Consider the following 49,976-nt stretch of genomic DNA (forward strand, 5'->3'; position numbering starts at 1 on the left):
TGAGTGCAGTGTAGTTTTTGTAGGCTTTGGAACGTTATAAAATTCACTTTTAAACTTCAACGTACTATGCCACTTACTTCTCCTCACCAAACGAAGGCGCCTTACAAGCGGTAGGCGGAGCAATAAGACGGATAGGTGCCCTTCCTATCTGGCTTATTGTGGGAGCCATCCGCCAGCGCCGAAGTGGGTTCAATGACGAATCACTTCACTACATACAGAAGCGGATTGAAGTGGCTTGAAGTTACTGAATCGCTGACGAACTTCTAAGATTATGTCGGATCGTTGCACGACTTTTTTAGGGTGCTGAAGTTCGTAAAGGTCAGCTTTCTATCACCGCTTCGGCACGTGGGGGATTGCCTCCCGCCCCCGCAGTAGTGCCTTTGCTTTTTGAATACAAAGAAGTTGTAGTAAGCTTTGGTACATAGTAAAATTCACCTTTAGACTGTAATGTACTATAATACGGGCTTCCCCCGCGCTAAACGCAGGCACCTTGATGCCCTAGTTGTGGAACGGGAAACGTTACTAGAGAGAGAAGTTTCATCGAAAGGTAGCGTCTATACCGATATCGATATCGCATCTGCTGAATTTGCTCATCATGCTCCGTATACAGTAGCGCTTGGTGATTCGGTAGAGTTGGATAAAGTTGAAGATGGGGCATTCATTTATCAAAAGTGCTGAATGAATGAGGTATAGCGCGATGCAAGAGTGACGTGTCCGTTCGTAGAAGTGTGATCGAGCTCATAGAAGCTTCAATATGCGTCTAAAACCAAGCTAGGTTTCCTCATTAGGGAGAGTTGTACGTGAAAACTATACATACTGTATCAAAAATCATCTCAAAATACTTGCCGATCTGGATCGTACTCTTATCCATCATTGCCTACGTCATGCCGGATGCGTTCGTCTCCATTCGGCAATTGACAGGCTTTGGACTAGGGACAATCTTCTTCTTGATGGGTTTATCTCTATCATCGGAGAAATTGTTAGAGGTCATCAAACGTCCGAAGTATGCTTTGCTTGGTGTTTTACTGAAGTGGTCAATCATGGTCGGTGTTTCGATTGCTATTGCCTATCTGTTTTTCGGTAATCAAGCAGAAATTGCGACGGGTATTATTTTAGCAGGTACGGTTCCAAGTGGTACGTCTGCGAATATTTATACGTTTATTGCAGGGGGAGAAGTCGCGTTAAGTATCACGATGGCGACATTAGATACATTTATCTCACCAGTGCTGACCCCAGTCTTATTGCAGACATTTGCGGGACGTTTCATTCCCATTGAATTTTGGCCATTATTTCTTAACATTATTTATATCGTCTTCTTCCCGCTGCTTGCAGGATTATTTGTCCAGTGGAAATTTCATCGACCGGTGGAAAAGATTAAGCCATATACAGGTGTGCTGTCGCAATTAGCTTTATTCCTCGTAATCTTGTCGGTCATTTCTAATGCACAGCAAGCGTTGTCGGAGAATTTGTCAGTGTTGCCACTTGTTTTTGTAGCTGTTACGCTGCAAGTTTGTATTCCGATGGGTGCAGGTTATTTCATCGCTAGGTGGATGGGGGTACCAGAGCGTAATGCGCGTGCAATTTTATTTCATACGGGGATTTGTAATACGGCACTTGCCGCCACGCTCGCCATGGAACATTTCGGCTCGCTCGCTGCAGTACCAGCCGTTGCTAATATGGTAATGAATTTAACAATCGGTGCTTTAATGGCTAGTTTGTTCGAGAATAAGTTTAGGCTTACGGATGAAGAACTACAGACATGAAAAACACTCTCTTTCGCAAAATGAAAGAGAGTGTTTTCTAGTGAATTAAAATACTTTATCGCCATTAAAGATGGAGTTCTTCACGATTACATAATCTACCGTGCGAATAGCGCTAAGCGTTTTTCCTCCAGCGTAAGAAATAGATGATTGTAGATCCTGTTCCATTTCAATTAATGTGTCTTTTAGTGGACCTTTATATTCCACAAACACCTTTTTTCCTTCGATGTTCTTCTTTTCACCTTTTTGGAACTCGGACGCGGAGCCGAAGTATTCTTTATATAGTTGGCCGTCTTGTTCTACTGTTTGACCGGGAGACTCTTCATGTCCCGCGAAAAGAGAACCGACCATGACCATGCTGGCACCGAAACGAATAGACTTTGCAATATCACCATGTGTACGAATACCGCCATCTGCAATGATGGGTTTAGAGGCTGCTTTTGCACATAAACGAACTGCCGCAAGTTGCCATCCACCTGTGCCGAAGCCGGTCTTAATCTTCGTAATACATACTTTTCCTGGCCCGATACCAACCTTTGTTGCATCAGCACCCGCGTTTTCAAGTTCACGCACAGCTTCTGGCGTACCGACATTACCCGCAATAACAAAGCTCATTGGTAAGTGCTTCTTAATATGCTGGATCATTCGAATGACTTGATTGGAATGCCCGTGAGCGATATCAATTGTGATGAACTCTGGAACAAGTGCATCAACAGCGAGCTGCTCAACAAAACTATATTCCTCTTCCTTAACACCTACACTAATGGAAGCAATCAAACCACGTCCATGCATATCTTTAATGAAATCTACTCGCTTCTCTGGATGGAAACGGTGCATAATATAGAAATAGCCTTCCTCAGCTAATTGAATCGCAATCTTTTCATCAATAATTGTCTGCATATTAGCAGGTACAACAGGTAATCGAAATGTATGTCCGCCTAACATAACCGATGTATCACACTCTGATCGGCTTTCTACTACACATTTTGCGGGAACTAATTGTATATCTTCATAATCAAATACAGTTTCCATTACAATCACCTCTATAAACGAATGTTTTCATATAAACTCATTGGATGGTTTGTCCTTGTGTAATTTACATGATATTTAACTGAATGTCAACGCTTACATAGCCGTATGATCAAGAACATTTATACTAACTTTCGTTTGAAATGTGCAGCTGTTAAAACGACAAATACGAATGCTAGACCTAGAGTAAGGAGATAGGATACAAAAACATCTGTGGGTAGTAGATCACCTGTCAATAATTGTGGCGGCGCAGTAGCTAGTTCAAGTGGATTCCATGATTTAGACTGCGGAAAGATAGCTGTGATGAATAACCCGATCATGGCAATAAACGTCACTACTATACCTCCATAAGATGTAGCAAAATATGTGTTTCCCCATAACGTAACAGCTAGAAGCAATAAACCAAATACATATAAACAACTGGCTGCGAAAAATAAGTGCTGAAGTTCACTTTGATCCCAATAATAAGCAGTATAGGCATATGTGATAATGAAGGATAAACCAATCGCCAACGTCCAATAGCAAAGTGCCATCATATACTTCGTCGTAATCACTGTACTTCGACGCAAACCTTTTGTCAGCAAAATCACGAGCGTACCTTTTTCCAATTCCTTTGACATCATCGTGCTAAACAGCAAAATGAAAACGACCAAGCCCATTTGCGGCACATTTTTGTAGAATTGCAACCAAGAGTCAAGTGCAGTTGGCGCAGGTAAATCCAGGATCGTGCCAGCGGGCATGAGTTGTTCTAGTAAGGCAGGCGTAATTTTAGCGGTAAATGGATTAAGGATACCTAAAATTGAGAAGATCACTACGACGAGCAATAGTTTATATGTCTTGATGCTCTCAAACCATTCCTTCTTGAAAAAGCCAAACCATTGATTCATGCAAGCACCTCCAATACAAGTTGCTCAAGTAATTTTGTTTGAGGTTGTATCGATTGCACAATAAGTTCTTGTCTGGTCAACTCTTTCATAAATGCTAAACGAGCCGCATCGTCAGCTAAAGTGACAAGTAGTGCATTCGCGTCTATTCTCATAGTAAATGGCAGGTTTTGAAGTCGTGCCATTGCTTCGGTAGCTGGAATTGTGAACGTATAGATAAACTGTTCACTAAATTGCTGCTGCAGATTGATGAGTTTATCTTGAAATATAATAGTCCCTTTATGCAACATCGCGACATAATCACAAATTTGCTCGGCATCTGAAACGATATGTGTGGAAAAGAAGACGGTAGTTTCAGTTTTAGCCTTCTGTAATATAGATAAAATTTGTGCGCGTCCCGCAGGATCTAGTGCGGATGTTGGTTCATCACAAATCAATAGCTTCGGACGGTTGAGCAAAGCTTGAGCAATACCAAGCCGTTGTTTCATTCCTCTTGAAAAGGTGCCAATCAGTGATTTGTTATCAACAAGACCGACCAATTCTAGCAATTCATCAATCCGGTTCATCTGTTCACTTTTTGGCATGTGTGTAATAACTGCACAAAGCTCTAAGTACTGTCTTGCATGAAAAAACGGATAAAATTCAGGAACATCAGGCAAATAGCCGACATATTCGTTTGAACGTGTCTCGCCGAATGTCACACGTTCGCCTGCGATCGTAATGGAACCCGCAGTGAGTGGCAGCAAGCCGAGCATGCATTTCATTAGTGTCGTCTTGCCAGAACCATTTGCTCCGACGAATCCGAAAATCGTATGTTCTGGAATGTCGAGGGTAATATTTCGTAGTACTTCGTGTGTACCGAATTTCTTCGTCACACTATTAATTTGCACGACTATGACGATCACCTCTTCCGAAGACAAAATAAACTAGTGGCCCGATAAACTGAATGAATAATACGATTAGTAGCCACATCACTTGATTGCCAAATCGATAGTGTGGGTGGCGAATGACGTGAATGGCTGAGAAAATAGCTAATCCAAATTGCAAAATAATAAGTGGAACCAAGAAGGGTAAGTATTCTAGTAATAAATCTAGGTCGTTATTCATCAACATTCCTCCAAACCAAAAAGTAGTCGTTTACGTAACTCTTGCATTTCTTCATCCTGATAAAAGGGTTCAAAGAAGGGGGCATCCATTGACTCTACTATCGATTGTTTAATGATTTCTGTATTACGCAGTGCATTTGTACCCAAATCCAATTGTTCTAGCCAATCCTTTAATAAATTAAAGTATTCATCGCCTCGTAAGGAAAAAGGAAATAAATCATGAATGCATACGTCCACGTACTTTTGTAAGTAGCAATAAAGTAATTCACGATTCTTTGAAAGAGCTGCACATTGCGCTACACCGAAATAAAATTGAAGGCATACATTGGGATGTAATTTTCTTAACGTATATAGCTCAATCAATCCGTTGATTCGATGAATGGTTTCATTAAAAATCCGAGTATCAGTTGCTGATAGGCGCAAATAAAGAGGACTACAGCCAACGAGCTGAAGGATGTTTTGGTACATCATGACTTGAATGACGCGCATCGCTTCCTCTTGCTCTTCCAGTTGTTCAAATGCAGTCGCGAGCAAAATCTCATCCCCGACGTTTGGCTTGATGACACCATCTAATAATTCCAATGTAGTTTTAGGATCTGCTTGCATAAGTGCAACTGTTGCTTGTAAAGAGTTGGCTTGACGCAGAACCCAAACATCTTCACTTAGTAGGCGGATGCGGTCAAGCCACTGATTGATCTTCTGTAAAACAGAAGGGCTGTCTTCACTCAACATATGATGGTTGAGCATCAGAATACTCATCTGTAATAAGAAGGCGGGGTCGTGATAATATAGTTTTATTTGTTCTTTAACCTCAGTGAAGACTAATTTGAATGGTTCTTTACCGAAACGAGAAGCAAATTCATAGTAGAAACTTTGGATTGCTTCTTTGGATAGCTGTCGTTCATAACCAAGCAACTCATCGACAGTCAGCCCAAAATACGAAGCGATTTTCGGCAATAGGGTGATATCAGGATAGCTTAGTCCTTTTTCCCATTTCGACACGGAAGCTTTAGATACCTGACAGTAAGTAGCGAGCGTATCCTGTGTAATTTGAAGACGTTTTCGTTCTTGTAAAATGATAGAGCCTATCCGTAACATAACATCACACCTTTCTCTATTAAGTATAAGATTAAATAGCAGTTGATTCAATCAACTGTTGGGTGATTTATGATGTGGTTAGTCAACTGATAGGAGATAAGAATGAGTAGTATGTATGATAAAGAGAGAGTGTGCAAATATACTAGAAAGATATGAGTAAAGAAGTTTCTATAAAGATACAAAAAAGCCAGTCCATGAAAGACCGGCTTCTATTCACACACTAACGGATGTGAATGGTTCTAAAATATTCTTTTTCGGTTTTGCTTGGAATTGTAGAACTTTCTCTGTCGGATCGTATGAATCTCCATAGAAATCTTGGTCTTTGTAGGTATGAATTTCTTCGTAGGTGGTTTTCATCGCGTTGAATACTTCTTTTTCATCCGCTTTGACAGGTGCTGGAGGTGTCCAGTATAGAATTTCGAGGATTGTTTGTTCCCCGGTGGCTAATGAACGGCGACTATAACCGATTTTCTGTGCATGAGTGAAATCTTCTCTTGCATAGAATTTTAATCGTTTGCCAGTATCGGGTTCTGCTTCATCTACTGGTTCAACTTCCAGTAAGATTGGCTTGTTTTTGGTCTTCAACGAATCCAGCAGTTTTTTTCCCAGCCCTTCACCGCGTGCGGCTGAAGATACGAAAAGATAATCTACGAACACGAAGTCCTCCGTCTCCACGTACATTAATACGTGCTTCGGCCCTTCTTCCTTATAGTAGACATTGCCTTTGTCATTCAATAATGTCTCCATATGTTCCTTTGACTTCATCTCTTCGATTGGAAAATACTCTTTCAATTTGTTGTACCAATGCATGTGTTAAATTCTCCTCCATAGGTAATTCGGTGTACCTGGAGCTTTTTGTTTGGGGATCAAACAGGTTGAGGAAAAAAGAGGTCAGAAAAAAATCCTCATATCTAGTATACTCTTTTTTCAGATGAAATAAACCTAAATCGTAATAAAAGTTTAATTTTTTTATTATACGCAATGAAAAACGATGATAGAGTTAACGCTATCATCGTTTTCGTATGATGTTTATCTACGGCTTTTACTTCCTGAATAAGCTTCTTTTTTCTTCTTTTCATTCATTATTTTTTTTACGACAGGATATAACACCATACCCCATTTAAATACGTTTTTCATTACTTTTATCATACTGGACTTCCTCTCGTTTTTGAAGTTGTTATTAGTAATTTCCCCGTTTACTGACTGTCTAAACTTTTCCTTTATGAATTTTGAATATAATGTGGGTCAACTCTTAATTATAATGCGTAAAGACTATGAATCCTTAATTAGAGAACTTCCGTACATAAACAAAGGAGTGAACGATATGCGTCAAGATATTCAAGAAAGACAATATAGCTTACAGGAAAAGCGATTGAAGCAACGTCGTTTAATAAAACGCTTAGAGCAGACGAGTCAAAAACTGATCGCGATGAAGCAAGAACGTGATCATCTTCACCGGCAGTTGACGAAAGAACAGCAAGACGTCGTGAAACTCGGTAAGTTTTCATTTGCTAAGAAAATTAGTGAATGGACTGGCACATGGGATGAAAAGATGAAGAAGGAAATAGAGGAAGCGGCCGAAGCTGAGTTGAAATTTAATGAAGCTGAAAAGAATGTATTGGATCTAACGGAAGAGGAGAATGTGTTAAGCGAGCAATTAAAGGATCCGGACTTTATCTATATCGAGGAAGAATGGGAAGATTTCTTAAAAGAAAAGGAAGCATGGATTCGTATGAATGACTCCGTCTCCAATCAAACATTGCAGAAAATTGCTGATGATCGAGTACGTGTCTATTCGATGATCCGTGAAATCGACGAAGCATTTGAAGCGGGTCAAAAAGCGGAACGTGCGTTGGCTGGGGCGATGAAAAAGTTAGATTCCGCTGAAGGTATATCGACGTGGGATACATTTTTAGGTGGAGGACTATTTGTGTCCGCTTTAAAGTATTCGGAAATCAATAGCTCCGATGATCTAGTTCATCAAGCACAGCGGGCATTACGCCACTATGAAACGGAGCTGATGGATGTCCAGGATGCTGCAACAGAATCCTTCCAAGTGAATAAGAATGACATCTTCACATTCACAGACGTCTTTTTTGATAATATTTTCTCTGATTGGAAGATCCATACGCGCATTACGGACGCTAAAAAGAAGCTACACGCAATCATGCAAGATGTCCGACGTATACAGGACCAACTAGCTAGAAAGCGTGCAGCTTCTGAAGAAGAAATCCGGAGACTTGATCAGCAACAGGCAGATATTATCCTGTCGTAACGTAACTTAAATTCGTGTCAGTGTCTTGCCTAAATAGCCAAAAAGAACGGTCAAGATAGGACTCAATAGACAAAAGAATGCGAATGGTAAATATGCAATCGTCGGTACGTCAAGCACAGTCGTAATGAAGATTCCTGCCACACTCCAAGGTACGAGTGGATTAATAACAGTTCCTGCGTCTTCCATTACACGGCTCAAGTTTTTATTGGCAAGGCCGACTTTTTCATAACTTGATTGGAATGCTTGACCGGTCAAAAGAATAGACAGGTACTGCTCGCCAATTAGTATGTTAATGCCGATTGCGGTAAGGGCCGACGTTAAAATGACAGATGATACTTTGCGCAATAAGCTTTCAATTTTAGTAAGTAAGCATTGAACGATGCCGAGTGTAAACAGCATGCCACCCATACTGAGTGCCAGCAACACAAGCGAAATCGTGAACATCATGCCTTCCATACCGTCGCCGCGTGACAATAATGCATCAACGGCCTCTACACCAGTTGAACCTGTATAGCCGCTAAATAGAATTTTTAGTACGTCGGAAATGCTGTAAAATGTATGAATATAAGCAATCATAATAGCGGATACTGCACTGACGGCAAGCGTCAAAATTGCAGGTACTTTAACGAATGTCAAAATAATTAGGATAGCAACTGGAACGAGTGTGTACCAATGGATTAAATTTGTTCCAAGTAGGGCGGTAGTAAATGTCTCTACCGTAGCTATATCACTTGTCGTCACGCTTGGAGACAAGGCACCGAACAGTATGAGCGAGAGTAAGAATGCTGGAATCGTCGTCCATCCCATATTGCGTATATGTTCAAACAAATCCACACCGACAATTGATGAAGCTAAGTTAGTCGTGTCGGATAAAGGAGACATCTTATCCCCAAAAAACGCACCCGATACGATAGCACCTGCCGCAAGTGGCAATGAGAGATCGAGTATATGCACCATACTGATGAATGCCACGCCGATTGTCGCTACGGTTGTTAATGAACTACCGACTGCTAAACCGATAATAGCGGTGACGATAAAGACAATCGCGTAGAAGAAAGCTGGTGTAATCAATTGAAGCCCTGCATAAATGATTGTCGGAATCGTACCGCTCATCATCCAACTACTTACAAGAACTCCGATAAAGAAAAACAGGAAAACTGCACTCATTCCTGCACTTGCTCCATCAACCAATCCTTTTTCTAGCTCTTTGTATGTGAGTTTTTTCCATAAACCGTAGCCAAATAGCAATAAAATTGAAAATAAAATCGGCACATGTGGGACGGAATCAAATTTTACAATGCTGACACTGATCATAACGACAATCAGTGTAGTCAATAACACGGAAGCTTTAACAGTAGGTGTATGTATTGCCTTGATGGGAAACATGTGAATGACCTCCTATAATTAGAACGAAAAGAACTCCATTCATCCCAAGTTGCAGGGACGAAGGAGTTTTACGTTCAGTCTCTTTTTGCTACTGCAAATAATTTCACTGAAGACTATGCTTCATTTTATATGATGTACCTATTATATACGTAAAGATATACCGTTACGAATTCTATCATTTTCAACAAATAAGTCAATAGACGATTCGCTCTATAGCACCTAACTACAACAAGTTTTAACGAATAACCCAAATTACGTTATTCCCTAAGTAGTTAGGGTAAATTAAAGTATAACAACATATAGAAAGGGATGAGTACCTATGACGACGGCCAAGGAAATGGCACCGCAACCTGAAAAGCAGAAGCGCAATTTAAAGGGCTTGTGGATTATTTTAGCTTTTGCAGTCCTACTAGTCATTGTTTTACTTCCGAATCCAGCAGACTTGCCAGTAGTTGGGCAACGTGCATTGGCGATTTTGGCATTTGCAGTCATTCTATGGGTGACAGAGGCTGTTCCGTATCCTGTAAGTGCAGCAATGATTTTAGGGTTAGTCGCTGCATTACTAGGATTAGCTCCAAATATGGAAAATCCAGAAGAAATGCTCGGAACGAAAGACGCTTTGAAAATGGCATTAATGGGCTTCTCTAGCCCAGCCGTTGCGTTAGTCGCTGCTGCATTATTCCTAGCTACCGCCATGCAAACGACCAATTTGCATAAGCGTTTGGCGCTTTATATTTTATCGAAAGTAGGCGTGAAAACAGGAGCGATTATTTTTGGTTCGATTATCGTATCCATTGTTTTAGCATTTTTCGTACCTAGTGCAACTGCTCGTGCAGGAGCTGTCGTTCCAATCTTACTCGGAATGGTAGCCGCATTCGGATTACCGACAAATAGCCGACTAGGTGCGTTGCTAGTTATTACAGCTGTGCAGTCCGTCTCTATTTGGAACGTCGGGATAAAGACAGGTGCCGCGCAAAATATGGTAGCGCTAGGCTTCATCGAGAAGGAATTCGGTGTTTCTGTTGCCTGGAGTTCTTGGTTCCTTTATGCAGCACCATGGTCAATTCTGATGTCTGTAGCTTTATTTTACATTATGAAAATGACGATCAAACCAGAAACGCAAGTGGTTGAAGGTGGTAGGGAGTTGATTCAAGGTCAGTTGGGTGAACTTGGTAAGATGAAGTCTTCCGAATTGCGCCTGATCATAATCTCACTTGCTTTACTGTTTTTATGGGCAACAGAAGAAAAACTACATCCGTTTGATACAACGACTGTCACCATTGTAGCCATCGCGATTTTACTGACACCTAAGATTGGAGTGTTCGAGTGGAAAACCGTACAGCAAATGATTCCATGGGGGACCATTCTCGTCTTTGCGGTCGGTATTTCGTTAGGAACGATCTTATTGGATACGACAGGTGCACAATGGTTATCGGATAAAGTGTTCGGTGCAATGGGCTTAAATAATATGCCGTTGCTTGCGACGATCGCTTTACTGTCCCTATTTAATATCTTGATTCACTTAGGCTTTGCCAGTGCGACGAGTCTATCGTCCGCGCTTATTCCAATCTTCATTGCATTGACTACAACTATTACGCTTGATGTCAATGAAGTTGGATTCGTCTTGATTCAGCAATTCGTCATCAGTTTTGGTTTCTTACTTCCGGTCAGCGCGCCTCAGAACATGCTCGCGTATGGTACAGGAGCCTTTTCAGTAAAGGACTTCTTAAAAACGGGTGTTCCATTGACCGTTATCGGTTATCTATTGATCCTTCTATTCAGTGCAACGTATTGGAAGTGGATTGGATTGTTGTAAGATTTAAAAGCAGAGACACACTTGGTCTTTGTTTTTAATCGCGAATAATCATTATAAATACGTATTAAGTGGTCTGGGGTTTACACTTTACAGGGAACGTAGCGTAACAATATCCTTTAGACTGTCACCTGACCTTTACTTGTAAGCTAAAGAAGTAGAGACTCATTTTGTGTCTCTACTTCTTTAGGTTTATACATCTTAGGATCTTGTAGCATTTAACTTCTTCTGCAGCTTGCGGCACGTTATCAAACCCGACGTCCACAACACTAGCGACGAGTAATACGTTACAACTGGCTATTGAGTACAAATCAACCTGTCCAAAGACGTATAGTATCAACTGAATTTGGGTTGGATAATTCCGATCAATAAGTAAATTCCGTATAATGAAATAACCTGTGTGACAATGCATGGTTATTGACAGAGGCGCAACTATCTTTTATGATTCATATCACAAATATATATAAGAATAGTGGGGTTTAGAAAATGAAGAAAATATTACTACCATTTTTAATAGTTTTATTAGCGTCTGTACTAGTTGCATGTGGTTCAAAAGACGAGGAAAAGACAAACAGCTCAACTGATAAAACAGATGAGTCAACAGGTACTAACGGTCTGTTTGATGAAGTAATAGAAAAAGGCGTATTAAATGTAGGAACAGAAGGAACATATGCACCTTTCTCTTTTCATGACGAATCGGGAAAGCTAACAGGATATGATGTGGAAGTAACGCAAGAAGTTGCAAAGCGTTTAGGCGTGGAAGCGAAGTTTTTTGAAACGCAGTGGGATGCAATTTTTGCGGGACTCGATGCAAAGCGTTTTGATATGATTGCTAACCAAGTAGGTATTAATGAAGAGCGTAAAGTGAAATATGAATTCTCACAACCGTATACACAGTCTAATTCTGTGTTAGTCGTCAGAGCAGGTGAAGACATCGCATTTGACGGGATGGAAGGCAAAAAAGCAGCACAGACATTGACGAGTAACTATGGTGAACTTGCGAAGTCAAATGGGGCGGAAATCATTAAGATTGATGGTTTTAACCAGGCAGTTGACTTAGTGATCGCCAAGCGTGCGGACGGAACATATAATGACAAACTTTCAGTACTTGATTATATGAAACAAAAACCGGATGCACCAATTCAAATTGTAGAACAGGAAGATATTTCGGAGGAAAATAAATCGAAAAATGCATTTCTGTTCAGACAAGGTAACACAGATTTAGTGGACGAAGTAAACAAAGCATTAGATGCGATGCGTGAAGACGGTACGTTACAAGAGATCTCCGAAAAATGGTTCGGCGAAGATGTATCTTAACAGTATCGCCTTAAGCCCTGAACGGATACAGAGACTTCAGGAAATCGCATCAACTTCCATCGGGCCATTAATCGAAGGGGCTATCAAGTTTACGATACCTTTGGCGATTCTTGCTTTTATCATAGGGTTGACAATTGCTATTTTCACAGCCCTTGCAAGAATCTCAACCAGTAAAGTATTACGTGGACTTGCGCGCGTGTATGTATCCATCATTCGTGGAACACCATTGCTCGTTCAATTATTTATTATTTTCTATGGATTGCCGACAATTGGCATCGTCATTGATCCATTTCCATCAGCAGTCATTGGATTTTCCTTGAATGTAGGGGCTTATGCTTCTGAAATTATTCGGGCTGCGATTTTATCCATCCCAAAAGGACAATGGGAAGCAGCCTATTCTATCGGCATGAATTATTCTCAGGCACTACGTAAAATCGTTTTACCGCAAGCTGCGAGAGTGTCGGTTCCTCCTCTTTCAAACTCCTTTATCGGATTGGTAAAGGATACGTCATTGGCTGCGACAATTTTGGTGGCAGAGACATTCAGACGTGCACAAGAAATTGCATCGATGAATTACGAGTTTTTATTCGTCTACTCGATGGCTGCACTTGTTTACTGGGTAATTTGTTTCGTTCTATCCATTATTCAAGGTAGAGTTGAAAAACGCCTCGATCGTTCTGTTGGCAAGGGAGGTATTTCATGATTACGATAGAAGGACTGAAAAAGTCATTTGGGTCATTAGAAGTGATTAAAAATGTGGACTTGGAAATTGGGCAAGGAAAAGTAGTTGTTATTATCGGACCGTCCGGCTCAGGTAAATCTACATTATTGCGCTGTCTCAATGTGCTTGAAACACCGAATGCTGGCAAGATCACGATTGACGGTCAACAGCTAGACTTCGACAAGCCAGTCTCCAAGAAGTCGATCAGTACATTCCGCCGTCTAACAGGGATGGTATTCCAAAGTTATAATCTATTCCCGCACTTAACTGCGACAGGAAATGTCACGGAAGGATTGAAGACGGTAAAGGGTGTTTCTAAGAAGGATGCGCAACAAAAAGCAGAACAATTACTTGAAAAAGTTGGTTTAACTGCGCATAAAGATAAGTATCCATATCAGCTATCAGGTGGTCAACAACAACGGGTAGCTATCGCACGTGCACTCGCGATGGATCCGAAAGTGATGTTGTTTGATGAACCTACGTCAGCGCTAGATCCAGAACTTGTCAATGAAGTGTTGCATGTTATGAAAGATTTGGCGCATGAAGGTATGACGATGGCTGTGGTGACACATGAAATGAAGTTCGCACGGGAAGTGGCGGATGAAGTCATTTTCATCGATGGTGGTGTCATTGTAGAAAGAGGCGTACCTTCACAAATTTTCACTAATCCACAACATGAACGTACGAAGAAGTTTTTTAGTTTATTACAGTGAATTCGAAAAGTGCTTGGCATTCTGTTGATGCCAAGCGCTTTTTTATGTTTCTAATGGTGGATGCCATCGATAGATATCGAGTGGTATTTTTCCTTTATCGTCAAACTGAATGCCTTCTGATTCGAGTCGTTGTCGTTGTGTATCTCCTTTAGCTTCAGCGTTATCAGGAGTAGAGATGCCGCCTTGCGCATTGATAATTCGATGCCACGGTAAGTCGTATTTTTTGCTCATGGAATGTAAGACACGGACGACTTGTCTGGCGCCGCGTGGATTACCGGCTTCTGATGCGACCTGTCCGTATGTCATAACGTGGCCTGCCGGGATTTGCCGGATGATTGCCACTGCTTTTTCTGTAAATGTTTGCATAAGTCATCCTCCTTTAGTTAAAAGCGTAGCATAGAATCTACAGCATGTCACACAGTTAAGGTGCGTATTTAGTAAGCTAGATATGCTATCATTTAACTATAGATAGAAAGGAGAATGATTATGTACTCCCACACACTTGAGTATGCAAAAACACTAGATCAACAGGATGAATTAGCTTCCTATCGTAAGGAATTTTATTTGCCAGAAGAGAAAATCTATATGGATGGTAATTCGCTTGGTTTATTATCGCGACGTGCGGAAAAAACATTACTTGAACTGCTTGATTCTTGGAAGGTTCTCGGGATTGACGGTTGGACGGAAGGTACACATCCGTGGTTTTATCTAGCGGAGCAGCTTGGCGAACGAATGGCACCGTTAGTCGGAGGAAAGAAATCGGAAGTCATAGCGACCGGTTCCACGACAACGAATTTGCATCAACTCGTTTCAACATTTTATCGACCAGCAGGTAAGCGTACCAAAATATTGGCGGATGAATTGAATTTCCCTTCCGATATTTATGCATTGCAAAGTCAGATCCGCTTACGAGGTCTTACTTCAGAAGAACATCTGATTCGGGTAAAGAGTGACGACGGACTGACTCTCAACGAAAATCGCATTATCGACTCGATGACGGATGAAGTAGCGCTAATTGTCTTGCCATCCGTATTATACCGTAGTGGACAGGTGCTTGATATGAAGGCGCTTACAAATGCGGCGAATGATAAAGGTATTCCTATCGGGTTTGATCTCTCGCATTCGGTTGGTTCGATACCACATGCATTACATGAATGGGGAGTGGACTTCGCATTTTGGTGTACGTATAAGCATCTGAACGGCGGTCCGGGTTCTGTTGGTGGGTTATTCATCAATGAACGCCATTTTGGTAAAGAAGCGGGTCTAGCTGGTTGGTTCGGCGCTGATAAAACGAAGCAATTCGATATGGAACATACGATGACAGCAGCTAGTGATGCAGGAGCGTATCAAATAGGAACTCCGCATGTACTCAATCTAGCACCTTTAATCGGTTCGCTTGAAATGTTTGAGGAGCTTGGAATGGAGAAGATTCGGGAGAAGTCTTTGACGCTGACAAAATATATGTTGGATTGTATAGAGACAGAGCTAAGTGACTATTCATTCAGTATTGGTAATCCGCTAGATTCTAGTCGTGGAGGCCATCTTTTATTGCTACATGAAGAAGCTGCGAGAATCTGCAAAGCATTAAAGGCGGAAGGTGTAATTCCGGATTTTCGAGCACCCGACGGTATTCGCTTGGCTCCCGTTGCGCTCTATAATTCATTTGAAGACGTATGGCAAACAGTCCAGATTTTAAAGCGAATCATGAAAGACGAAACGTATAAGCAGTATCCAAATGAACGGGGTGTCGTGGCATGACAAATGAATGGATTGATATTTCGCAACCGCTCAATAAGCAAATTGCAGAGTGGCCGGGTGACACACCATTTTCCTATGAGGTGGCAGTGTCTAAAGAGCAATCGGGCTCAGTCAATATTGGAAAGCTGACGATGAGCACACATATCGGGACGCATACAGATGCACCATTTCATTATGACGATGATGGATTACGAATTTTGGATTTGCCGATTGATCTTTATATCGGGCGTGCTTGTTTGATTGATGTAACAGGCGTGAACTGTGTGACGCGCGCGCATTTGGAGAATATAGACTTTAAAGGGGCCAAACGGGTTCTATTGAGAACAAGTAGTCATCCAACGCCAAAGGAATTTCCCGAAAACTTTACTGTAATCGGTGAAGATGTTGGGCCTTTACTGAAGGAGCGAGGTGTTCGTTTGCTCGGTGTCGATACGCCTTCTGTCGATTCGGAAAACAGTAAAGAATTAGTAGCCCATCATTCGCTTTATCGCAATGATGTCATCATTCTTGAGAACCTAGTGTTAGATTCACTGGAAGTAGGGCACTATGAACTTATTGCGTTACCTCTTGCGTTAGAGGATGCGGATGGTAGTCCAGTGCGTGCGGTAGTTAGGAGGTGTCAATCATGACAGAAAAGGGGATTCATACAGATTTTCGTGAGTCAATGACTTACGGAGAATATTTGAATTTAGATAAAGTGTTATCGAGTCAACAGCGATTATCAGGTCACCATGATGAAATGCTGTTCATCATTATCCATCAAGTTAGCGAACTATGGATGAAATTAATTTTGCATGAGCTTGAAACTGCAATTGAATCGATTCAACAAGATGAATTGCCAGAAGCGTTTAAAATGCTTGCGCGTGTGTCAAAAGTTCAATCACAAATTATTCAAGCGTGGGATGTACTCGCTACATTGACACCTGCTGAGTATATGGAATTCCGCGATAGCTTGGGTCGTGCCTCTGGTTTCCAATCTTATCAAAATCGTTTAATCGAGTTCGCTCTGGGCTATAAGCAACCGCAAATCATTACGATATATGAGAAAGACCCACACTTGTCTGAGACATTAGCAAAGGCCTATCGTGCACCTGGTATTTACGATGTAGCAATCCAAGCGTTGGCACGCGCTGGGTTCCCAATCAATCCCAAGTTGCTTGAACGTGACTTTTCCGTCACGTATACGGGTGATCCAACAGTTGCGGATGCTTGGCTGACAGTATACCGCGACGTTGATCAATACTGGGATCTATACCAATTAGCAGAAAAACTAGTGGACATCGAAGACAGTCATCAGCAATGGAGATTTCGCCATATGAAAACAGTGGAGCGTATTATTGGTTTCAAAAAAGGGACGGGTGGATCGTCAGGTGTGAACTACTTAAAATCGGTACTTGATCATCGCTTTTTTCCAGAACTATGGGATGTACGAACTAAAATTTGACAAACTATTAAGTTGGAGATTATGATGAAGTCTAAATAATCAGAAAAGAAAGAGGTGGTCAACTGATGAAGAAGAAACCGCTCGGTCACTTGTTGCTCGCATTCGCGTTGCTACTACAACTCGCTGTGCTGCCATTGCAAATCGCTGCTGCAGAACCCGAAAAGTCTCCTACCTGGATTCCATCAATTAATTATTTAGCACTAGGGGATTCATTGGCAGCAGGAGTTACGCCTACTAATGAATTAGGCAAAGGATACGCGGATTTTTTGGCAGAAAAACTAGCAGGGGAAGAACTATTACAAACTAGTAATAAAGGTTTTTCGTATCCTGGTTATAAGACTGATGATATTCTGAAAGATCTAGAGTTGAACGTTACGAAACCTGTACTTGGTATGGGTCATCAAGATCAAACAGCAACTATTCAACAGTCTATTAAAGAGTCAAACCTAATTACCCTATCAATTGGAGCAAATGACGTGCTTTCAAAAGTGAAGTTTGATGAGAAGGGGACGCCACTATTTAAACCGGAAGAAATCCAATCTTCCATGATGAGTGTGGGAATGAATATCCAAAAGATACTAGGCAAAATATATCAGTTGAATCCAAAGGCACAAGTGTACGTAATGGGTTACTATAATCCGTTTCCTACGTTAAGTGCAGATGTTCAACCGACGATTGGACAATTAGTCAACAGTTTAAATGCTGCGATTAAAAGCGGGTTAACAGGAACGCCAGCTCATTTCGTCAGTACTGCCGAATTGATTGCCAAGAACTTTCCTGTATATTTACCAAATCCCCAAAACATTCATTTGAGTGAAGCAGGCTACAAAGTCGTTATGAATGCCTTCAATGAATCACTAATGAAGAACTATCCATGGTTTAAACAAGACGTACTGACAGTAAATACGAAAGACGCGTCCACTGTAGAACTTAATTGGGAGCCAGTTATTGACACAGGTATGATTATGACGTATCAAGTATTCAATGGCGATCAAAAAGTTGCAGAAGTGATGGGTCCAGTTCTTACGTATGAAATCACAGATCTTCAGCCGAATAAAGAATATAGTTTCACTATTAAAGCAGTTAGTCAAAATGGAAAAATGAGCATTCACAATCTAAACAAAGTCTACACGTTAGACAGTGTACCGACTGAGCCAACTGTGATGTTTACAGACATTTCTAATCATTGGGCAAAAGATGTAATCGAACTAGCCGCTATGAAAGGTATTGTCGGCGGATATACAGATCATACTTTCCGTCCGAATCAATCACTAACACGCGCACAGGCGACTTCTATCATCGTTCGCGCATTAGATTTGAAGCCGCAAAGTACGAAAATGGCATTCGATGATTTGGCTTACTATGCAGATAGCACGAAGGCGGATATTCAAGCAGCTTACGAGTATGGTTTGATGAGTGGTGTAAATGGTCACTTCATGCCAAATAAACCAATTACTCGCGCGCAACTAGCTTTGCTACTTAGCCGTACGTATGCAGTAGCGACAGGCAAGCCATTCACACCAACAGCACCTGCACCATTCAATGACATCCAAAAATTTTCCAAAGATACACAATGGGCAATTGCTGGGTTGTATCAGTTGAACATCGCAACGGGTGACCAAGGGAAATTCATGCCAAACGCTCCTACTACAAGAGCGCATGCAGCAAAGATGATTGTGAACTCGATGCAAGCGATTGGTCAATAAGCAATAAAAATGGAAGGGCTCGGATCTATCGAGTCCTTCTTTTTTATTGTACTTTAATCTTAGGAAAAAGTAATGTGGAAGCGGGAAGTATACCATTACGCTACGTTCCGATGGGCCCACGATGAACCCACCCTCTAAAGCATAAATCCCTATCCGCTCATTAAGTATTCGTTATCGTTTTACTGTCTTTATGCAGTACTGCCGGAAACAACCGCTTTTCTAGCGGACTCAATCGCAATCGGTAACGTCGCAATACTACTAGAAATGAAAAAGGCTGCCGTGTAGGCATCTTTTGTATTACAATAGAAAAGCAATACGGGATTGCCGTAAGTCTTCAAGGAGACACTATAAACAAATAAGTAAAGGATGAGTATACCGTGATAAAATACGTCAACGAAGAACAGCAGACCTATGAATGTGTCCTATCCTCGCTCACTATCCGCAGTTACGCTGGTGGCGAAATTACCAATAGGGGCATACAGTAAGAAGTTAGCTGAAAATTCGTTTGTTAGCTTAACAATGCTTTACATTGCAAGCAGAAAAGAATAAAATTATGGTAATAGTTAATTACCCCAACTAACCTTTAAAGGAGTGTTTCACGTGAAACGACAACCACAGTTTTTTGCAGAATATATTCAACTTTATCGTCCTTTATTAAATCGATTAAATACCCTTCTCGCACCATACGGTTTGTTTAATTCGCAATGGGGCATACTAAAGCTATTGAAGCTTGAAGGAGAAATGACTTCGGCAGAAATTGCTTCACGTCGTCAAGTAGAGAAGCCAAGTGTCACGAAAATCATTCAGCGCCTACTAGAAATGAATTTAGTAAGTATACGACCTGGTACGGATCGTCGAGAAAAGTGGATTGGTTTGACTGAGCTTGGACACGAAACAGTAGATAAGGTCGTTTTACAATTAGAGACTTTGTATTGTGAACTTTTGGAAGGCGTTGAGCTTGAGGATATTGAAACAGCAATTCGCGTAATGGAGTCAGCAAGAAAAAATCTAAATAAATAAGAGAGTGATCAGATGAACAATAAGGAAATCTGGACAAAGGACTTTATTGTTACTTCTATTATTAATTTCTTTTTAATGTTAGTGATGTATTTATTAATCGTTACGATAGCACCTTTTTCAGTGAAAGAATATGGCGTCTCAACAAGTGTGGCGGGGCTTGTGTCAGGTATATTCATTATCGGAACATTGATTGCAAGACTTGCGATAGGTGGATTGATTAGCAAAGTAGGTAGTCGCAGAATTTTATTAATCGGCTTGGCGATAACTGTTTTATCTTCTGCCTTTTATCTAGGAGCGGTTAATTTACCATTATTGATGGCAAATCGTTTCTTCCATGGAGTTGGTTTAGGTATCGCATCGACTGCAACAGGAACAATGATTGCTCAAATGTTGCCGCCATCACGAAGAGGGGAAGGTATTGGTTACTTTAGTTTAAGTACAGTACTTGCGACTGCAATCGGACCGTTTCTTGGTATTTTCTTAAGTCAGCACTTTGAATTTCGTGTATTGTTCTTTTTCTGTTTAGCTCTTAGCATTTGCTGTGCAGCTATGTTTTTCTTTGTTAAGAAAACACCAGCCGTTATGCCTAAAAACGATGTAAAAGTGTCAAAAGTGAAATTTGGTGTTAATAGTTTACTGGAAAAACGCGCATTGCCTATTGGGTTTATCACGTTGTTGGCAGCTATGGCCTATTCAGGTGTTTTGTCATTCATTTCGTTCTATGCAGAAGAAGTTAATTTAGTAAGTGCGTCGAGCTTTTTCTTTTTAGTGTATGCCATTGCTGTATTATTTTCTAGACCATTTACTGGAAAGCTTTTAGATGCAAAAGGTAATAAGTTTGTAGTATATCCGTCGTTGTTGTTATTTGCAGCGGGGCTTTTACTATTGAGTAGTGTGCAGGTAGGTTGGGTGTTGTTGCTTGCAGGAGGAATTTTAGGTCTTGGCTTCGGTAATTTCCAATCATGTGCGCAAGCGATTGCTTTACAGGGAGTGAAGCCGGAGCGTCTAGGTGTTGCCACGTCTACGTTCTTTATCTTTTTAGATTTTGGATTTGGTTTCGGTCCATACGTACTTGGTTCACTTATACCGATTATAGGTTATCGTGAGTTGTATGTCGTACTTACAATTGTTGTAGTCATTGCACTTTTCTTATTCATGCTGTTTAGCCGAATGAGAAAAGGTTCTGAACAGGCAACAGTGTAATTAGAATAATCAGTAGAAGAAAAGACACTACGTCAAACAGCGTAGTGTCTTTTCTATAGATATTAAGCGGGTGCGACTAGTACGCGCGTAAATATGGCCGGCTTTGTCTGCTCGTTAGAAATTGGTAATGCTATCATTCATCTTCATCATATTAAGTAATTCATCGTAATCCTCACGTTCTAGACGCAAGTCCCGTCTAAGGAGTATAAGTGAAACAATCCATATATTGAAATAATTTTTATAGTAACGAACCAGACATAAAAACACCTGTGAGGATAAAGCTCACAGGTGAAAAGGTTAATTTGTATAGTTATCGAAATAGCCTTGTATGAAGACGATTGGTGTTCCTTTATCGCCACTTCCAGAAGTTAAATCCGATAATGAACCGATCAAGTCTGTTAGCTTACGAGGTGTTGTTCCTTGTGAAGCCATAGAACCCATTAAGTTTGTATCTTTTTTCTCAATAAAGTCAGAAATAGCATGTTTCAACTCTTCGCCACGTAAATCAGAGAAGTCATTGTCTGCTAAATACTTTAGTTTTACTTCATTTGGAATGCCGTCTAATCCACTAGTGTAAGCAGGGGACACGACTGGATCTGCCAGTTCCCAAATCTTGCCGACTGGATCTTTAAATGCGCCATCTCCATAAATCATGACTTCAATATGTTTGCCCGTTTCTTTTTTTAGCATTTCTTGAATGTTGTCGACAACAGGTTGGCAACTATGCGGGAACAGTTTAATACTGTCTTCTTGTGCTTTGTTGGCACCAAGTAAACCGAACTGTTCATTGTAGCCACTACCGTCGATGGATTCTGCTAAGATGTCGTCTAAGCTGTAAACTTTCTCAGCACCATTCGCTTCAAGAATTCGCTTCGTTCTAAAACGTGTATGGATATCACATGTTAGCACTGTTTTTGTATAATCTAAAATCGTTCTAGCGTTGTTTGAGAAGATGACTTCGTGTTCTAAACCAAACTCGTCCATTAATGATTTGTAGTATTCAATGTAATCGACACCAGTGAAGGGGTGTTTATTTTCACCAAAATGTTCACGGAATTCAGCTTCAGTCAACACATCTGTCCAAGGATTAACGCCTTTTTCATCTAAACGATCTAGCTCTATCAAGTGGTTTCCGACTTCATCAGAAGGGTAGCTAAGCATTAAGACAATTTTCTTTGCACCTTTTGCGATTCCGCGCAAACAGTTACCAAAACGATTACGACTCAAAATAGGGAATATCACGCCAATTGTATCATCACCGAATTTTGCCTCGATGTCTTTTGCGATATCATCAATAGTTGCGTAATTCCCTTGTGCACGTGCCACGATGGATTCTGTAATTGATACTATATCTTTATCTTGAAATGAAATATTCTCAACTCTAGAAGCTTCTAATACGCTGTCTACCACGATTTGTTCGATATTGTCGCCTTCATTGATGATTGGACAACGCAATCCTCTAACAACGGTACCTACTACTCTTTCCAAATCAATCGCTCCTCATTGAAACTCAATTTGATCACTCTTCACTGTATTATAGCGTGTATTTATGATATAAGTAAAATTAATATACTTAATAGGTGGTATAAGGGGTGGTTATATGTCGATCAACTTAGAATGGTATAAAGTTTTTCGTACGGTAGTTCAAAATAAAAGTTTTTCAAAAGCGGCTAGACAGTTATTCATGACGCAACCAGCAATCAGTCAAATTATTTCGCAGCTGGAAGGGGCACTAGATGCGCGTCTTTTTAATCGTACTTCTAAAGGTGTTTCATTGACTGACGAAGGCTCGATGTTGTTCGAATACGTTAATTCTGCGTTAAATCTTATTGATGCGGGAAATGAAAAATTACGTGAGCTGAAAAATTTGTCGGCAGGAGAATTGAAAATCGGTGTAGGCGATACAATCTCTCGTTACTATTTATTGCCCTATTTAGAAGCATTCCATACCAATTATCCAAGTATACGTTTCAAAATTATTAACGGAACGACAATGGAGCTTATTGCTTCATTGAAATCGGGTGAAGTTGATATTGCGGTTTGTAACTTTCCAGTGGAAGATGATTCTTTAGAACAACGTGCGTGTTTTGATGTGCAAGATACATTCGTTTATGGTGAGAGATTTGAAAAACTGTTTCTCCGACCAGTGCCATTGCAAGAATTAACAAGGCTTCCGCTTATTTTATTGGAATCTAAATCAAACTCGCGTCAGTATGTGGAAGACTTTTTATTAGAACAAGGTGTGAAAATTTATCCGGAGTTTGAATTAGGATCACATGAGTTATTACTAGAGTTCGCGCAAATCAATTTAGGTATTGCTTGTGTAGTCAAAGAGTTTTCGGCAAATTATTTGGATACTGGTAAGTTGCAAGAAGTAGAATTTTTGGATCCTATCCCGAAGCGAAGCATAGGTGTCTGCTATTTAAAAGACGTTTCTTTATCACCCGCAGCTTCTAAGTTTATTGGGATTTTAGAGAAGGAATGATGGGGAAAGGAATGATGGGAAAATGATAAACAATTCGTTGTCGCGCTCATAGAACTAGTTCTCGCGCTCATAGCCTGTGTTGCCGCGCTCATAGAACTAGTTCTCGCGCTCATAGCCTGTGTTGCCGCGCTCATAGAATTAGTTCTCGCGCTCATAGCCCGTGTTGCCGCGCTCATAGAATTAGTTCTCGCGCTCATAGCCCGTGTTGCCGCGCTCATAGAAGTAGGTCGCGCGCTCATAGCCCGTGTTCCCGCGCTCATAGAAGTAGGTCGCGCACTCATAGCCCGTGTTGCCGCGCTCATAGAACTAGTTCTCACGCTCATAGCCTGTGTTCCCACGCTCATAGAACTAGATCTCGCGCTCATAGAACTAGTTCTCACGCTCATAGAACTAGTTCTCACGCTCATAGCCTGTGTTCCCGCGCTCATAGAACTAGTTCTCGCGCTCATAGCCTGTGTTGTCGCGCTCATAGAACTAGGTTTCTCGCTCATAGCCTGTGTTCCCTTCCAACATGAAGAGGCCGAACAGTGTTCAAGCTGTCCGGCTCTTTCTCTGTATTTGTAAACTTTCGACCACAAAGCAATGTTGTCCAACAGCTTCATGCCACGCTAATGAACGAACATCAAGCTTTGGTTTCCAATCGATTTTCACAAAATGTTCTTTTCCTTGGTCAGTAATGAATGTTCATGATCATTCACACGAAAAGTTTCTAGTTGTTTGTTTTTGCTATTTCTATCTACTTGGCGGTCTTTTATCATATAAAATCCTCCAATCGTAAAAAAGTAGTCTGTCCCTTTATCCTCGATTTTGATAGTAATAAACTACCGCTAGATTCTTCCAGACCGTACGATAGAGAAAAGTAAATAGACAAACATGAGAGTTGCAACAATAGAACCTACTTCAATAAGAGGAAGATGTAAGAATATAGCGGTTTGTCCGGAAATAGCTGAGCCGATAATCAGTCCCACCATCAAAATACTGAATGCAAGCAAGACGATACTCAATGAAAGACGGTTAGCAATCTTATCGAACCTGCGGAATATGATATTCGATTCTTTCAAACCGACAGCTAATTCAACTTTTCCTTTTTCAATCGTTTTCACTGCTTTTTTAATATCGTTAGGTAATTCCACTAGAATTTCTGTATTTTTCACTAGCGAATGCCAGCCGTTCTCGAGTAAATAGCGCGGGTCATATTGTTTAAGAAATGCTTTTTTACCATAAGGCTCGATTGCTTTCATGATACTAAAAGAAGGATCTAATGTACCTAAAACACTTTCTAACGTAAGAATCACTTTTGATAAAATGGCGATTTCATTCGGCAGACGAATATGATGGCGGAACGCGATAGAAAAAATCTCCATGAACACATCGCCAAGCTTTAGATCCGTTAAGGGAGTTTCATAATACTTGCGCTGGATATTTTGTAAGTCCCGATACAAGGCATCGGTGTTCGTATGGGCATCTAGAATATCCATCGAAGAAAAAATATCAATTAGCCGTTGAATATTCCCTCTTTGTAAAGCCAGCAGTAGGGAAATGAAATGATAAGTCATTTCTTTACTAAGCTGCCCGACCATACCAAAATCAATGAAGTACACAACAGGTCCCGGTGCGATAAAAATATTGCCAGGATGAGGATCACCATGGAAAAAACCGTATTCCATTACTTGTGAAAGCATAGAGTCAGCAATTCGTTTAGCAAGTAGTCGCCGATCATACCCTTCTTTGTCTAATTGCTGTATATTACTTACTTTTACTCCCGTAACTAAGTCTGTAGTAAGTACTTTGCGTGTAGTGTATTCATCGTAGACACGTGGCACATGAATATCAGCTATCTTTGCAAATTGTCGTGAAATTCGTTCGGCATTGCGGGCTTCTAACTGATAATCGAGTTCTTCCCGCAATGATTGGGAAAATTCATGGATGAGATCGCGTAGATGATAAGCCTTGGCCCATTCCATATTCTTCTCTAAGAAGCCTGCTAAGTCATGGAGAATCGATAAATCAGTACTCACTTGTCGTTCTATATTCGGACGTTGTATTTTCACTGCTACGAACTCGCCGCTATTCAACCGGGCTTTATGTACTTGCCCAATTGAAGCAGAAGCAAGGGGTTCTTTATCGAACTCTTGAAATAATTCTTCTATCGTCCCACCTAGTTCATATTCAATAATTTCCTGCACCACTTCAAATGAAAAAGATTCGACGTGGTCTTGTAGTTTTTCAAGCTCTGATGCAATTTCCTCCGGTACTAAATCACGGCGACCACTTGCGATTTGCCCAAGTTTGATAAAAGTTGGTCCGAGTTGTTCTAGCGCAATACGTAGCTTTTTTCCAACATGATATAAATTCACATCAGCTTTCTCGTCGGCAGAAAAGAATTTTCGATCAGTCAACCCAAGTCGGAATAAAATATGGCTGAATCCATTTTTGAAAAAAACATTGATAATTTCTTGAAAACGCTGTGCATTCTTCATTCTTCGTTTCAGCAATAAGAACACCTCCGTTAGCCCCTCTCTACAAAAGATACCATTAAATCGTGTGCAGTGAACAATGAAAAGACCCCATTCCTCTAGCGCGAGAGGGAATGGGATCATGCAATCAAAAAATCTTTTTTCGATCGCGTACTTCTTTTAGATGAATCGTGTATGAGAGTATTATCTGAGACATTGATCATCCGTTGGTAAGACGCTCGTGCCTTTTATTCAGCCGCAACTTCTTTAAGCGTTGCTCTCCTGCATCCGTTAGGAAATCCTCTCCCTTTTCGAGCGGATCAAAGACTACCATGACGTCATGCTTCAGCAGCAGAATATTGGGGGAAGACCCGGTGGCTGAACATTCATGAATTGCTGTGTTGGTAGTGAAAAGGTCTTCACAAGCACAGGTGGGCAATGATCTAACGGAGATGCATAAGGTTTATAGCTACCTCGGTACGCATAGTTATCGAGTTCTCCTTATTAACGTATGTAAAGTATGCAATGTTTATGATAATGATGGCGGGAATTAACTGAACGATATAGGGAGAAAGAATATAATGAAAAAGACATCTTCGCTTGAAGATGTCTTTTTCGGTGTGTAGTATAAATAGTTATACTCCGTTTGGTAAATATATCTCCTCCCTTTTTATAATTGGAAATGTGTTATTTACCCTTTGTTTACGGGTATGAAGAATAGTAAGAGAGTTACCAAATTAAACACTAGGAGTCGATATAGTTGTGAATAGAAAATTTTGGACAAACCCCGTATTCTACATCTCGGCAGTATTTATCTTTATACTTGTCGTATTAGGTGCCGCTAAACCAGCACCTTTCGGAAAGGTATCCGAAAGATTATACCACTTTACGACAGATAATTTCGGCTGGTTTTATTTACTTGCAGTATTTATCGTCATTGTATTTTTAGTAGGACTAGCTATCAGTAAGTTTGGCGCGATTCGGCTTGGAGGCGATACCGAACGTCCAGAGTACCCATTTTTTACATGGATCGGTATGCTGTTTTCTGCTGGTTTCGGTGTAGGGCTTGTGTTCTGGGGTGTGGCGGAACCGATGAGTCATTATTTTAAATCACCGCTTGCTAGTGTAGAAGCACAGACGGAGGAAGCTGCACGTGTAGCAATGGGCTATTCATTCTTCCACTGGGGAATTTCACAGTGGGCAATTTTCGGTATGGTGGGATTAGTTATTGGCTTCTTGCAGTTCAGGAAGAAGAAAGATGGCTTAATTTCTACAGCATTGGAACCGTTGATTGGAAGCAATCGCCATGTGAAGACTGGGATTGATTCATTCGCTGTTGTAGCGACAGTCATGGGGATCGCGACTTCATTGGGAATGGGAGTTTTACAAATGAGTGGCGGGCTGGAATATGTATTCGATATAAAAAGTACATTTACCGTTCAACTCATAATTATTGCTGTCGTATTTGTTGCTTATATGACATCAGCTGCATCGGGATTGGGTAAGGGGATTGCGTATCTTGGGAATTTCAATCTCGGGATGGCGATTGCGTTATTAGTGTTTTTCTTTATTGTAGGACCAAAAGTGTTTATCCTTGAAACCTTCACATTAGCTATTGGGGATTATATTAATAATTTCATTACGTATAGCTTGCGATTACAGCCTTATCAAGGTGGTACGTGGGTGAAGGACTGGACAATATTCTATTGGGCTTGGACCATTGCTTGGTCACCGTTCGTTGGTGCATTCGTTGCGCGTGTATCAAAAGGGCGTACAATTCGTGAATTTATCATGGGCGTGATGGTCATTCCTCCAGCATTTTCTTGTATGTGGATTGCAACACTTGGAGGGACGGCTTTATATAGTGATTTGCGAAACGGTACACAAATTGCACAAGAGGTTGATCAAGATGTAACGTCTGCAATTTTTGCTACACTGCAACAATTACCTATGACAAATATCGTATCATTTTTAGCAATCGTACTCATTTTTACATTTTTAATTACGTCTGCTGACTCTGCAACATATATTTTAGCAAGTATGACAATGCGTGGAAGTTTATTCCCACCATTAGTTGTTAAATTCATCTGGGGCTTCTTGATGACTGCTATTGCGGCCGTGCTTTTGTCTGCCGGTGGACTAGAAGCGTTGCAATCAGCATCACTCGTATCCGCTTTACCGTTTACTTTATTCCTATTGCTTCTGATGTTCTCCTTGGGTAAATTATTAGCGCGTGAACCAATCACGGTCAGACCGACTGATATTCGTCAATTTGAGCATGTGGAAGGAGAAGTTAAAAAGAGACGGAAACGTAAAGAAAGTGAAAAAGAGAGAAGAATGCGTCGGGAGAAAGAAAAGGCGAGAAAAGCAAAAGAAAAAAGTGATAAGAAATATCAGGAACTTGAAAAAAAGAAATACATGGAATATGAAAAGGAAAAAGAGCAAAAGAAAGGACAAGATGACGAATAACATAGAAGCCGGATCGTTGCGTTTAGCACGAGCCGGTTTTCTCTATAACGAAAAGGGGAAATAGGCATGTCGATAGTGAAGATAGAAGATATTTATTTTAAAAGAGGCGACAATCAAATTTTGCAAAATGTAGATTGGGAAATTTCAGAGGGACAACAATGGGGCTTGCTAGGTTTAAACGGCTCTGGGAAAACGTCCTTACTATCTATTATTTCCACATACGAGATTCCCTCTTCAGGTGAAGTGGAAGTGCTTGGGAAGCGCTTTGGCAGTACGTACCTACCCGAACTTCGTAAAAGAATTGGTTATGTCAGTAGTTCATTGGAAAAATTCTCGGACTATTTCTGGAACGAAACGATTGAACGAGTCATCATTAGTGGAAAGTTCGCGAGCTTTGGTATTTACGATAAAATCATTGATGAAGATTGGACACGCGCGCACTTTTTAGTGAAAGAATTCAGGTTAGAACACGTAAAAGGTAAGAAATTCAATGTGCTGTCTTAAGGAGAGAAGCGACGTGTGCTAATCGCAAGAGCGTTAATGGGAGAGCCGGATTTGCTTATTTTGGATGAGCCATGTTCAGGTCTGGACATTTTAGCAAGAGAACAATTCCTTGAAGCACTTGAAATAGCCACGAAAAATAATGTTCATATTGTCTATGTTACACATCACATCGAAGAGCTCGTACCGGAAATTACGCATGTCTTATTGTTAAAAGACGGCCAAGTAGTAGCTGCGGGACCTAAACACGAAGTAATGACAAGTGAGCTCCTATCAGAAACCTATCAAGTGCCTGTCACTATTGAATGGCGCATCGAACGTCCATATCTTACTATTAAATAAAGTTAGTTAGTGTAGTTTATAACGATCCAGAGAGGGAACTTTCTATAATAGGAAACTCACTCTGGAAGGGGGCAAACGGTTATGCCTAGGAAACGAAAATGGACGAAAAAAAGAATTGCTTCATACATCTTACTTTTATTTGCGTTATTGTATGCGGGAATTATGCTCTGGCATACGTACAAACCGTTACCGCCTGGAATATCTTATGCGGGTGAGTTACATCAAGTAGAAGATATTGAATTTTTATATGATCTAACCTATTCAAAGACAAAATCGAAAGACCAGTACACATCGGAACTGCGTATTTTTAAAGAAGTTTTCCGGCTGATTGATGAAGCGGAACAGTTTGTTGTAGCGGATTTCTTTATGATGGATGACTATTATGATGAAAAGGAAGACTTTATTCAGTTGGCCGATCAATTGTCGAAGACTTTAGTAAAAAAGAAGAAAGAGAATCCTGACATGCCGATTATCTACATAACAGACCCGATAAACACGGGCTATGATTCGTATGAGTCGGAGTGGTTTAAGAATCTTGAGAAGGCGGGTGTGCAAGTCGTCTATACAGATTTAGAGCCATTACGTGATTCGATGCCTATTTATTCAGGGGTCTATCGAATGCTACTTCAGTGGATTGAATTTGATGGTAAGAACCACTTTCCTAACTTTTTAGCAAATGATGCGCCAAATGTGAAATTTACGTCTTACTTAAAACTATTAAATGTCAAAGCCAATCATCGAAAAACGCTAGTAACGGATCAAGCGGCCTTAGTGACTTCATCGAATCCTCACGCTGCAAGTAGTCGCCATGGGAATGTAGCGTTTAAAGTGAAGGGGCCAATTCAAAACGATATTTTGGAATCAGAAGAAGCCGTTCTGCAGTATTCTTCCGGAGGGAAGTTACCTCGTGTCGAGAATGTAGTAGAGGGAATAGGTCCATACGAAGTCCAATATGTAACAGAAAGTAAAGTACTAGAAGCGTTAGTGAATGATATAGAGAAGACCAAAAAAGGTGATCGCATTCGAATGGGAATGTTCTACTTATCCGAGCAACAAGTCATTCAACCGTTAGAAAAAGCGGCAAACCGTGGCGTCACTATAGAGATGATTCTCGATCCTAATGAAAATTCATTCGGCAGTAAAAAATCAGGATTACCCAATCGACCTGTCGTGCAGGAACTTAGAGAGAACACAGACAATAAGATTGACGTGCGTTGGTACAATGCAGTGGTTGGACAGTATCATACTAAACTGGTCACTATCCAAACAGCAGATAAGACATTCATCACCAATGGTTCTGCCAACATGACGGAAAGGACATTACGCGATTATAATCTAGAAGCCAACCTACGGATAATTGCCCCTACCGATAGCGAGTTGACGAATGAGATCAATACGTATTTTGATAGGCTGTGGAATAACGAAGATGCACTTTATACGTTAGATGTAGAAGAATATCAGAACAGCCTAACATTTTTCCAACGCGGCATCTACGCTCTGCAGCGCTGGATCAAAATGACAACATATTAATCATAAACATCGTTTAGCGAACGAGTTAAACGATGTTTTCTTGTTTTACTTTAGGCAAAGAATGTGCAACGATATGAAACTCTACTGGAAAGTGAAGGATAGGAGGGATACCAAATGAAAATAGTTATTTTCGGTGCAACAGGACGAACAGGTAGTGAAATCTTAAGATCTGCGTTAAATAACGGACATGAAGTAAAGGCATTGGTACGTACACCTAAGAAATGTGAGCCGCATGAACGGTTGACGGTAATACAAGGGGGATGTGCGAAATGCTGATGAAGTGAAACGTGTACTTAAGGGAGCTGACGCTGTAGTTAGCGCACTTGGAACAGATCGATCAAACGACAAAACTAACTGAAGTGATACTGGTGATTGTAGATGGAATGATGGAGCATAGGATTAAAAGAACTGTAATAATACGTACAGCGGGTATCCGCTCGTTACTTCTCACCCCCAAAAATAAAATCAGAAAACTGAGCGATGAAAACCAATTGGTTTTTATCGCTCAGTTTTTTTAGGGACTTATTGGACAGCCTCTTTTCTTATGTGAAGCGTGCGACTAACTCGTGCATCTTTTCTGCTTCGCTGTGTAGCTCAACCGATGAGTGCATAATGGATGTGACAGCTGTTTTCTGCTCATCAATGGATGCATTCACTTGCTCAGTAGCAGCAGCCGACTCGGTTGCGACACTAGCAATTTCGTTGATCGCATTCACTACGACGAGTCGGTTATCATCCATTTGATGCATATTCTGATCCAATGAAGATAAACGATTCGTTATGTCATGAATCGAAGTAGATAATCTATTGAACGCGCTTTGAACATCTTCAATTGCAACAAATTGTGTTTTTGACAATTCCAAAGTATGACCCATCTTTGAATCAGAGGTAGCGGTGCCAGCTTCAATGCGACCAAGTAAATCACGCACACGTCCAGTAGCTTGGTGTGTGTCTTCAGATAACTTTCGGACTTCTGCCGCGACAACTGCAAAACCTTTTCCGTGTTCGCCTGCGCGAGCGGCTTCGATACTAGCATTAAGTGCAAGCAAGTTCGTCTGTTCCGAAATCGAAGTGATCGTTTGAATCACTTGTTGGATTTCTTGCATTTGGTTCGTCAAGTTGGAGAAGTTTGTACGTAGTTCTTCGATGACTACCGTGAACTTTTTAGAGTTCTCCGCAAGTTCTTCCACTTTATCGCTACCGTTTTCTTGTAGATTGGTGACTTCATTCATTTCGTTTATAATCGTGTCGTATTGATGGGTCGTATCGGAAATTAGTACGGAAAGTTGCTCTACTTTGCTGATAGCTAGATCTGCTTCTTCTGCTTGTCTGACGGCACCAGCAGACACTTCTGTAATGGCGTGATAGATTTCATCTGCAGATGCTGTTGTTTCTTCTGTAATAGCGCTTAGCGTCTCGGATGAAACTCTCATTTGTGTAGAAGAATCTCGTGTATTGCCAACCATCTCCTGCAAACTAGTTTTCATATTATTGACGTTCGCGGCTAGTTTACCTAATTCGTCTTGTGAAATGATCGGAATCTCCGGTCCAGATAGTACGCCTTTTGCAATATCTGAGGTCGTGTCCATGATGCGCTTAATATAAGTCATCATGCGACCCGAGAAGAACCAATAAAGAATGACGCCAACAGCTGTTGCGAGAATGGTCATAAATATCGTGTAGTATAAAACTTTAGTGGCGCCTGCGTTGAAGTCCATTTCATACGTGCCAGCTGCGATGATCCAGCCCCACTGCTCATTCATTTCTGCATAGGTGATCTTAGGTGCTTTTTGATTTGGATTATTTGGTGTCGGCCAGTCATAACTGACAAATCCGCCACCCGACTTCGCGACTTCTATTAACTCTCTAACGAAGTAGCGACCGTCATCCGTTTGGAAATCATAAGTGTTTTCTCCTTCAATAGAAGGATGCACTTCTAGCAATCCATCTTCATCGAATGCATAAAAGTAAAAATTCTCTCCAAACTTTGCTGGATTGTCGATGGAACGGGTACCTTCTCCTGTTTTCTTTCCAAGAATTTGTACCCGTGCTCGCTCTTGTGCTTCTTCTAGCGTTAATGCACCTTCTTGTACTTGATGATTCAATTCTTGAATAACCGATTGCAATACGTGTGTACCGTTTTCCAGGCCTAAGCGCCCTACTTTGTCTAGCTCACTTTTTGCCAACATATAGTTTACAGCACCTACAGTCATAGTAGGTACTAAGATGACAATCAATGCGAGTAAGACCAGTTTTGTTCGTACCGATTTCAAATGATCTCATCCTTTCTGTGTCGGACTAATAAAATACTAATTATTACACTAGTGTAATATATAACGACTAGTAAGTATACAGAAGATTTAAGTTACATAGTATATTGCTAGTAAGCGAAGAATGTGTAAAAATATGAAGATTTACTGTAAAGTGAAAGTCAGGGGGGATGTTTAATGAAAATTGTTATTTTCGGTGCAACAGGACGAACAGGTAGTGAAATTTTACGAAATGCGTTAAATAATGGACATGAAGTAAAAGCATTTGTACGTACACCTGAGAAATGTGAGCCGCACGAACGGTTGACGGTGATACAAGGGGATGTACGAAATGCTGATGAAGTGAAATGTGTAATTAAGGGAGCTGACGCTGTAGTTAGCGCACTTGGAACAGATCAAACGACAACGCTAACTGAAGCGATACCGGTGATTATAGATGGAATGACGGAGCATAGGATTAAAAGAATTGTAACAATCGGTACAGCAGGTATCTTACAAAGTCGGAATGAACCGTCACTTCTGAGATATCAATCGAAGGATTCTAATCGTAAGCTGACATTCGCTGCGGAGGAACATCATAAAGTGTTCGACTTATTACGTAATTCTTCATTAGATTGGACGATTGTTTGTCCTACGTATTTACCTGATGGAGAAGCGGTAGGAAACTATCGTACGGAACGAGATTATCTGCCAATTGATGGAAAAGAAATTTCTACTAAGGATACAGCAGCATTTGCTTACGATGAATTAATTAAAAAAGAGCATATTGGTTATCGCGTGGGAATCTCCTATTAATAGCATTTTGACATTTATTATTCCAATAGATTAAATCATTAGCCTTTGAAATGTGAGAAAGGGTCTATAACATTTCCTGTTTCCTGTGGTATATTAGGTTAATAGAACCATATGGATTGAAGAAGGGATTTGATAATCTAATGGGATGGTCTTTGAGAAAATTAATTCAGATAGTGGCGATGTTAGCAATCATTTTAACCTTTTTAACGAGTACAACAGTCGGCTATCGCGTGAACAAGCAGGCTTTAATCGATTCTACTTTGGAGACGAATTTAGCATATGCTGAAAAACTAGCTTCTACAACAGACATTTATTTACGTGAAATGCTTAAAATATTGCAAGTGAATGCGGATGAAGTCCAGTCATTGATTGATCAACCCGATTCTCAACGACAATTAAATAGGGTAGTGGAGCGAATTGGCACACAGACAAGTACGTTTAACTCCGTTGCTATTGTCTCTCCAGAAGGAATTGTACAAAGTGTATCACCCCCGAGTTTGAACTTGATCGGTGAAAAGTTGACATCTGTTGGAGCAAGGCAAGCTATTGAAGAGAAAAGGTCATTAATTTCACAACCATACGTGGGCATCACCGGAGAGTTGATTGTATACATCAGTGTGCCGTTATTTATGGAGGATGGTACGTATAGAGGGTTTTTAGGTGGAGCTATCTACCTTAATAAACCAAACATTTTAGAGAAGATTTTGGGAAATCACTTCTTTGAAAATGATTCGTATGTTTATGTGGTGGATAAAGAAGGCTCACTTATCTATCATCAGCAAGAGAATCGTCTAAATGACGATGTTTCTGCTAATAAAGTAGTGAGAAAAGTGATTGTAGGATCAACCGGTTCACAACGCCTTATCAATACGCAGGGCGTTCCTATGCTCGCTGGCTATTCATATGTACCCATCGCGGATTGGGGTATTGTATCGCAGAGGGAAGAAAGCACAGCTGTTGCACCTGCCAAAACAATGGTGATAAAGATGGCCTTGATGTCATTACCTTTATTATTCCTGGCCTATTTCTTAGTCAGTTATTTATCGAAGAAAATAGCGCTGCCGCTACAAAGATTAGCCTATTATACTGAATCGAGTCCAGAATCTGACCACAAAGTGAAGATGGAGGCTGTCTCTGATTGGTATTATGAAGTAAGGCAACTAAAAGGCGCACTGTTGCATAGCTTGGATTACTTCAGAAATGAAATGAACTATTTCATTCACCGATCTACGACGGATCCGTTGACAGAATTAATAAATCGGCGGACGATGGATGATTTCATGAAACAATGGGTAGAGGAACAAAAACCTTTTGCTTTAGTGATTTTTGATATCGATAAGTTTAAACGAGTGAACGATCGATACGGTCATTCAGTAGGCGATGAAGTGCTGATTTATTTAGCAGATCTCATGCAGAAAGTAGCTAGAAAAGGTGATCTTTGCTGTCGTTATGGTGGCGAAGAATTTGTGATTTTACTGCCTAAAGCAGATAAAGTCACTGCCTATCTAGTGGCGGAACGTTTGCGTAGAAGATTAGAAAGTACGGTCAGTCCATGTGGAGAAATTGTAACGATTTCAGCGGGAGTAGCTGCTTATCCACTGCATGCAAATCATCCTGCACGGTTGATCGAACTTGCAGACAAATGTTTGTATGAAGCAAAACGTACAGGTCGCAATAAAACAATCGTAGTTTCTGATGAACCACAGCATGAATGAGATATGCCGTGGTTTTCTTGATTGGAAAGGTATACAAAGGAGGGGATATGATGGATGAACATACAATGGATAAGCGTCTGCACATCAAAACAGCTGGTATGCGTGAATGGGTTCATCAGCTGGCGCATTATAATCGCTATGAAGCAACGCCTTATGAAGGGCTCGACTATTTATTTGCCCAGCATGACATATTGAAAAGTGGTAGTTGGCTAGATTTCGGCTGTGGTAAAGGAAGGGTCCCTTTTTATGTACAGTCTCTTTACTCATTGGATACCATCGGAATTGAGATGAGCAGTGTTTTATATCAAGACGCGATGAATAATTTAATGGATTATCGCCAGGCGTTTCCTAAGAAAAAAGGGAGTATATCATTTGAATGTATCTTGGCGGAACGTTATAAAATTCCGTCAGATGCCGCTACATTCTATTTCTTTAATCCTTTTTCAATAGAAATATTCCGGTCCGTCATCCGCAATATCGTCCTATCTTTGCAAACAACGCCACGATCAGCTGAAGTCATTTTGTATTACCCAACTACAGCTTATAAACTATTTCTACAAGGCCATCCATCGTTCGAAATGGTTGCAGAAATTCCTATTACGCATTTGCAAGTACATGACGAAAACGAACGTTTCCTAGTATATACATACAAACAGCCCTGAAGCATATGATCAGGGCTGTTTGTATTCAAAGTAGGAAAGTGGATAGAATGCCATTTCACTTCGCTACAGGCGGAAGCGTTGGCCGATCCAGAAAATCAGTTCCATTAACAAGGCCGCTAGAATACCGACTAGTAAACCGCTAGAAAGCAATGGTTGTACAAGTTCTGGTAGTGAAGCGAAGACATCCGCTGGTAACGTCATGATGGATAAACCGAGCAACGCAGGAAGGGCTATCCGATAAATAGTCTTTGGCTCGAATGTCAGTCCTTCGATGTTGCGTAAAGCAGAACGGAACAATTGTAAATAAGCTACGAATAGTACCGTATTCCCAACGCTTTGTGGAATCGTAGAGAAGAATGCACTTAAAGGCGGTACAAGGCCAAGGACGATGAACAGAACGGAGCCTATGAAGAAAGGTGTTCGTTCTTTAATCCCACTTGACTGCAAAAATCCAATCGATGAAGCGTACGGTGCGTAAGGTACAACTCCGAGTGCACCAGCTCCAACATTTAATCCACCAGTAATAAAGAAGGACATTTTATATTGCTTCTTTGTCGTTTCTTTTTCATAAATATCTTCTGCTCCCTTTAACGTCGCAATCGTATTTGTCGTGTTGAGTAATCCAGCAATGATTACCATAATGACAATTCCGATTTCAAGTGTCGGTTCTCCCCAAGGAAACCATTGAATAAAGGGTGTTGTTTTAATCGTTTCTGTTGCTTCTTGTGGGAAGATTACTACTGCGCTGACCCAGCCGACGGTCATACCAATGAGCAGATTCAAACTACTAATAATCCCTTTTCCTTTTACGTGAACTAAGATCGTCAAGGTGGCCAAAGCGAATGAAAATAATGTTGTGGATAAACTTATGTACTCACCGTCATTAAGACCAATCATGCCTTTTAAGAAAATCGTAATTAATTGATTAGCTAGTAATAATAGAAATACGAACATCACTGCAGGAGTAAACCACTTTTTCAGTATTTCGCCCATGCCTAGCAGACCTAACACGGCAACAAGTACACCAGAAATCATCACGCCGACTGCGATACTTCCACCGACCGTCGCTAAACTTAGTCCCATCGCACTCGCAGTACCTGCTAAACTGAGTACCACTCCCCACCATAGTCCCGACTGTCCTTCCATCAGTGCCATACGATGACCCAATATACCTTGTAAAAGACAAGCGATTCCGGTATAAATAAAAGAGCGCTGTATGGCAGAGACCATTTCAATTTGCTCTAAATCAAAGGCAATAGCTACTGAAATCGGTATGACGACAGTATTAGCAAACATGAAAAACAGCCATTGAAATCCTGCTAACGCGGTGACAGAATACCGCAGTTGATTTGTTCCCACTTACATCTCCCCTTGTGAAAACCCTTTGCTGAAACGTTGTTTGACTAAAGAGTTAGAATATAGTGAAGACTATAGCATAATAGTATGAGAATTAATAACTTTTCATTCTGACGGAAAATCAATTTATTATTACTAAACAGAATAAAAAACCTAGAAAATGTTAACATTCGCTAGGTTTTTCTGATTTGTTATATGGAATATCGTTCAGTAAATTTGTGATTTCATGACATGGTAGTGGTCGTGAATAAAGGAATCCTTGGGCTTCATCACATTTAAGTGTCTTAAGGAATTCAGCTTGCTCCTTTGTTTCGACTCCTTCAGCGGTGACTCGTAAGTGTAAGTTCTTAGCCAAATCAATAATGGCTTTAACAATTACAGAATTTGTACTCAATTCTCTGATGAAAGATTGATCTATTTTCAAATGAGTAATTGGAAATTTACTTAAATGACTTAAGGATGAATAGCCTGTCCCAAAGTCATCAATACTTATGCTGATTCCAAGGTTCCGTATTTCTTGCAGTATACTTTGGCAATAATCTACATCGGACGTCATGCTTTCTGTAATTTCGATATTTAAATACCGCGGTTGTAGTCCAGTCTTCAGTAGTGTGTTTTTTAAATCTAAAATAAAGCTTGGACTATTAAACTGACGTAACGAAACATTGACGCTCATTTGAATAGGAGGATACCCAAGATCTTGCCATTCTTTTGCTTTTTTACAAGCTGTCTCTAAAACCCATAAACCAATAGGTAGAATAACGCCTGTCTCTTCTGCGATTGGGATGAATTTTCCAGGTGAAATCATTCCGCGCGAAGAATGGTTCCAGCGTAAAAGTGCTTCTACACCTTTTATTTCTCCCGTTTCAAAGTCTATTTGCGGTTGATAGTGAAGGGTAAGTTCTTTCTTCTTCAGTACTTGCCTTAGCTCCATCTCAATCAATGTTCGTTCCATTAAATCATTATAAAGTTCAACAGTGAAAAATTTGTACGTGCTTTTTCCAGATTGTTTTGCCAAGTACATAGCAGAGTCAGCATTACGAATGAGAGTATCATAGTTCTGTCCATCTTCGGGGAATATACTAATCCCTATACTAGGTGCGATAAATATCTCTAAATTATCGATAAGGAAGGGCTTTGATACTTCTTCAACGATCCGCTTAGCTATTAATTGAGCGCCTGCTTTGGTAGTAGACGAACATAGAATAATAAATTCATCACCGCTAAGACGGGCGACTAAGTCACTTTTTCGAACGAGTAATTTCAATCGTTCACCGACTGCCTTTAATAGCTGGTCGCCAACATAATGCCCCAAAGAATCATTAATATTTTTAAAACGATCTAAATCGATGTAAAGCAATGCGAAAGGTTCCTGAGATTTCACTCTACTTTCAATGGTAGATTCGATAGTCTTTTTCAGTAAGCGTCTATTCGGCAGGTCGGTCAAATGATCGTGAAATGCCATATGTTCTACAAGTTGCTCTGCCTTTTTTCGGTCGGTAATATCGATTGCTGTTCCAACAACCTCGACTACACGTCCATCTTCAAAGATAGGAGAAAGATAGACGAGGAATGTGTAGGACAGATACTCAAACTCAAACTGTGAACTGCGACCTAATAAACTTTCTACTACTTGTCTTTTAAAATTAGGTGAATTTGAATTTTTAGTAAAGGCTATTTGATTGAGTGTATCAGTAGTCATACCGAGTTTTTCAACGATTTGTCCCTCAAGTAATGTAATATTAATTTGCTGATTTTCATCGAAGGAATACTTGAAAATAGCGTTTTGTAGATTCTTAACGGTAGTATTAAAATCATTCTTAAGTGCTATTTCTAAAGACTTTTTAGCTGCTTTGTGGGAAGTGATGTCTTGTCGAATAGAAATGTATTGAAATGGTTTTCCGTCCAACCCTATAAATGGAACTATTGTTGTGTTGACCCAATAATAGTCACCTAGCTTCGACAAATTTCGAATATTTCCTTGCCAAACTTTTCCCGAACTGATGGTACGCCACATCTCCTTAAAAAAACTTTTAGGATGAGTGCCAGAATTGACTACGCGGTGTGTTTTTCCTATAAGTTCGTCTTGGGAGTATTTAGAAAGTTGGCAAAACCTTTCGTTAACATATATGATTACGCCTTGTGCATTCGTGATAGCCACGACAGCAGCTTCATCTAGCGCATACTTAAAGTTTTGGAGGTCGTTGCGCGCTTTTGCGAATTCGTGTGAGACAAGCTTAGAACCCGTGATATCAATATTGAGTGATAAATAATGTGTCAATTGCCCGCTCCCGTCATAAATGGGGACAATAGTAATATCTAACCAATACTTTTGATTATTCTTTGAAAAAATACGCACAGTTTCTTGATACACTTTATGTTCTGTGAAGTGTTCTTTCAATAAGTGAAGAGCAACTGCAATTGGTGGTTCTTTATTTAGTAATTCCCACGTATTTCCTAGTAGTTCATCCTCGCTATAGCCAGTCAACTTGCAAAACTTTTTATTGACATAGGCCAGTCTACCCTGTAAATCAATAAGAGATAAACAGAATGTTTCTTCATATAAGGTAGATAAAGATGGATTGAATTTGGATGTGTTTATAGACATCAAATTAACCTCCTCTCTCAAGATCTCTATTTATTATAGTACGATAGGTCGAGTGATTGTTTACTCATAAGCTATAGTCATTTTGGATAATTATATCATAGGAAGAGGAAGTATTGAACTAGTCGTGTGGGAAAAATTAAGTATTTCGAAATAGGACGATTATCAAATAAAGAAAGCGGAAGCAAAAAGCTTCCGCTGTTACTATCTTTTAGGTTCGTAATGTAATAGTTGAAATAGTTTCTTGCGTTCTGCATCTGTTAGTTCCCGCCACTCACCTATCTCCAAATCATTTAATTCGATATTAAGAATCCGCACACGTTGTAGTCTGTTAATATGATAGCCTAGTGCTGCACACATTCGACGGATTTGTCGATTCAAGCCTTGTTTTAAGATGATAGAAAAAGTTTTTGGTCCAAGTTTGGTAACTGTACATGGCTTGGTCACGGTATCAAGAATCTTTACACCGCTTTCCATTTGTTGAATGAAGGATGTAGTAATCGGGCTATCCACAGTAACAATATATTCCTTTTCATGGCCGTGTTCTTCTCGTAAGATTTCATTGACGATATCACCATCATTCGTCAATAACAGTAGGCCATCTGAATCTTTGTCCAATCTACCGATATGGAAAATACGCAGTGGGTGATTGATGAAATCAACGACATTTCCTTTGATATGACGCTCAGTAGTACAGGTGATACCAACGGGCTTGTTGAGTGCGATATAGACTAGTTGTTCCTCTTGTTGTACGATTTTCCCATCTACTTCTACTTGGTCGCCAGGCTCTACTTTACTACCAAGCTCTGCAAGTTGTCCGTTGATTTTGACACGACCGTCCGCAATCCATTGATCGGCACCACGTCTTGACACAATACCTGCCCCGCTTAAAAACTTATTAATACGCATAAAAACTCCCCTTCCGCACTTGTCACGATAAGTTGATTATACCATTTTTGCTATAATAAGATGTTGACATTAAAGATTCTGCGTATTAAGATAAATGTAATAACTAGAGGGACAGAAGATTTCGATAGCGAAGTCGTCCACGTTAGCTGAGATGAGATAGTTGAGAAGAGAATAGTGAAAAGATTTGAATAAGAAGAGTAACGATTGGACGTGCTTTATAGAGAGTCAGTGGAGGGTGCAAACTGATACACGACAGTCGTGAATGGACTTATGGCAGCTGTTTTGATGAAAAACAGACGTTGGCCTGCGTTACGGGCAGTGTGAAAACACATAAAGTGGAAGTGCTTCAGCGCTTCAATTTGAGGTGGCAACGCGGTTATTAATCGTCCTCTGCAACAGGCTAAATGAGTCTGTCTGCAGAGGACTTTTTATTTTTTATCGAGTATATGTAGTCTATAGATGATAGAGAAGAGGAGAATGGATATGATGATAGAAAAGAAGAACTTACGCGTAACGACAAGAAAGATTGATGGAGATTCCTTAACACCGATACTCATTTTTAGAAGACTAAAAGGGAATCATAAATTTCTGCTAGAAAGCTCTTCTCAAGCAAACGGTTCTGGACGTTACTCATTTATCGGTCTGAATCCTCAGAAAGCCTATCGTGGAAGAGATGGTGTAGTAGAAGAAATCGTTTATTCAACAAATAAGACTTACACACATGAAGGTGATTTATACACATTATTGAAGCGATTGATGCCTCGAATTACGGAAGATGCAGGCTTCCCATTCACAGGCGGAGCGGTTGGTTACGTAGGATACGGAGCTGCCCGTAATGGTGAAAAGCGTACAGCGGATGACCTAAATATCCCAGACGTTTACTTCAATATTTACGATACAATCGTAATTTATGACCATAAATTACACGAAGTAACGTTACTTCATACAGAAATTAATCCAGTCTACGAAGCACCAGACTTAGATGAAATTGAAGATATGATCATTAACGGTTCAGTAGATAAGGAAGATGAGGTATCCATCTCCGATTATCGTTGCGCAATTTCAAAAGAAGAATTCGAACGCCGTGTGCAAGTTGTTATCGATGCGATTAAAGAAGGGCAAGCCGAGCAAGTGGTACTATCCCGTCGTTTCGAAGCGGATATCACAGGTGATCCATTCGCGCTCTATCGTAAGTTGCGTCGACGTAATCCATCACCGTATATGTACTATATGGAATTTGAAGATCATACAGTGATCGGTACATCACCTGAAAGTCTCGTTCGCGTCACGGGAGATAAAGTATTGACGAACCCAATCGCAGGGACGCGTAGAAGAGGACGCGATGAAGCGGAAGATCAAGCGCTCGAAAAAGAGTTACGCAACGATCCAAAAGAATTGTCGGAGCACGATATGCTAGTTGAAGTAAGCAAAAAAGAACTTCAACAAATTTGCCGACCAGAAACGATTGAAGTAGCGAATTACTTAGAAACGGTTCGTTATGAACACGTCATGCATCTAGTTTCTGAAGTAGAAGGTGATCTAGCACCTGGATTACATGCACTTGACGCACTGAAGGCGACATTGCCAGCGGGAACTGTAACAGGCTCCCCTAAACCAGCAGCTATGACAATCATCGACGAATTAGAAGATCAGCACCGTGGAATTTACGGAGGCGCAATTGGCTATATCGGCCTAAATGGTAACATCGACTTTGCCCTCACGATTCGCACGATGTTAGTCAAAGGTGGCAAAGCTTACGTCCAAGCAGGAGCTGGCGTAGTAGAAGCTTCCGTTCCAGCATTAGAATATAAAGAGACATCCAATAAAGCCCGCTCCTTGCTTGAAGCAACTGAACCGGCAAAGTAATCTATATGTTATTTTTCAGACGAGAAGAGGAGAGATGAGCGTGGAAAAGTTTATAAGCATAGTAGAGAAAAATGGTCACCTCATGTACGAGGAAATGAAACATGTAGCTGAGTTACTATTTAATGAAGAAACAAACGAAGAGCAAATCATACAATTTCTAAACGCCCTATCTAAAAAAGGGGAAACTTCACATGAAGTAGCGGCCTTAGCAGCTGTCATGAAGTCATATGCAATCGATCTAACACCAACAGCCGCACGTTACCTAGATAACTGTGGAACAGGTGGAGATGGCGTCAATACATTCAATATCAGCACAACCGCTGCATTCGTCTTAGCAGGAGCAGGAGTCCAAGTCGCAAAGCACGGTAATAGGAAGATTTCGAGTGCTGCAGGAAGCCAAGACGTCCTTGATGCACTAGGTATCCATTCAGAGTATGAAACGACGGATATGCAAAAACTGCTTGAACAAGAGGGAATCGCCTTCTTATTCGCACCAGCAATTCATCCGAAAATGAAACGCATCGGTGCCATTCGTAATAAAATTGGTAAACCGACAATTTTTAACTTAGTCGGACCACTGACTAATCCAGTAGCACTTGAAACACAATTCACAGGGATCAACAGACCAGACTTCATCATGGAATATGCATCGGTATTAAGGATGCTTGGACGTGAAAGAGCAATCGTAGTGAGCGGTGCAGGTGGGATGGACGAAGCATCACTTGCAGGCCAAAATGAATTTGTACTTCTTGATCGTGGAGACTTAATTCCATTTTCATTAACTGCTGATGATGTAGGTTTGGAGTACGCGCCACTATCTGCTATAAAAGGTGGAGATGCAGTAGAGAACGCAGCGACTACACGGGCGATTTTGAATGGTGAACGTGGACCGAAGTTCGATACAGTCGTTTTGAATGCAGGCATTGGTTTGTTTGCGAATGGTCAAGTGGCAACGATTCAAGAAGGTGTTAAGCGCGCAACGGATAGCATCTTATCCGGAAGAGCATTAGAAAAATTAGAAGCCGTCATCGCATTTAGTGAAATGATTCGGCAAAAGGCGGTTACCCAATGACGATTTTAGATAAAATTATTGCGCAGAAAAAAATAGAAGTCGAAAAATTACTAGCGGATCAGACAGTTTTTCCTGATAGAAAATCGACACGTCCTTCCCTTTATACTACTTTACGTAAAGCAAAGCAGCTACAAGTCATATCTGAGATGAAACGTGCTTCACCTTCTAAGGGATTGATCGCAGAAGGTGCAAATCCAGTGAAACAAGCGACAGCTTACTATGAAGCGGGTGCTGCTTGTATATCTGTTTTGACAGATTCTGAGTTTTTCAAAGGTTCGTTTGAAGACTTGGCCGCAGTGGCAGAAGCAGTGCCGATTGCGTTGTTATGTAAGGATTTTATGATTCATGAAATACAGATAGACAAGGCGAAAAGTGCAGGAGCATCCGTAATTTTATTAATCGTTGCAGCATTGGATGACAAAACTCTTGGTAGATTATACACGTATGCGAACGAACAAGGACTGGATGTACTTGTAGAAGTTCATAATGTGGAGGAATTACATCGGGCGCTGGCGATCGATGCAAAAATCATTGGTGTGAATAATCGTGATTTGCATACATTTGAAGTTGACTTGGCGCAGACAGAGTTAATTGCAGCACAGTTCCCGTTCGACGAAGAACGTGTATTCATTAGTGAAAGTGGAATCTGGGGGCCTGAAGATGCGGAACGTGTAGCGAAGGCTGGAGCGAGTGCCGTGCTAGTTGGAGAATCATTAATGCGTAGTGATTCAGTGAAAGAAGCCCTGCAGTCACTTCAAGTGGCAAAGCAAGGAATCCGTTCATGACTCGAGTAAAGATTTGCGGATTGTCGAAACCAGAACATGTAAAAGCGGCTGTAGATGCCGGGGCAGATGCGATTGGCTTTGTATTTGCACCGAGCAGTCGTGAAGTGACGATTGAGCAAGCCCAGTCACTTGCGTCAACTATTCCGAACACGGTGTTGAAAATTGGTGTGTTTGTCGATGCGTCGAAGGAACAGCTACAGCAAACTTTTAAAGAAGTGCCGCTCGATTACATTCAGTATCACGGAGACGAATCACCAGAGTTCATTCGCGAAGTAGGATTGCCATCGATCAAGGCATTGTCTATCGCAAGTGAAGACGACGTGAAACGCGCAGCAACCTACGACGTGGACTTTTATTTATTTGATACACCGGGTGTGGAATACAAAGGCGGTAGTGGAAAGACGTTTGACTGGTCTTTGTTAGAAAACGCAGGTGTTACACGTAAGCAAATGATTTTGGCAGGAGGCTTGCATGCAGATAATGTGCAACAAGCCATTGCACAAGTGCGTCCGTATATGGTCGATGTATCTAGCGGAGTGGAAATTGATAAGCAAAAAGATAGTGAACGTATTCATACATTTATTCAACTAGCGAAGGGCAGGAGTGGTACAGATGACAACGACAGAAACTAAAGGCCGTTATGGTAGATTTGGTGGGCAATTTGTTCCTGAGACATTGATGACGGCATTGCAAGAGTTAGAAGTAGCGTACGAAAAAGCGCAACAAGATCCTGCATTTAAAGAAGAATTAGATTATTACTTAAAAGACTTTGTAGGACGTGAGACGCCGTTGTTTTTAGCGGAGCGATTAACAAAACATGCTGGTGGCGCAAAGATTTACTTGAAGCGTGAGGACTTGAATCATACAGGCGCGCATAAGATCAACAACTCATTGGGACAAGCGTTACTTGCGATTCGTATGGGCAAAAAGAAAATCGTTGCAGAAACTGGTGCAGGTCAACATGGCGTGGCAACAGCTACAGCTTGTGCGCTATTAGGTCTGGAGTGCATCGTTTTCATGGGGAAAGAAGACGTTCGTCGTCAAGAATTGAACGTTTTCCGCATGGAGCTACTCGGTACAAAAGTGGTTTCTGTCGATAAAGGCGCAGGTACGTTGAAGGACGCGGTCAATGAAGCGTTGCGTTATTGGGTCACGAACGTAGAAGACACGCATTATATTCTCGGATCAGCACTTGGACCCCATCCGTTCCCACAAATCGTTCGTGATTTCCAACGTGTCATTGGTGTTGAAACGCGTCAGCAAATCGTATCTCAAGAAGGTCGTCTGCCAGATGCAGTTGTCGCATGTATCGGTGGCGGTAGTAACGCAATCGGTATGTTCCATCCATTCGTTGAGGATGAAGACGTTAAATTATACGGAGTCGAGGCAGCAGGTAGTGGTATTTCTACCGGTAAACACGCAGCCGCGATTGCAGGTAAACAAGAAGGCGTTTTGCATGGTGCGTATATGTACGTACTACAAGACGAGGATGGTTTTATTCAGGAAGCTCATTCCATCTCGGCAGGTTTAGACTACCCAGCAGTCGGTCCTGAACATTGTCATTTACATGATATTAAACGTGTGCAGTATGATTCCGTAACGGATCAGCAAGCACTTGAAGGCGTACAGTTATTATCTCGCATAGAAGGGATTATCCCTGCTCTTGAAAGTGCGCATGCCGTCTATTATGCTGTGCAATTGGCGAAAAAGATGAAAGAAGACGAAATACTCGTCATCTGTTTGTCTGGTCGTGGGGATAAAGATGTTCAAACGATACGCGATGCGTTAGGAGGACAAGCATAATGACTAAACAACAAGTAAAACGTGCGATTATAGCGTGCAATGAACGTGGTGACAAAGCTTTCGTTCCATATATTATGGCGGGTGACGGTGGACTTGAGACATTGAAGAAGAATATTTTATTCCTTCAAGAAGCAGGTGCTACCGCAATTGAAGTAGGTATCCCGTTTTCCGATCCAGTAGCGGATGGCGAAGTGATTCAGCAAGCGGGCGAGCGTGCATTAGCTAAAGGTATTACGCTTCGAAAAGTGATGAATGAACTCGCTACATTTAAAGATGAAGTAACAGTTCCACTTGTCATCATGACGTATTTGAATCCTGTACTAAGCTACGGATTACAAGTAATTGCAGCGGATTGTGAAAAGAGCGGAGTATATGGTTTAATCATTCCAGATCTTCCTCTTGAAGAAAGCGGAATCTTAAAAGATGCGTTGAAAGATTCTGACGTGGCATTAATCCAACTCGTTTCTTTAACAAGTCCAGCTGAACGGATCGAAGCAATCGCTAAAGCTGCAGAAGGCTTCATCTACGCGGTGACGGTTAACGGCATTACAGGCGTCCGTTCTTCATTCACTGAAGGTTTGGAAGGTCATTTGCAGCGATTAAAAGCGGCGAGTTCCGTTCCAGTACTTGCAGGTTTCGGTATTTCAACACCTGAACAAGTACAGAATCTAGGCGCATTGGCAGACGGCGTAATCGTTGGAAGTGCAATCGTTACAGCATTACACGAAAATGACTTGTCGACAATCAGCACACTGATTGGCGCATCAAAAAATACAGTTTCAAAAATATAATGACAGACCGAATGACTGATGAATTTCAGTTGTTCGGTTTTTTTGGTGTTCTTTGGCGCTCATAGAAAGTGTTCACGCGCTCATAGAAAGTGATCACGCGCTCATAGGAAGTGTTCACGCGCTCATAGGAAGTGTTCACGCGCTCATAGGAAGTGTTCACGCGCTCATAGGAAGCGTTCACGCGCTCATAGAAAGTGTCTACGCGCTCATAGGAAGTGTCTACGCGCTCATAGAAAGTGTCCACGCGCTCATAGAAAGTGATCACGCGCTCATAGGAAGTGTTCACGCGCTCATAGGAAGTGTTCACGCGCTCATAGGAAGTGTTCACGCGCTCATAGGAAGTGTTCACGCGCTCATAGGAAGTGTTCACGCGCTCATAGGAAGCGTTCACGCGCTCATAGAAAGTGTCTACGCGCTCATAGAAAGTGTTCACGCGCTCATAGAAAGTGTTCACGCGCTCATAGGAAGTGTCTACGCGCTCATAGAGGCACAATCATACTCAAAAAACTATCCACAAACCAAGAAAAGTGGATAAGTTTTTAATCACTATGCATAATTTTCCGGAATGTATTCACACTATCTACAAAGGAGTTGATGAAGTGGAGGATAACTTGCTAACTATCCACAATCTTCGAACATCTTTCCTAATTGATGCTGAATTCCACCGGGCTGTGGATGGAGTTTCGTTGACTATCCACAGAAATGAAGTAGTAGCGGTTGTCGGTGAATCGGGCTGTGGGAAAAGTGCGCTCGCTTTGTCGATTATGGGATTGCATTCAACGGAACGCACGCAAATAGAAGGTTTGATCGAGTTTCAAGGACAAAACTTGCTACAGTTATCTACTGCCAAACTCAATCAAATCCGTGGAAAACAGCTTGCGATGATATTCCAAGAACCGATGACTGCCCTACATCCGTTGTTAACAGTAGGTCGGCAAATTAAAGAAGTAATGGATGTCCATCTAGCTTTATCCACAAAAGAAAAGAAACACCGTGTATTACGGTTGCTTGAACAAGTTGGCATCCAAACTAGTGCACAGGTCTATCAACAATTTCCCCATGAACTGTCCGGCGGTATGCGGCAACGTGTATTGATTGCGATGGCATTAGCATGTGATCCTGTGTTATTAATTGCGGATGAACCAACGACTGCGCTCGATGTAACGATTCAAGCACAAATCATGGAATTGATGAAAGAGTTACAACAGCAATTGCAAGCGGGCATTTTATTAATTACACATGATTTAGGTGTGGTTGCGGAAATGGCGGATCGAGTGGCGGTCATGTATGCAGGAGAAATTGTTGAGCTGGCACCTGTTAATGAGTTATTTCATCATCCACTTCATCCCTATACACGCTCACTTCTTCATTCGCTACCCTCTTCAGTCGGCGAGCAAAAACTTCATGTCATTGAAGGCATGGTTCCGGCGATTGCACAACTTAAGCGGAAGGGCTGTCGGTTTGCATCTCGTATCCCGTGGATTCCCAATAACCTGCATGAAGATGATCCGATCTTGCGTGAAATAACTCCTGAACATTATGTTCGTTGCAGTTGTTATAAACACTTCTACTTGCGTGCGGACAGAATAGGAGATGAAACGGATGCCTCTTTTACAATTACGTAACATCACTGTTCCGTTACCAGTGACAAGTGGACTCTTCAAACGTGCTACTTCATCGCTTCCAATTGTCGATAGAGTAAGTTTACAACTTCATCAAGGTGAAGTGTATGGACTTGTGGGTGAATCAGGTTGTGGGAAATCGACAACCGCACGGGCGATGGTCGGATTGAATCGAATATCAGAAGGACAAATTTTTTTTCAAGGTGAGGATATAAATTCCCTATCGCGCAGTAAGCGAAGAGTGCAAATGAAAGATATCCAAATGATTTTCCAAGATCCTTATTCTTCGTTGAATCCGCGAAAAAATGTCTGGAATAGTATTGCAGAACCACTCCGAAACTTTGAGCAACTTTCGAAAGAAGAAGAATTACGGAAAGTTCAAGAACTAGTGAAACGAGTAGGCTTGAATCCCGAGTCACTCTATCAGTATCCTCATCAGTTTTCAGGCGGTCAGCGTCAGCGCATTGGCATCGCCCGAGCGCTTGCTTTACAGCCGAAACTACTTATAGCGGATGAACCTGTGTCTGCACTTGATGTATCTGTGCAAGCGCAAGTACTTAATTTCATGAAAGACATTCAGCGAGAGTATGGACTAACGATGTTGTTTATATCTCACGACTTAGGAATCGTCCGCCATATGTGTGATCGCATTGGCATCATGTATCAAGGGCGCCTCGTTGAAGAAGGGACAGTGGAAGATATTTTCGAT

At 41.0% G+C, this 49,976-nt stretch carries 45 protein-coding genes, 1 pseudogene and 1 other annotated feature; of the genes and pseudogenes, 30 read left to right on the top strand and 16 right to left on the bottom strand.

What is annotated here, in order from left to right:
* Nucleotides 1–447: 447 nt before the first annotated feature.
* Both ORD22_RS03100 and ORD22_RS03105 read left to right on the top strand, forming a co-directional pair.
* Nucleotides 448–678: a PhlB family protein gene (locus tag ORD22_RS03100; protein ID WP_317644419.1), complete on the top strand. Its 231-nt coding sequence runs from the start codon at nucleotides 448–450 to the stop codon at nucleotides 676–678.
* A gap of 122 nt (nucleotides 679–800) precedes the next feature.
* Nucleotides 801–1,763, top strand: coding sequence for a bile acid:sodium symporter family protein (locus ORD22_RS03105; RefSeq protein ID WP_317644420.1), 963 nt, complete (start codon nucleotides 801–803; stop codon nucleotides 1,761–1,763).
* Between the two features lie 45 nt (nucleotides 1,764–1,808).
* Here ORD22_RS03105 and guaC read toward each other — a convergent pair whose 3' ends face one another.
* The 6 genes from guaC to ORD22_RS03135 all read right to left on the bottom strand — a co-directional run bounded on the left by guaC (nucleotide 1,809) and on the right by ORD22_RS03135 (nucleotide 6,687).
* Nucleotides 1,809–2,792: a GMP reductase gene (guaC, locus tag ORD22_RS03110; protein WP_317644421.1), complete on the bottom strand. Its 984-nt coding sequence runs from the start codon at nucleotides 2,790–2,792 to the stop codon at nucleotides 1,809–1,811.
* Nucleotides 2,793–2,911: 119 nt separating this feature from the next.
* Nucleotides 2,912–3,676, bottom strand: coding sequence for an ABC transporter permease (locus ORD22_RS03115; protein WP_317644422.1), 765 nt, complete (start codon nucleotides 3,674–3,676; stop codon nucleotides 2,912–2,914).
* The gene (locus ORD22_RS03120) at nucleotides 3,673–4,548 is read right to left on the bottom strand and encodes an ABC transporter ATP-binding protein (protein ID WP_317644423.1); all 876 of its coding nucleotides are present in this window, start codon (nucleotides 4,546–4,548) and stop codon (nucleotides 3,673–3,675) included. Before ORD22_RS03120 ends, ORD22_RS03115 begins: the two co-directional genes overlap by 4 nt.
* Before the next feature lie 4 nt (nucleotides 4,549–4,552).
* Nucleotides 4,553–4,780, bottom strand: coding sequence for a PLDc N-terminal domain-containing protein (locus tag ORD22_RS03125; RefSeq protein ID WP_317644424.1), 228 nt, complete (start codon nucleotides 4,778–4,780; stop codon nucleotides 4,553–4,555).
* Entirely contained in the window at nucleotides 4,780–5,877 is a 1,098-nt protein-coding gene (locus tag ORD22_RS03130) for a helix-turn-helix domain-containing protein (RefSeq protein WP_317644425.1), read from the bottom strand. Before ORD22_RS03130 ends, ORD22_RS03125 begins: the two co-directional genes overlap by 1 nt.
* A 213-nt stretch (nucleotides 5,878–6,090) precedes the next feature.
* Nucleotides 6,091–6,687 (bottom strand): N-acetyltransferase, encoded by a 597-nt coding sequence (locus tag ORD22_RS03135; RefSeq protein ID WP_317644426.1) that lies wholly within the window; start codon nucleotides 6,685–6,687, stop codon nucleotides 6,091–6,093.
* 514 nt (nucleotides 6,688–7,201) lie between these two features.
* Here ORD22_RS03135 and ORD22_RS03140 point away from each other — a divergent pair.
* Nucleotides 7,202–8,152 (top strand): hypothetical protein, encoded by a 951-nt coding sequence (locus tag ORD22_RS03140; RefSeq protein WP_317644427.1) that lies wholly within the window; start codon nucleotides 7,202–7,204, stop codon nucleotides 8,150–8,152.
* A 6-nt stretch (nucleotides 8,153–8,158) separates the two neighbouring features.
* On the opposite strand, the gene nhaC is transcribed toward ORD22_RS03140, so the two are convergent.
* Nucleotides 8,159–9,538 carry a Na+/H+ antiporter NhaC gene (nhaC, locus tag ORD22_RS03145; protein ID WP_317644428.1) on the bottom strand — a complete coding sequence of 460 codons (1,380 nt, stop codon included), beginning with the start codon at nucleotides 9,536–9,538 and terminating at the stop codon, nucleotides 8,159–8,161.
* A 337-nt stretch (nucleotides 9,539–9,875) separates the two neighbouring features.
* Here nhaC and ORD22_RS03150 point away from each other — a divergent pair, with 337 nt between their 5' ends.
* The 4 genes from ORD22_RS03150 (at nucleotide 9,876) to ORD22_RS03165 (ending at nucleotide 14,102) form a co-directional block, all read left to right on the top strand.
* Nucleotides 9,876–11,354: a DASS family sodium-coupled anion symporter gene (locus ORD22_RS03150; RefSeq protein ID WP_411567614.1), complete on the top strand. Its 1,479-nt coding sequence runs from the start codon at nucleotides 9,876–9,878 to the stop codon at nucleotides 11,352–11,354.
* A gap of 483 nt (nucleotides 11,355–11,837) precedes the next feature.
* Entirely contained in the window at nucleotides 11,838–12,668 is an 831-nt protein-coding gene (locus ORD22_RS03155; protein ID WP_317644430.1) for an amino acid ABC transporter substrate-binding protein, read from the top strand.
* Nucleotides 12,658–13,371, top strand: coding sequence for an amino acid ABC transporter permease (locus tag ORD22_RS03160; protein WP_317644431.1), 714 nt, complete (start codon nucleotides 12,658–12,660; stop codon nucleotides 13,369–13,371). The genes ORD22_RS03155 and ORD22_RS03160 overlap by 11 nt, the downstream gene beginning before the upstream one ends.
* Entirely contained in the window at nucleotides 13,368–14,102 is a 735-nt protein-coding gene (locus ORD22_RS03165; RefSeq protein ID WP_317644432.1) for an amino acid ABC transporter ATP-binding protein, read from the top strand. The genes ORD22_RS03160 and ORD22_RS03165 overlap by 4 nt, the downstream gene beginning before the upstream one ends.
* A gap of 42 nt (nucleotides 14,103–14,144) precedes the next feature.
* On the opposite strand, the gene ORD22_RS03170 is transcribed toward ORD22_RS03165, so the two are convergent.
* Nucleotides 14,145–14,468 carry an MGMT family protein gene (locus ORD22_RS03170; RefSeq protein WP_317644433.1) on the bottom strand — a complete coding sequence of 108 codons (324 nt, stop codon included), beginning with the start codon at nucleotides 14,466–14,468 and terminating at the stop codon, nucleotides 14,145–14,147.
* Nucleotides 14,469–14,588: 120 nt separating this feature from the next.
* Here ORD22_RS03170 and kynU point away from each other — a divergent pair, with 120 nt between their 5' ends.
* The 4 genes from kynU (at nucleotide 14,589) to ORD22_RS03190 (ending at nucleotide 19,010) form a co-directional block, all read left to right on the top strand.
* Nucleotides 14,589–15,860 carry a kynureninase gene (kynU, locus tag ORD22_RS03175; RefSeq protein WP_317644434.1) on the top strand — a complete coding sequence of 424 codons (1,272 nt, stop codon included), beginning with the start codon at nucleotides 14,589–14,591 and terminating at the stop codon, nucleotides 15,858–15,860.
* Complete coding sequence (kynB, locus tag ORD22_RS03180; RefSeq protein WP_317644435.1) at nucleotides 15,857–16,489, top strand: arylformamidase; 633 nt, start codon at nucleotides 15,857–15,859, stop codon at nucleotides 16,487–16,489. Before kynU ends, kynB begins: the two co-directional genes overlap by 4 nt.
* Nucleotides 16,486–17,304 carry a tryptophan 2,3-dioxygenase gene (gene kynA / locus ORD22_RS03185; RefSeq protein ID WP_317644436.1) on the top strand — a complete coding sequence of 273 codons (819 nt, stop codon included), beginning with the start codon at nucleotides 16,486–16,488 and terminating at the stop codon, nucleotides 17,302–17,304. Before kynB ends, kynA begins: the two co-directional genes overlap by 4 nt.
* 65 nt (nucleotides 17,305–17,369) lie before the next feature.
* Nucleotides 17,370–19,010 (top strand): S-layer homology domain-containing protein, encoded by a 1,641-nt coding sequence (locus ORD22_RS03190; RefSeq protein WP_317644437.1) that lies wholly within the window; start codon nucleotides 17,370–17,372, stop codon nucleotides 19,008–19,010.
* 188 nt (nucleotides 19,011–19,198) lie between these two features.
* Here the strand turns inward: ORD22_RS03190 and ORD22_RS03195 are convergent, their stop codons facing one another.
* Complete coding sequence (locus tag ORD22_RS03195) at nucleotides 19,199–19,423, bottom strand: cation:dicarboxylate symporter family transporter (RefSeq protein ID WP_317644593.1); 225 nt, start codon at nucleotides 19,421–19,423, stop codon at nucleotides 19,199–19,201.
* Nucleotides 19,424–19,610: 187 nt separating this feature from the next.
* Between ORD22_RS03195 and ORD22_RS03200 the strand changes: the two genes are divergently transcribed.
* Both ORD22_RS03200 and ORD22_RS03205 read left to right on the top strand, forming a co-directional pair.
* Nucleotides 19,611–20,030, top strand: coding sequence for a MarR family winged helix-turn-helix transcriptional regulator (locus ORD22_RS03200; protein ID WP_317644438.1), 420 nt, complete (start codon nucleotides 19,611–19,613; stop codon nucleotides 20,028–20,030).
* A 12-nt stretch (nucleotides 20,031–20,042) separates the two neighbouring features.
* Complete coding sequence (locus tag ORD22_RS03205) at nucleotides 20,043–21,233, top strand: MFS transporter (protein ID WP_317644439.1); 1,191 nt, start codon at nucleotides 20,043–20,045, stop codon at nucleotides 21,231–21,233.
* A 297-nt stretch (nucleotides 21,234–21,530) separates the two neighbouring features.
* Here the strand turns inward: ORD22_RS03205 and ORD22_RS03210 are convergent, their stop codons facing one another.
* Nucleotides 21,531–22,721 carry a coenzyme F420-0:L-glutamate ligase gene (locus ORD22_RS03210; RefSeq protein WP_317644440.1) on the bottom strand — a complete coding sequence of 397 codons (1,191 nt, stop codon included), beginning with the start codon at nucleotides 22,719–22,721 and terminating at the stop codon, nucleotides 21,531–21,533.
* 112 nt (nucleotides 22,722–22,833) lie between these two features.
* Here ORD22_RS03210 and ORD22_RS03215 point away from each other — a divergent pair, with 112 nt between their 5' ends.
* Nucleotides 22,834–23,718: a LysR family transcriptional regulator gene (locus tag ORD22_RS03215; RefSeq protein WP_317644441.1), complete on the top strand. Its 885-nt coding sequence runs from the start codon at nucleotides 22,834–22,836 to the stop codon at nucleotides 23,716–23,718.
* Here ORD22_RS03215 and ORD22_RS03220 read toward each other — a convergent pair.
* On the bottom strand, nucleotides 23,652–24,209 hold the full coding sequence (locus ORD22_RS03220) for a hypothetical protein (protein ID WP_317644442.1): 558 nt from the start codon (nucleotides 24,207–24,209) through the stop codon (nucleotides 23,652–23,654). The genes ORD22_RS03215 and ORD22_RS03220 overlap by 67 nt on opposite strands.
* 336 nt (nucleotides 24,210–24,545) lie before the next feature.
* Nucleotides 24,546–26,213 carry an ABC1 kinase family protein gene (locus ORD22_RS03225; protein ID WP_317644443.1) on the bottom strand — a complete coding sequence of 556 codons (1,668 nt, stop codon included), beginning with the start codon at nucleotides 26,211–26,213 and terminating at the stop codon, nucleotides 24,546–24,548.
* 723 nt (nucleotides 26,214–26,936) lie between these two features.
* Between ORD22_RS03225 and ORD22_RS03230 the strand changes: the two genes are divergently transcribed.
* The 4 genes and pseudogenes from ORD22_RS03230 to ORD22_RS03245 all read left to right on the top strand — a co-directional run bounded on the left by ORD22_RS03230 (nucleotide 26,937) and on the right by ORD22_RS03245 (nucleotide 31,292).
* The gene (locus tag ORD22_RS03230; RefSeq protein ID WP_317644444.1) at nucleotides 26,937–28,643 is read left to right on the top strand and encodes a BCCT family transporter; all 1,707 of its coding nucleotides are present in this window, start codon (nucleotides 26,937–26,939) and stop codon (nucleotides 28,641–28,643) included.
* A 66-nt stretch (nucleotides 28,644–28,709) separates the two neighbouring features.
* Nucleotides 28,710–29,486: pseudogene (locus ORD22_RS03235) on the top strand (ABC transporter ATP-binding protein).
* Nucleotides 29,487–29,567: 81 nt separating this feature from the next.
* Nucleotides 29,568–31,016: a phospholipase D family protein gene (locus tag ORD22_RS03240; protein WP_317644445.1), complete on the top strand. Its 1,449-nt coding sequence runs from the start codon at nucleotides 29,568–29,570 to the stop codon at nucleotides 31,014–31,016.
* A gap of 114 nt (nucleotides 31,017–31,130) precedes the next feature.
* On the top strand, nucleotides 31,131–31,292 hold the full coding sequence (locus tag ORD22_RS03245) for an NAD(P)H-binding protein (protein WP_317644446.1): 162 nt from the start codon (nucleotides 31,131–31,133) through the stop codon (nucleotides 31,290–31,292).
* Between the two features lie 266 nt (nucleotides 31,293–31,558).
* Here the strand turns inward: ORD22_RS03245 and ORD22_RS03250 are convergent, their stop codons facing one another.
* Nucleotides 31,559–33,289: a methyl-accepting chemotaxis protein gene (locus ORD22_RS03250; RefSeq protein WP_317644447.1), complete on the bottom strand. Its 1,731-nt coding sequence runs from the start codon at nucleotides 33,287–33,289 to the stop codon at nucleotides 31,559–31,561.
* A gap of 174 nt (nucleotides 33,290–33,463) precedes the next feature.
* On the opposite strand from ORD22_RS03250, the gene ORD22_RS03255 reads away from it, so the two are divergent.
* The 3 genes from ORD22_RS03255 to ORD22_RS03265 all read left to right on the top strand — a co-directional run bounded on the left by ORD22_RS03255 (nucleotide 33,464) and on the right by ORD22_RS03265 (nucleotide 36,458).
* Nucleotides 33,464–34,081 (top strand): NAD(P)-dependent oxidoreductase, encoded by a 618-nt coding sequence (locus ORD22_RS03255; RefSeq protein WP_317644448.1) that lies wholly within the window; start codon nucleotides 33,464–33,466, stop codon nucleotides 34,079–34,081.
* 152 nt (nucleotides 34,082–34,233) lie between these two features.
* Nucleotides 34,234–35,796: a sensor domain-containing diguanylate cyclase gene (locus ORD22_RS03260; protein WP_317644449.1), complete on the top strand. Its 1,563-nt coding sequence runs from the start codon at nucleotides 34,234–34,236 to the stop codon at nucleotides 35,794–35,796.
* A gap of 50 nt (nucleotides 35,797–35,846) precedes the next feature.
* A complete protein-coding gene (locus tag ORD22_RS03265) occupies nucleotides 35,847–36,458 on the top strand; it encodes an SAM-dependent methyltransferase (protein ID WP_317644450.1) in 612 nt (203 codons plus the stop codon).
* Nucleotides 36,459–36,521: 63 nt separating this feature from the next.
* On the opposite strand, the gene ORD22_RS03270 is transcribed toward ORD22_RS03265, so the two are convergent.
* The 3 genes from ORD22_RS03270 to ORD22_RS03280 form a co-directional block, all read right to left on the bottom strand.
* Complete coding sequence (locus ORD22_RS03270; protein ID WP_317644451.1) at nucleotides 36,522–37,817, bottom strand: uracil/xanthine transporter; 1,296 nt, start codon at nucleotides 37,815–37,817, stop codon at nucleotides 36,522–36,524.
* A gap of 160 nt (nucleotides 37,818–37,977) precedes the next feature.
* Nucleotides 37,978–40,422 (bottom strand): EAL domain-containing protein, encoded by a 2,445-nt coding sequence (locus ORD22_RS03275; protein WP_317644452.1) that lies wholly within the window; start codon nucleotides 40,420–40,422, stop codon nucleotides 37,978–37,980.
* A gap of 201 nt (nucleotides 40,423–40,623) precedes the next feature.
* Nucleotides 40,624–41,328 carry a pseudouridine synthase gene (locus ORD22_RS03280; RefSeq protein WP_317644453.1) on the bottom strand — a complete coding sequence of 235 codons (705 nt, stop codon included), beginning with the start codon at nucleotides 41,326–41,328 and terminating at the stop codon, nucleotides 40,624–40,626.
* Between the two features lie 175 nt (nucleotides 41,329–41,503).
* Nucleotides 41,504–41,722: a binding site (T-box leader), on the top strand.
* A gap of 89 nt (nucleotides 41,723–41,811) precedes the next feature.
* Between ORD22_RS03280 and ORD22_RS03285 the strand changes: the two genes are divergently transcribed.
* From ORD22_RS03285 to ORD22_RS03325, 9 genes are all read left to right on the top strand, one after another.
* Nucleotides 41,812–43,194, top strand: a complete 1,383-nt coding sequence (locus tag ORD22_RS03285) for an anthranilate synthase component I family protein (RefSeq protein ID WP_317644454.1) — start codon at nucleotides 41,812–41,814, stop codon at nucleotides 43,192–43,194.
* Between the two features lie 34 nt (nucleotides 43,195–43,228).
* Nucleotides 43,229–44,266: an anthranilate phosphoribosyltransferase gene (gene trpD / locus ORD22_RS03290; RefSeq protein WP_317644455.1), complete on the top strand. Its 1,038-nt coding sequence runs from the start codon at nucleotides 43,229–43,231 to the stop codon at nucleotides 44,264–44,266.
* Nucleotides 44,263–45,051, top strand: a complete 789-nt coding sequence (gene trpC, locus ORD22_RS03295) for an indole-3-glycerol phosphate synthase TrpC (RefSeq protein WP_317644456.1) — start codon at nucleotides 44,263–44,265, stop codon at nucleotides 45,049–45,051. Before trpD ends, trpC begins: the two co-directional genes overlap by 4 nt.
* Nucleotides 45,048–45,683 carry a phosphoribosylanthranilate isomerase gene (locus ORD22_RS03300; protein WP_317644457.1) on the top strand — a complete coding sequence of 212 codons (636 nt, stop codon included), beginning with the start codon at nucleotides 45,048–45,050 and terminating at the stop codon, nucleotides 45,681–45,683. Before trpC ends, ORD22_RS03300 begins: the two co-directional genes overlap by 4 nt.
* Entirely contained in the window at nucleotides 45,664–46,854 is a 1,191-nt protein-coding gene (gene trpB, locus ORD22_RS03305; protein WP_317644458.1) for a tryptophan synthase subunit beta, read from the top strand. Before ORD22_RS03300 ends, trpB begins: the two co-directional genes overlap by 20 nt.
* Complete coding sequence (gene trpA / locus ORD22_RS03310) at nucleotides 46,854–47,645, top strand: tryptophan synthase subunit alpha (protein WP_317644459.1); 792 nt, start codon at nucleotides 46,854–46,856, stop codon at nucleotides 47,643–47,645. The genes trpB and trpA overlap by 1 nt, the downstream gene beginning before the upstream one ends.
* A gap of 52 nt (nucleotides 47,646–47,697) precedes the next feature.
* Nucleotides 47,698–48,180 carry a hypothetical protein gene (locus ORD22_RS03315; RefSeq protein ID WP_317644460.1) on the top strand — a complete coding sequence of 161 codons (483 nt, stop codon included), beginning with the start codon at nucleotides 47,698–47,700 and terminating at the stop codon, nucleotides 48,178–48,180.
* 64 nt (nucleotides 48,181–48,244) lie between these two features.
* Entirely contained in the window at nucleotides 48,245–49,270 is a 1,026-nt protein-coding gene (locus ORD22_RS03320; protein ID WP_317644461.1) for an ABC transporter ATP-binding protein, read from the top strand.
* A partial coding sequence (locus tag ORD22_RS03325) for a dipeptide/oligopeptide/nickel ABC transporter ATP-binding protein (protein ID WP_317644462.1) occupies nucleotides 49,248–49,976 on the top strand: 729 nt, incomplete at its 3' end. The genes ORD22_RS03320 and ORD22_RS03325, both read left to right, overlap by 23 nt.

The sequence above is a fragment of the Sporosarcina sp. GW1-11 genome, from assembly GCF_033088395.1.
GTDB lineage: Bacteria > Bacillota > Bacilli > Bacillales_A > Planococcaceae > Sporosarcina.

Excerpts from the sequence above, each read along its gene's own strand:
- kynB (WP_317644435.1), top strand. The coding sequence starts at position 15,857 with ATGACAAATGAATGGATTGATATTTCGCAACCGCTCAATAAGCAAATT.
- ORD22_RS03150 (WP_411567614.1), top strand. The coding sequence starts at position 9,876 with ATGGCACCGCAACCTGAAAAGCAGAAGCGCAATTTAAAGGGCTTGTGG.
- trpB (WP_317644458.1), top strand. The coding sequence starts at position 45,664 with ATGACAACGACAGAAACTAAAGGCCGTTATGGTAGATTTGGTGGGCAA.
- kynU (WP_317644434.1), top strand. The coding sequence starts at position 14,589 with ATGTACTCCCACACACTTGAGTATGCAAAAACACTAGATCAACAGGAT.
- ORD22_RS03300 (WP_317644457.1), top strand. The coding sequence starts at position 45,048 with ATGACTCGAGTAAAGATTTGCGGATTGTCGAAACCAGAACATGTAAAA.
- ORD22_RS03100 (WP_317644419.1), top strand. The coding sequence starts at position 448 with ATGTACTATAATACGGGCTTCCCCCGCGCTAAACGCAGGCACCTTGAT.
- ORD22_RS03285 (WP_317644454.1), top strand. The coding sequence starts at position 41,812 with ATGATGATAGAAAAGAAGAACTTACGCGTAACGACAAGAAAGATTGAT.
- ORD22_RS03140 (WP_317644427.1), top strand. The coding sequence starts at position 7,202 with ATGCGTCAAGATATTCAAGAAAGACAATATAGCTTACAGGAAAAGCGA.
- ORD22_RS03205 (WP_317644439.1), top strand. The coding sequence starts at position 20,043 with ATGAACAATAAGGAAATCTGGACAAAGGACTTTATTGTTACTTCTATT.
- ORD22_RS03170 (WP_317644433.1), bottom strand. The coding sequence starts at position 14,468 with ATGCAAACATTTACAGAAAAAGCAGTGGCAATCATCCGGCAAATCCCG.
- ORD22_RS03125 (WP_317644424.1), bottom strand. The coding sequence starts at position 4,780 with ATGAATAACGACCTAGATTTATTACTAGAATACTTACCCTTCTTGGTT.
- trpD (WP_317644455.1), top strand. The coding sequence starts at position 43,229 with ATGAGCGTGGAAAAGTTTATAAGCATAGTAGAGAAAAATGGTCACCTC.
- nhaC (WP_317644428.1), bottom strand. The coding sequence starts at position 9,538 with ATGTTTCCCATCAAGGCAATACATACACCTACTGTTAAAGCTTCCGTG.
- ORD22_RS03275 (WP_317644452.1), bottom strand. The coding sequence starts at position 40,422 with ATGTCTATAAACACATCCAAATTCAATCCATCTTTATCTACCTTATAT.
- ORD22_RS03190 (WP_317644437.1), top strand. The coding sequence starts at position 17,370 with ATGAAGAAGAAACCGCTCGGTCACTTGTTGCTCGCATTCGCGTTGCTA.
- ORD22_RS03215 (WP_317644441.1), top strand. The coding sequence starts at position 22,834 with ATGTCGATCAACTTAGAATGGTATAAAGTTTTTCGTACGGTAGTTCAA.
- ORD22_RS03255 (WP_317644448.1), top strand. The coding sequence starts at position 33,464 with ATGAAAATTGTTATTTTCGGTGCAACAGGACGAACAGGTAGTGAAATT.
- trpC (WP_317644456.1), top strand. The coding sequence starts at position 44,263 with ATGACGATTTTAGATAAAATTATTGCGCAGAAAAAAATAGAAGTCGAA.
- ORD22_RS03160 (WP_317644431.1), top strand. The coding sequence starts at position 12,658 with ATGTATCTTAACAGTATCGCCTTAAGCCCTGAACGGATACAGAGACTT.
- ORD22_RS03240 (WP_317644445.1), top strand. The coding sequence starts at position 29,568 with ATGCCTAGGAAACGAAAATGGACGAAAAAAAGAATTGCTTCATACATC.
- ORD22_RS03265 (WP_317644450.1), top strand. The coding sequence starts at position 35,847 with ATGGATGAACATACAATGGATAAGCGTCTGCACATCAAAACAGCTGGT.
- ORD22_RS03280 (WP_317644453.1), bottom strand. The coding sequence starts at position 41,328 with ATGCGTATTAATAAGTTTTTAAGCGGGGCAGGTATTGTGTCAAGACGT.
- guaC (WP_317644421.1), bottom strand. The coding sequence starts at position 2,792 with ATGGAAACTGTATTTGATTATGAAGATATACAATTAGTTCCCGCAAAA.
- ORD22_RS03130 (WP_317644425.1), bottom strand. The coding sequence starts at position 5,877 with ATGTTACGGATAGGCTCTATCATTTTACAAGAACGAAAACGTCTTCAA.
- ORD22_RS03155 (WP_317644430.1), top strand. The coding sequence starts at position 11,838 with ATGAAGAAAATATTACTACCATTTTTAATAGTTTTATTAGCGTCTGTA.
- ORD22_RS03245 (WP_317644446.1), top strand. The coding sequence starts at position 31,131 with ATGAAAATAGTTATTTTCGGTGCAACAGGACGAACAGGTAGTGAAATC.
- ORD22_RS03115 (WP_317644422.1), bottom strand. The coding sequence starts at position 3,676 with ATGAATCAATGGTTTGGCTTTTTCAAGAAGGAATGGTTTGAGAGCATC.
- ORD22_RS03135 (WP_317644426.1), bottom strand. The coding sequence starts at position 6,687 with ATGCATTGGTACAACAAATTGAAAGAGTATTTTCCAATCGAAGAGATG.
- ORD22_RS03220 (WP_317644442.1), bottom strand. The coding sequence starts at position 24,209 with ATGAGCGAGAAACCTAGTTCTATGAGCGCGACAACACAGGCTATGAGC.
- trpA (WP_317644459.1), top strand. The coding sequence starts at position 46,854 with ATGACTAAACAACAAGTAAAACGTGCGATTATAGCGTGCAATGAACGT.
- kynA (WP_317644436.1), top strand. The coding sequence starts at position 16,486 with ATGACAGAAAAGGGGATTCATACAGATTTTCGTGAGTCAATGACTTAC.
- ORD22_RS03165 (WP_317644432.1), top strand. The coding sequence starts at position 13,368 with ATGATTACGATAGAAGGACTGAAAAAGTCATTTGGGTCATTAGAAGTG.